This is a genomic window from Chloroflexota bacterium, from assembly GCA_038040195.1.
In the GTDB taxonomy this organism is placed as follows: Bacteria; Chloroflexota; Limnocylindria; order QHBO01; family QHBO01; genus DASTEQ01.
In genome coordinates, this window is the sequence record JBBPIR010000008.1 from 1 (window position 1) to 55980 (window position 55980).

General features: G+C 69.7%; 56 protein-coding genes and 1 tRNA gene. 26 read left to right on the forward strand and 31 right to left on the reverse strand.

Annotated features, from left to right (window positions below; translation table 11 throughout):
• The 3 genes from AABM41_08460 to AABM41_08470 all read right to left on the reverse strand — a co-directional run.
• The coding region (locus tag AABM41_08460) for a transcription elongation factor GreA (protein ID MEK6192339.1) at positions 1 to 185 on the reverse strand (185 nt) is incomplete at its 3' end.
• 124 nt (positions 186 to 309) lie between these two features.
• Positions 310 to 1155, reverse strand: coding sequence for an undecaprenyl-diphosphate phosphatase (locus AABM41_08465; protein ID MEK6192340.1), 846 nt, complete (start codon positions 1153 to 1155; stop codon positions 310 to 312).
• 24 nt (positions 1156 to 1179) lie between these two features.
• Positions 1180 to 3381: a sodium-translocating pyrophosphatase gene (locus AABM41_08470; GenBank protein MEK6192341.1), complete on the reverse strand. Its 2202-nt coding sequence runs from the start codon at positions 3379 to 3381 to the stop codon at positions 1180 to 1182.
• A 94-nt stretch (positions 3382 to 3475) separates the two neighbouring features.
• Between AABM41_08470 and lepB the strand changes: the two genes are divergently transcribed.
• Complete coding sequence (lepB, locus tag AABM41_08475; GenBank protein ID MEK6192342.1) at positions 3476 to 4201, forward strand: signal peptidase I; 726 nt, start codon at positions 3476 to 3478, stop codon at positions 4199 to 4201.
• On the opposite strand, the gene ndk is transcribed toward lepB, so the two are convergent.
• From ndk to AABM41_08495, 4 genes are read right to left on the reverse strand one after another with little or no spacing between them, the layout of a single operon-like run.
• A complete protein-coding gene (gene ndk, locus AABM41_08480) occupies positions 4147 to 4614 on the reverse strand; it encodes a nucleoside-diphosphate kinase (GenBank protein MEK6192343.1) in 468 nt (155 codons plus the stop codon). The genes lepB and ndk overlap by 55 nt on opposite strands.
• A gap of 26 nt (positions 4615 to 4640) precedes the next feature.
• On the reverse strand, positions 4641 to 5345 hold the full coding sequence (locus AABM41_08485) for a hypothetical protein (protein ID MEK6192344.1): 705 nt from the start codon (positions 5343 to 5345) through the stop codon (positions 4641 to 4643).
• Positions 5342 to 6634, reverse strand: coding sequence for a pitrilysin family protein (locus AABM41_08490; GenBank protein MEK6192345.1), 1293 nt, complete (start codon positions 6632 to 6634; stop codon positions 5342 to 5344). Before AABM41_08490 ends, AABM41_08485 begins: the two co-directional genes overlap by 4 nt.
• Before the next feature lie 28 nt (positions 6635 to 6662).
• A complete protein-coding gene (locus AABM41_08495) occupies positions 6663 to 7136 on the reverse strand; it encodes a hypothetical protein (GenBank protein MEK6192346.1) in 474 nt (157 codons plus the stop codon).
• Positions 7137 to 7211: 75 nt separating this feature from the next.
• On the opposite strand from AABM41_08495, the gene AABM41_08500 reads away from it, so the two are divergent.
• From AABM41_08500 to AABM41_08510, 3 genes are read left to right on the forward strand one after another with little or no spacing between them, the layout of a single operon-like run.
• Positions 7212 to 8054: a type III pantothenate kinase gene (locus tag AABM41_08500; protein ID MEK6192347.1), complete on the forward strand. Its 843-nt coding sequence runs from the start codon at positions 7212 to 7214 to the stop codon at positions 8052 to 8054.
• Positions 8051 to 9355, forward strand: a complete 1305-nt coding sequence (coaBC, locus tag AABM41_08505; GenBank protein ID MEK6192348.1) for a bifunctional phosphopantothenoylcysteine decarboxylase/phosphopantothenate--cysteine ligase CoaBC — start codon at positions 8051 to 8053, stop codon at positions 9353 to 9355. The genes AABM41_08500 and coaBC overlap by 4 nt, the downstream gene beginning before the upstream one ends.
• Before the next feature lie 2 nt (positions 9356 to 9357).
• Positions 9358 to 10170, forward strand: coding sequence for a pantoate--beta-alanine ligase (locus tag AABM41_08510; GenBank protein MEK6192349.1), 813 nt, complete (start codon positions 9358 to 9360; stop codon positions 10168 to 10170).
• A 103-nt stretch (positions 10171 to 10273) separates the two neighbouring features.
• On the opposite strand, the gene AABM41_08515 is transcribed toward AABM41_08510, so the two are convergent.
• The 10 genes from AABM41_08515 to folE all read right to left on the reverse strand — a co-directional run bounded on the left by AABM41_08515 (position 10274) and on the right by folE (position 19382).
• Positions 10274 to 10876, reverse strand: a complete 603-nt coding sequence (locus AABM41_08515; protein ID MEK6192350.1) for an HhH-GPD-type base excision DNA repair protein — start codon at positions 10874 to 10876, stop codon at positions 10274 to 10276.
• Positions 10877 to 10891: 15 nt separating this feature from the next.
• The gene (locus AABM41_08520; GenBank protein ID MEK6192351.1) at positions 10892 to 11542 is read right to left on the reverse strand and encodes a hypothetical protein; all 651 of its coding nucleotides are present in this window, start codon (positions 11540 to 11542) and stop codon (positions 10892 to 10894) included.
• Positions 11543 to 11547: 5 nt separating this feature from the next.
• Positions 11548 to 12816, reverse strand: a complete 1269-nt coding sequence (locus tag AABM41_08525) for a Glu/Leu/Phe/Val dehydrogenase (protein ID MEK6192352.1) — start codon at positions 12814 to 12816, stop codon at positions 11548 to 11550.
• A gap of 262 nt (positions 12817 to 13078) precedes the next feature.
• Positions 13079 to 14263, reverse strand: a complete 1185-nt coding sequence (locus AABM41_08530; GenBank protein MEK6192353.1) for an acetyl-CoA C-acetyltransferase — start codon at positions 14261 to 14263, stop codon at positions 13079 to 13081.
• A 44-nt stretch (positions 14264 to 14307) separates the two neighbouring features.
• Positions 14308 to 16224 (reverse strand): long-chain fatty acid--CoA ligase, encoded by a 1917-nt coding sequence (locus tag AABM41_08535; GenBank protein MEK6192354.1) that lies wholly within the window; start codon positions 16222 to 16224, stop codon positions 14308 to 14310.
• A 22-nt stretch (positions 16225 to 16246) separates the two neighbouring features.
• The gene (locus AABM41_08540) at positions 16247 to 17119 is read right to left on the reverse strand and encodes a 3-hydroxyacyl-CoA dehydrogenase NAD-binding domain-containing protein (GenBank protein ID MEK6192355.1); all 873 of its coding nucleotides are present in this window, start codon (positions 17117 to 17119) and stop codon (positions 16247 to 16249) included.
• Between the two features lie 24 nt (positions 17120 to 17143).
• A complete protein-coding gene (gene meaB / locus AABM41_08545; GenBank protein ID MEK6192356.1) occupies positions 17144 to 18055 on the reverse strand; it encodes a methylmalonyl Co-A mutase-associated GTPase MeaB in 912 nt (303 codons plus the stop codon).
• Entirely contained in the window at positions 18048 to 18464 is a 417-nt protein-coding gene (locus AABM41_08550; protein ID MEK6192357.1) for a cobalamin B12-binding domain-containing protein, read from the reverse strand. Before AABM41_08550 ends, meaB begins: the two co-directional genes overlap by 8 nt.
• Positions 18461 to 18784, reverse strand: a complete 324-nt coding sequence (locus AABM41_08555; GenBank protein ID MEK6192358.1) for a 4a-hydroxytetrahydrobiopterin dehydratase — start codon at positions 18782 to 18784, stop codon at positions 18461 to 18463. Before AABM41_08555 ends, AABM41_08550 begins: the two co-directional genes overlap by 4 nt.
• Before the next feature lie 16 nt (positions 18785 to 18800).
• On the reverse strand, positions 18801 to 19382 hold the full coding sequence (gene folE / locus AABM41_08560) for a GTP cyclohydrolase I FolE (protein ID MEK6192359.1): 582 nt from the start codon (positions 19380 to 19382) through the stop codon (positions 18801 to 18803).
• Positions 19383 to 19468: 86 nt separating this feature from the next.
• Here folE and AABM41_08565 point away from each other — a divergent pair, with 86 nt between their 5' ends.
• Positions 19469 to 21481: a hypothetical protein gene (locus AABM41_08565; protein MEK6192360.1), complete on the forward strand. Its 2013-nt coding sequence runs from the start codon at positions 19469 to 19471 to the stop codon at positions 21479 to 21481.
• On the opposite strand, the gene AABM41_08570 is transcribed toward AABM41_08565, so the two are convergent.
• Entirely contained in the window at positions 21453 to 23735 is a 2283-nt protein-coding gene (locus AABM41_08570; protein ID MEK6192361.1) for a hypothetical protein, read from the reverse strand. The two genes, AABM41_08565 and AABM41_08570, sit on opposite strands and share 29 nt — an antisense overlap.
• A 33-nt stretch (positions 23736 to 23768) precedes the next feature.
• Here AABM41_08570 and AABM41_08575 point away from each other — a divergent pair, with 33 nt between their 5' ends.
• From AABM41_08575 to AABM41_08610, 8 genes are all read left to right on the forward strand, one after another.
• Entirely contained in the window at positions 23769 to 24941 is a 1173-nt protein-coding gene (locus AABM41_08575) for an ATP-binding cassette domain-containing protein (protein MEK6192362.1), read from the forward strand.
• Positions 24938 to 25606, forward strand: a complete 669-nt coding sequence (locus AABM41_08580; GenBank protein ID MEK6192363.1) for an ABC transporter permease — start codon at positions 24938 to 24940, stop codon at positions 25604 to 25606. The genes AABM41_08575 and AABM41_08580 overlap by 4 nt, the downstream gene beginning before the upstream one ends.
• 4 nt (positions 25607 to 25610) lie before the next feature.
• Positions 25611 to 26330, forward strand: coding sequence for an ABC transporter permease (locus AABM41_08585; protein MEK6192364.1), 720 nt, complete (start codon positions 25611 to 25613; stop codon positions 26328 to 26330).
• Between the two features lie 104 nt (positions 26331 to 26434).
• Positions 26435 to 27379, forward strand: coding sequence for an ABC transporter substrate-binding protein (locus AABM41_08590; GenBank protein MEK6192365.1), 945 nt, complete (start codon positions 26435 to 26437; stop codon positions 27377 to 27379).
• Between the two features lie 93 nt (positions 27380 to 27472).
• Positions 27473 to 28108 (forward strand): DUF1684 domain-containing protein, encoded by a 636-nt coding sequence (locus AABM41_08595; protein MEK6192366.1) that lies wholly within the window; start codon positions 27473 to 27475, stop codon positions 28106 to 28108.
• Complete coding sequence (locus AABM41_08600; protein MEK6192367.1) at positions 28105 to 28581, forward strand: hypothetical protein; 477 nt, start codon at positions 28105 to 28107, stop codon at positions 28579 to 28581. Before AABM41_08595 ends, AABM41_08600 begins: the two co-directional genes overlap by 4 nt.
• Entirely contained in the window at positions 28578 to 30266 is a 1689-nt protein-coding gene (locus tag AABM41_08605; GenBank protein MEK6192368.1) for a TPM domain-containing protein, read from the forward strand. Before AABM41_08600 ends, AABM41_08605 begins: the two co-directional genes overlap by 4 nt.
• A gap of 237 nt (positions 30267 to 30503) precedes the next feature.
• Positions 30504 to 31097 carry a hypothetical protein gene (locus AABM41_08610; GenBank protein MEK6192369.1) on the forward strand — a complete coding sequence of 198 codons (594 nt, stop codon included), beginning with the start codon at positions 30504 to 30506 and terminating at the stop codon, positions 31095 to 31097.
• On the opposite strand, the gene AABM41_08615 is transcribed toward AABM41_08610, so the two are convergent.
• Both AABM41_08615 and AABM41_08620 read right to left on the reverse strand, forming a co-directional pair.
• The gene (locus tag AABM41_08615; GenBank protein MEK6192370.1) at positions 31094 to 31297 is read right to left on the reverse strand and encodes a dodecin family protein; all 204 of its coding nucleotides are present in this window, start codon (positions 31295 to 31297) and stop codon (positions 31094 to 31096) included. The genes AABM41_08610 and AABM41_08615 overlap by 4 nt on opposite strands.
• A 51-nt stretch (positions 31298 to 31348) precedes the next feature.
• Positions 31349 to 32305 carry a phosphotriesterase-related protein gene (locus AABM41_08620; protein MEK6192371.1) on the reverse strand — a complete coding sequence of 319 codons (957 nt, stop codon included), beginning with the start codon at positions 32303 to 32305 and terminating at the stop codon, positions 31349 to 31351.
• A gap of 192 nt (positions 32306 to 32497) precedes the next feature.
• On the opposite strand from AABM41_08620, the gene AABM41_08625 reads away from it, so the two are divergent.
• From AABM41_08625 to AABM41_08645, 5 genes are all read left to right on the forward strand, one after another.
• Positions 32498 to 33139: a hypothetical protein gene (locus AABM41_08625; GenBank protein ID MEK6192372.1), complete on the forward strand. Its 642-nt coding sequence runs from the start codon at positions 32498 to 32500 to the stop codon at positions 33137 to 33139.
• A 90-nt stretch (positions 33140 to 33229) separates the two neighbouring features.
• Complete coding sequence (locus AABM41_08630; GenBank protein ID MEK6192373.1) at positions 33230 to 34498, forward strand: Glu/Leu/Phe/Val dehydrogenase; 1269 nt, start codon at positions 33230 to 33232, stop codon at positions 34496 to 34498.
• A gap of 58 nt (positions 34499 to 34556) precedes the next feature.
• A complete protein-coding gene (locus AABM41_08635) occupies positions 34557 to 36173 on the forward strand; it encodes a methylmalonyl-CoA mutase family protein (protein MEK6192374.1) in 1617 nt (538 codons plus the stop codon).
• A gap of 5 nt (positions 36174 to 36178) precedes the next feature.
• Positions 36179 to 37051, forward strand: coding sequence for a 5'-3' exonuclease H3TH domain-containing protein (locus AABM41_08640; protein MEK6192375.1), 873 nt, complete (start codon positions 36179 to 36181; stop codon positions 37049 to 37051).
• An 83-nt stretch (positions 37052 to 37134) separates the two neighbouring features.
• Entirely contained in the window at positions 37135 to 38268 is a 1134-nt protein-coding gene (locus AABM41_08645) for a SpoIID/LytB domain-containing protein (GenBank protein MEK6192376.1), read from the forward strand.
• A gap of 15 nt (positions 38269 to 38283) precedes the next feature.
• Here AABM41_08645 and AABM41_08650 read toward each other — a convergent pair whose 3' ends face one another.
• Positions 38284 to 39243, reverse strand: a complete 960-nt coding sequence (locus AABM41_08650; protein ID MEK6192377.1) for an ornithine cyclodeaminase family protein — start codon at positions 39241 to 39243, stop codon at positions 38284 to 38286.
• A gap of 46 nt (positions 39244 to 39289) precedes the next feature.
• On the opposite strand from AABM41_08650, the gene AABM41_08655 reads away from it, so the two are divergent.
• From AABM41_08655 to AABM41_08665, 3 genes are all read left to right on the forward strand, one after another.
• Positions 39290 to 39739: a DUF2269 family protein gene (locus AABM41_08655; GenBank protein MEK6192378.1), complete on the forward strand. Its 450-nt coding sequence runs from the start codon at positions 39290 to 39292 to the stop codon at positions 39737 to 39739.
• A gap of 158 nt (positions 39740 to 39897) precedes the next feature.
• A complete protein-coding gene (locus tag AABM41_08660; protein ID MEK6192379.1) occupies positions 39898 to 41163 on the forward strand; it encodes a class I tRNA ligase family protein in 1266 nt (421 codons plus the stop codon).
• Positions 41160 to 41669 carry a hypothetical protein gene (locus AABM41_08665; GenBank protein ID MEK6192380.1) on the forward strand — a complete coding sequence of 170 codons (510 nt, stop codon included), beginning with the start codon at positions 41160 to 41162 and terminating at the stop codon, positions 41667 to 41669. The genes AABM41_08660 and AABM41_08665 overlap by 4 nt, the downstream gene beginning before the upstream one ends.
• Before the next feature lie 43 nt (positions 41670 to 41712).
• Here AABM41_08665 and AABM41_08670 read toward each other — a convergent pair whose 3' ends face one another.
• Positions 41713 to 42279 carry a hypothetical protein gene (locus AABM41_08670; protein MEK6192381.1) on the reverse strand — a complete coding sequence of 189 codons (567 nt, stop codon included), beginning with the start codon at positions 42277 to 42279 and terminating at the stop codon, positions 41713 to 41715.
• Positions 42280 to 42300: 21 nt separating this feature from the next.
• A complete protein-coding gene (locus AABM41_08675) occupies positions 42301 to 43497 on the reverse strand; it encodes an acyl-CoA dehydrogenase family protein (protein MEK6192382.1) in 1197 nt (398 codons plus the stop codon).
• A 162-nt stretch (positions 43498 to 43659) separates the two neighbouring features.
• Here AABM41_08675 and efeU point away from each other — a divergent pair, with 162 nt between their 5' ends.
• Positions 43660 to 44550 (forward strand): iron uptake transporter permease EfeU, encoded by an 891-nt coding sequence (efeU, locus tag AABM41_08680; GenBank protein ID MEK6192383.1) that lies wholly within the window; start codon positions 43660 to 43662, stop codon positions 44548 to 44550.
• An 8-nt stretch (positions 44551 to 44558) separates the two neighbouring features.
• Here efeU and AABM41_08685 read toward each other — a convergent pair whose 3' ends face one another.
• The 3 genes from AABM41_08685 to AABM41_08695 all read right to left on the reverse strand — a co-directional run bounded on the left by AABM41_08685 (position 44559) and on the right by AABM41_08695 (position 46789).
• Positions 44559 to 45329, reverse strand: a complete 771-nt coding sequence (locus tag AABM41_08685; protein MEK6192384.1) for a dienelactone hydrolase family protein — start codon at positions 45327 to 45329, stop codon at positions 44559 to 44561.
• 3 nt (positions 45330 to 45332) lie between these two features.
• A complete protein-coding gene (locus AABM41_08690; protein MEK6192385.1) occupies positions 45333 to 46475 on the reverse strand; it encodes a rhomboid family intramembrane serine protease in 1143 nt (380 codons plus the stop codon).
• A gap of 128 nt (positions 46476 to 46603) precedes the next feature.
• Positions 46604 to 46789 (reverse strand): helix-turn-helix domain-containing protein, encoded by a 186-nt coding sequence (locus AABM41_08695; protein ID MEK6192386.1) that lies wholly within the window; start codon positions 46787 to 46789, stop codon positions 46604 to 46606.
• A gap of 154 nt (positions 46790 to 46943) precedes the next feature.
• Here AABM41_08695 and AABM41_08700 point away from each other — a divergent pair, with 154 nt between their 5' ends.
• On the forward strand, positions 46944 to 47345 hold the full coding sequence (locus AABM41_08700) for a (2Fe-2S) ferredoxin domain-containing protein (protein MEK6192387.1): 402 nt from the start codon (positions 46944 to 46946) through the stop codon (positions 47343 to 47345).
• Between the two features lie 21 nt (positions 47346 to 47366).
• Here the strand turns inward: AABM41_08700 and AABM41_08705 are convergent, their stop codons facing one another.
• From AABM41_08705 to AABM41_08720, 4 genes are all read right to left on the reverse strand, one after another.
• Positions 47367 to 48167 carry an ABC transporter permease gene (locus tag AABM41_08705; GenBank protein ID MEK6192388.1) on the reverse strand — a complete coding sequence of 267 codons (801 nt, stop codon included), beginning with the start codon at positions 48165 to 48167 and terminating at the stop codon, positions 47367 to 47369.
• Between the two features lie 12 nt (positions 48168 to 48179).
• Entirely contained in the window at positions 48180 to 49076 is an 897-nt protein-coding gene (locus AABM41_08710; protein MEK6192389.1) for an ABC transporter permease, read from the reverse strand.
• Between the two features lie 88 nt (positions 49077 to 49164).
• Positions 49165 to 50319: an extracellular solute-binding protein gene (locus AABM41_08715; GenBank protein MEK6192390.1), complete on the reverse strand. Its 1155-nt coding sequence runs from the start codon at positions 50317 to 50319 to the stop codon at positions 49165 to 49167.
• Positions 50316 to 51431 carry an ABC transporter ATP-binding protein gene (locus AABM41_08720; protein MEK6192391.1) on the reverse strand — a complete coding sequence of 372 codons (1116 nt, stop codon included), beginning with the start codon at positions 51429 to 51431 and terminating at the stop codon, positions 50316 to 50318. Before AABM41_08720 ends, AABM41_08715 begins: the two co-directional genes overlap by 4 nt.
• A 124-nt stretch (positions 51432 to 51555) precedes the next feature.
• Between AABM41_08720 and AABM41_08725 the strand changes: the two genes are divergently transcribed.
• From AABM41_08725 to AABM41_08735, 3 genes are all read left to right on the forward strand, one after another.
• Positions 51556 to 52401: a DMT family transporter gene (locus AABM41_08725; GenBank protein ID MEK6192392.1), complete on the forward strand. Its 846-nt coding sequence runs from the start codon at positions 51556 to 51558 to the stop codon at positions 52399 to 52401.
• A 169-nt stretch (positions 52402 to 52570) separates the two neighbouring features.
• Complete coding sequence (locus tag AABM41_08730) at positions 52571 to 54862, forward strand: thiamine pyrophosphate-dependent enzyme (GenBank protein MEK6192393.1); 2292 nt, start codon at positions 52571 to 52573, stop codon at positions 54860 to 54862.
• Positions 54859 to 55869, forward strand: coding sequence for an ACP S-malonyltransferase (locus tag AABM41_08735; GenBank protein MEK6192394.1), 1011 nt, complete (start codon positions 54859 to 54861; stop codon positions 55867 to 55869). The genes AABM41_08730 and AABM41_08735 overlap by 4 nt, the downstream gene beginning before the upstream one ends.
• A gap of 33 nt (positions 55870 to 55902) precedes the next feature.
• Here AABM41_08735 and AABM41_08740 read toward each other — a convergent pair.
• A tRNA-Arg gene (locus AABM41_08740) sits at positions 55903 to 55979 on the reverse strand.
• Position 55980: the final 1 nt, after the last annotated feature.

Consider the following 55980-nt stretch of genomic DNA (forward strand, 5'->3'; position numbering starts at 1 on the left):
CCCTCCAGGAACGACTGCTCCTGCTTGGCGTCCTCGTACTCGGCGTTCTCGGTGATGTCGCCGTCGAGCTTGGCGTCATGGATGCGCTGGGCCACCCGCGGCCGCTCCTCGACGATGAGGTGGCGCAGCTCGGCGCTCAGTCGCTCGACGCCCTCAGGGGTCAGGTACACGGGCTTGTTGTTCATCGCCTCAGGCGGGTATCGCTCCCGATAACAAAAAAGCCTCAGCTCCGGCCGTTCGGGAAGCTGGCTTGTGCTGGCGTCGGCGGATTGTAGGCGTGGGGTGGGCCAGTGTCAAAGTCCGTGCGGGTCAGTGACCGGCCGCGAGAAGGACCACCACCAGGGCCGCCAGCACGAGCCGCTCCAGGCAAAAGATGGCCACCGAACGGGTCCGCAGCCAGCGCAGCAGAAAGCCGATCGCGAGGGTTCCCGAGACGGCGGCGGCCACGAACCCGACGCCGATGGCCAGCCATTCGGTCGAGGTGTGACTGGCGGTGAGCAGGTGCCGCGAGCCATACAGCCCCGCCCCGAGGGTGATGGGCGTGGCGAGCAGGAAGCTGAAGCGGGCGGCGGTCTGGCGGGTCAGGCCGAGTGCCAGGCCGGTGGCGATCGTCGCGCCCGATCGGCTGATGCCCGGCAGCAGGGCGGCCGCCTGCGACAGGCCGATGGCCAGCGCCGGACCGGTCCCGATCGCGCTCAGATCGCGCTGGCGGGTCCCCAACCGATCCGCCAGGAAAAGCACCGCGGCGCCGATTACCAGAAAGCCGGCGATGGCCAGCCGCGACTGGTCCGCGTCGCCGTGGAAGGCGGCCTCGATGGCATCCTCCAGCGCAAAGCCGATGAGCGCCGCCGGGATGGTGGCCACGACCAGGAGCCAGCCCAGCCGTCGGTCGGGGTCGTCGCCGATGCGTCGTTCGGCGATGGACCGGCCCAGCGCGCCGAGCAGGCGCAGCCAGTCGCGCCCGACGTGGACGAGGAGCGCGAGCAGCGTCCCCAGGTGCAGGAACACGTTGAACGACAGGCTCCCGATCAGCCCGTCCTGCTCCCAGCCCAAGAGCCAGGGGGACAGCTCCAGGTGGGCCGAGGAGCTGACCGGGATGAACTCGGTCAGGCCCTGGATGAGGCCGATCAACGCGGCCTGGATGATCAGCTCCATGACAGCTCCCGGCCGCTTCCGCAGTCAGCGGATGAAGAGCGGCGCCAGGACGAGGGTGATGGTGGCCAGCAGCTTGACGAGGACGTGGAGCGACGGGCCCGCGGTGTCCTTGAACGGATCACCAACCGTGTCGCCGACCACGGCGGCGGCATGGGCGGGTGTCTTCTTGCCGATCACGTTGCCCTCGTCATCGGTCAGGTGTCCGGACTCGATGTACTTCTTGGCGTTGTCCCACGCTCCGCCACCGTTGTTCAGGACGGTGGCCAGCAGGACGCCGGCAATGGTGCCGACCATGAGCATGCCGGCCATCGCCTCGTGGCCGAGGAGCAGCCCGACCGCGATGGGCGTGGCGACCGCGACCATCCCGGGCAGGATCATCTGGCGCAGCGCGGCGCGGGTCGTGATGTCCACCACCCGGGCGTAGTCTGGGCGCTGGGTGTAGTCCATGATCCCCGGCATCTCGCGGAACTGGCGCCTGACCTCGACGATGATCGACTGCGCCGTGGTGCCCACCGCGCGAATGGCGAGCGAGCTGAAGAAGTACACCAGCATGGCGCCGATCAGGGCCGCGATGAACACGTTGACGTCGGCCAGGTCGACCGATTCCATGAGCGGCCGCCCCTGGCGGGTGAAGATCAGGTTCACCTTGTCGATGTAGGCGGAGAACAGGAGGAAGGCCGCCAGCGCCGCCGAGGCGATGGCGTATCCCTTGGTCAGGGCCTTGGTCGTGTTGCCCACCGCGTCCAGCCGGTCGGTGATCTCGCGGGCGCCACCCTCGGCCTTGGCGAACTCCGCGATCCCGCCGGCGTTGTCGGTGATCGGTCCGAAGGTGTCCATGGCCAGAATGTAGGCGGTCGTCATGAGCATGCCCATGGTCGCCACGGCGGTGCCGAAGATGCCGCCCACGTCACGGCCGGCCGCGTTCACCAGACCCGCCTGGGAACCCAGCCAGTGGCTGGCAAACAGGGCGAGGCTGATGGTGATGGCCGTGACGGCGGTGGTCTCGAAGCCGACCGCCGTGCCGCTGATGATGTTCGTGGCCGGGCCGGTCTTGCTGGCCTCGGCAATCTCCTTCACCGGCCGCCAGGCGCCCGACGTGTAGTACTGGGTGATGTAGACAAACGCCACGCTGGTGGCCAGCCCCACCACCCCACAGAAGAAGAACCAGACCCATACCGGGATGCCGTTGGCGCCCGGGGTGCCGCTGGTGTCCATCATCACGAACGTGACCAGCGCCAGGGCCAGGACCGACAGGATGGTGGTGACCCAGTAGCCGCGGTTCAGCATGTTCATCGGTTCCTCGGTCTCACTGCCGCGGACGAAGAAGATGGCCACGATGGTCGCCAGCAGACCGAAGGCGCGGACCACGAGCGGGAAGAAGATCCACGCCTCGGGGTTGGGCCAGCCCGCTTCCCGGGCGATGACGTACACGCCGACCCCCAGGATCATGGCCCCGATGTTCTCGGCTGCGGTGGACTCGAACAGGTCGGCCCCACGGCCGGCGCAGTCGCCGACGTTGTCGCCCACCAGGTCCGCGATCACCGCGGCGTTGCGGGGATCGTCCTCGGGGATGCCGGCCTCGATCTTGCCGACCAGGTCCGACCCGACATCGGCAGCCTTGGTGTAGATCCCGCCGCCCAGCTGGGCGAACAGCGCCACGAAGCTGGCCCCGAAGCCGAAGCCCACGATCAGGAACGGAGCCACGTCCGGGTTGGTGAAGCCGCCGTAGGTCACGAAGATGCCCCACACGCCGAGGAGGGACAGGGCGACCACCAGGAACCCGGACACCGCCCCGCCCCGCATGGCGACCTGGACCGCCTCGACCAGGCTGTGGCGGGCGGCGGCCGCGGTGCGCACATTCGACTTCACCGAGATGTACATCCCGATCACCCCGGAGGCCATGGAGCACAGGGCCCCGACAAAGAACGCGACCGCCGTCATAAGGCCCAGCTGGGCGCCGAAGACGTCGGTGTCCGCCACCTCGGCCGTTTCGACCACGCCGATGACCAGGCCGATGATGGCCGCCCCGACGACCGCCAGCACGAGGATGGTCAGGTACTGGCGGCGGATGAACGCGACCGCTCCCTCCATGATCGTCGCGGCCACATCCTCCATGGCCGGCGTCCCCGTATCCCGGCGCAGGACATCGCGGGCGAGGTAGGCCGCAAAGGCGACCGCGGCCAGGCCGGCGACAGGAATCACCCAGGTGATGGGCTGAATCGGCATGGATCCTCCGTGGGGGGTCGGGCGACGGCGCCGGATGGTAGCGCGGGCCCGTTCGCAGGGTCAACCGCGTTATGCTTTCGCCCGTTTGACCTACGTGCAGCCTGCCGCGGGACCAACCGGCGCCGAACGTTCCGCGGCGCGGCGGGGTGCCGGCTGCCTGCTCGAGATCGTGGAAACGGTGGTCCTGACCGCGGTCATCTACCTCGTCATCCACAACTTCGTGGCCCAGCCGTTCGAGGTCGAGCAGAACTCGATGGTGGCCACCATCCAGCCGGGCGACTACGTCCTGATCGACAAGCTCACGCCGCGCTGGGACGACTACTCGCGAGGGAACGTCGTCGTCTTCAACCCGCCGGATGGGTACGAGCAGACTGGGGTCCCGTTCATCAAGCGCGTCATCGGTCTGCCCGGCGAGACGGTTCTGCTCGAGAACGGGGTGGTCTTCATCAAGCCGGCCGGTGGGGTGCCGGTGCGCCTGGACGAGCCGTACCTGGTCACCGGTGCGGACGGGACTCCGGCTCCCACCCTGCCCCGCGACGCGCAGGGCACGATCGAGTGGATCGTTCCCGACGGGCACGTCTTCGTCATGGGTGACAACCGCCCCGACAGCCAGGATTCGCGCTTCTTTGGGCCCATCGAACGCGACCTGATCGTGGGACGCGCGTTCGTACGCTACTTCCCGCTGGATCGGATCACGCTGTTCGTTTCGCCCCCCTACCAGGGCCTGGTGGAGGCGCTAACGGACGACGGATCAGTCCGGGCCCATCATCCGCGTGGGGGCTCTTCGGCCATCACCCAAGTGTCGATCGCCCGCTCGTAGTCGACCACCGACCCGGCGTCGAACCACAGGGCAAGCTCCGCGTCGGCGGTTTCCGGCGCATCGGATGCGTGGATGAGGTTGCGCAGGCCGCTCACGCCGAGGTCGCCGCGGATGGTGCCCGGATCCGCCTGGTTGGGCATCGTTGCTCCGACGAGGCGCCGCACCACGGCCACCGCATCCGGCCCGGCAACCGCGATGGCCGCCACCGGTCCGGAGGTGATGAACTCCACCAGCTCGGCGTAGAAGTGCTTGCCGACGTGGATGGCGTAGTGGCGCTCGGCCATGTCGTGGGGCACCCACAGCAGGCGCAGGCCGACGACCTTGAGCCCCTTGCGCTCCAGCCGGCCGAGGATCTCGCCCACCAGCCCGCGCTGGACCCCATCCGGCTTGACCAGGACCAGGGTGCGCTCCATGACGGTGGGGTCTCCTCAGGCGCGAGCTAGGTCCGAGCGGCTCGGTCGTAGGCGGCGGCTGCCTCGCGCTCCCGTCCCGCCGCGCGGAGAAGGTCGCCGTACAGTACCAGACGCTCGGCGCTGGGCTGCGTCCCCAGATTGGGCTCCAGCATGACCACGCCAGCCGCCGCGATCCGGGGGTCGCGCCGCAGAGCCAGGGTCAGCTCCCGGTCGCCGGTTGCCAGGTCATTCTCCCCGTAGGCGATGGCCGCCGCGCCCAGCCGATCCTCGGCCGGGGAGGCTTCGGACCCGGCGCTGGGGCTTGGTCCGGCCCACGATGGGTTCGGCCACTCCAGCCGGCTCGGGGCGCCCCGGCGCAGGCGCCACGCCTCGTCCGCGCCGACCGCGTTGACGACCCGCTCCAGCAGCCCCTCCGCCTGGCGCATCTCCCCGATGGCGGCCAGACCCTCGGCTTCGACCATCATCGTGATCGAGCGCCGGCGCTCCACGCCACGGGGCCGCACCGCCGTGACGGCCTCGTAGGCGGCCACCGGCCGGCCGGAGCGCCACAGGGACTCGGCCAGAAGGGCGCGCGCCGCGTCCAGCTCCTCGGGGTTGCGGCCGGTCGCCTCCAGGGTCGCGATCCGGCGCCGCAGGGTGCCTTCCACGACGCCGTACTGGGCGGCGTCCATCTGGGCCCGGGCCAGGGCCAGCTGGTCCGGGACGAGGTCGATCCCGGTTTCGATGGTCATGCCGCGAGCAGGGCCTCAACCCGGCGTCGTCCTCGGAACGGCCCCAGCAGGACGATCCGCGCCAGGCTGGGTCGGAGGTAGGCCCGCGCGACGCGGAGCAAGTCGTCCGACGTGACCGACTCGAGGTGCTCCACCACCTCTTCGACCGTGAGGATCCGCGGCAGGAGGCTCTCCCCGGTGCCCAGCCAGCCGGCCACCGCGCTCGACTCCTCGAGGCGCAGCTCGATCCGCCCGCGGGTGTAGGCCCGCGCCCGTTCGAGCTCGGACAGGGGTACGGGGTCCTGGACGACGCGCTCCAGCTGCTCGAGCGCGGCGCGGATGATGGCCGTCGACTGGGACGGGTCGAACCCGGCGTGGATGCCCACCGTGCCGCAATCGGCGTACGAGGTCGCAAAGGTCCCGATGTCGTACGCCAGGGAGCGCCGTTCCCGCAGCTCGACGAACAGGCGGCTGCTCATCCCATCGCCCAGGACCGCGCCCAGCAGGTCCAGCGCCCAGCGGTCGGGGTGGGTGCGTGAGACGCCGGGCATGCCCAGGCACAGGTTGCCCTGGGTCAGGCGTCGGAAGGCGACCCGCACGCTGCCCGCAGACGTTGGCCGCGGGGCGGAAAGGCCCGCCGACTTCCGGCGCCCAGCGCGCCGGCCGGAACCGACCCCGTCAGCCCGGCCATCCTCCGCTGCCCGGTCGAACCAGCTCCGGGCCGTGCGGCGCACCGTCCGGTGGTCAATCGCCCCGGCCACCGCCAGCACCATGTGCTCAGGGGTGTACCAGCGGCGCCAGTGGCCCACGACGTCGGCATGCGTCGTGCGCCGCACGCTGCGCGGCGTGCCCGCGATCTCGCGACCCAGCGGGTGGGTGCCGAACAGGAGCTCATCGAACAGGGCAAAGACGTGGTCCGATGGGGAGTCGATATAGGCCCGGATCTCGTCGACCACGACCGGCTTCTCGGCCACCAGGTCCGCAGGCCGAAAAAGCGGGCGCAGGACCAGCTCGCCGACGACATCAAAGGCGCGGTCGGCGCGGGTCCGCGGGACCCGCGAGGAGTACACGGTCAGCTCGCGGTCCGTCGACGCGTTGACGGTCCCTCCGCACGCCTCGATGGCCTCTGACAGGGCCCCTGGGGCGGGGTAGGCCCGGGTGCCTTTGAACGCGAGGTGCTCCACCATGTGCGACAACCCGGCCTCGCCATCGGCCTCGTGGCGCGAGCCGACGCCCACGAATAGGGCCACCGACACCGATCGGGCATGCGGCATCGCCTGGCTGACCACTCGGAGGCCGTTGGGGAGCACGCTGCGCTCGTGGGGCGGAGCGCCCCGCCTAGCCGTCCTCGTCCTCGTCGGGGGCATCGGGCGACTTGAGGAGCTCCATCTGGATGAAGTCCGGATCGAGCGCCAAGTCGTCCGGCGCGGTTGCCGGCGCCCGCATCGGCGCCTCATCCTGGATGCCGATCTCGGTCGCCGTCTGAGCGAACTCGATGACCACCTTCTCGGAGCCGATGACCAGGGTATAGGTCAGCAGCTGGTCGGAGGTCGTGTCGAACTGAAGGTAGTCGAACGAATCGAGGTTGAGGCAGATGGCCAGCGGCGTGAAGTAGGACGCGATCTCGGGGTGGTCGACCACCAGCCGCTCGACCCAGCCGGTGCCGCCACTGGCGACCTGGTTGCCGCGAAAGTAGCTGTAGGTCACCGTCTGCTTCAGGAGCGGACGCAGGATGTTGTAGATGTCGCTTTTGTCAGTGACCAGACCGGTGTTGATATAGAGCTTGGCGCGCGGTTCGGGCGTGGGCTCCATCGGTCTCTCCTGCGGGGTCTGGCGGAGTCTAGCATCGGAAGAAGCGGTCGAAACGGCTGTTACGATGTCCGACTGATGCGACTGTTGGCCGCCGATATCGGCAACACGAACACCGGGGTTGGGCTCTTCGACGACGCGGTCATGGTCGGCGCCTGGCAGGCCGAGACCGACTCGCAGGCCACCGAGGACGAGCTGGCCGCCATGCTGACAGGCCTGCTGGCCCTGGACGGGCATCGCCTGGAGGGGTTGGATGCCGCCGCCCTGGCCTGTGTCGTGCCCGCGCTGGTCCCCACCTGGCGCCGGATGCTGACCCGCCGCGCGGGCGTTGAGCCGGTGGTCGTGGACGCGGCCGGGCTGGGCGGCGTGCTGGCCATCGAGATCGACCGCCCGGCGGAAGCCGGCGCCGATCGGCTGGTGAACGCCCTGGCCGCCCGCCAGGAGTTCGGCGGCCCTGCCATCGTGGTGGACCTCGGAACGAGCACCAACTTCGACGTCGTGAGCGCGGAGGGCGCCTATCTCGGCGGAGCGATCGCGCCCGGGCTGGGGATCTCTGTCGACGCCCTGGTGGGGCGTGCGGCAAAGCTGCCGCGAGTCGAGCTCCGGCGCCCACCGCGCGCCATCGGCACCAACACTGTGCATGCGATGCAGAGCGGAACGGTGAACGGCTACATCGGACTGCTGAGCGGTCTTCTTGCCGCCCTGCGGGGGGAGCTGGTCGAGCGCTCGCCGGCCGACGCCCGGGTCACGGTGGTGGCGACCGGCGGCTTCTCGCTCCAGCCATGGCTGGCCGAGGTGCCCGGCATCGACCGCGTGGAGCCGGAGCTCACCCTGCGCGGGATCAGGTACGCGTACGAGCACATCACTACCCGGACGGGCGCGCGGGCCGGCGTGGCCGAGGCCGACGGGAGCCCGGGATGACGGAAGCGATGAACGGGACGCTGGTCGGCCGTCGGGTGGTGGTCGGGGTCAGTGGCAGCATCGCCGCCTACAAGGCCGCGATCCTGGTCCGCCAGCTGATGAGCGCGGGGGCGATCGTGGACGTGGCCATGACGCCGGCCGCAACGGCATTCGTGACGCCGCTGACATTTGCCTCGCTCACCCACCGCCCGGTGATCACCGACGTCATGGCGCTCGACCCCGACGAGCACATCGCGCACATCGAACTGGCCGAGGCGGCGGACGCCATCGTCCTCGCCCCGGCCACCGCCAACCTGGTGGGCAAGCTCGCGGCGGGACTGGTGGACGACGCGGTGACGGCCATCGTGTGCGCTAGCCGGGCCCGGGTGGTCGTGGCACCAGCCATGGACGCGGGGATGTGGACCCACCCGGCCACGCAACGCAACATCGAGACCCTGCGGGGCTTCGGGTACCTGGTCGTGGAGCCGGAGGTCGGGGCGCTGGCGTCAGGCCTGACCGGGATCGGGCGCCTGGCGGAGCCGGAGACGGTGCTGGCCGCGGTCGAGCGCCTGTTCGCCCGAGCCGGCGACCTGGACGGGCTGCGGGTCGCGATCAGCGCCGGCGGGACGCGGGAGCCCATCGACCCGGTGCGATTCATCGGCAACCGGAGCAGCGGCAAGATGGGGGTGGCGCTGGCCGAGGCGGCTCGTGACCGGGGCGCAGCGGTGACCCTGGTTGCCGGCAGCCTGTCGGTGACCGCACCGCGCGGCGTGAACGTGGTGGATGCCACGACCGCCGCGACCATGCGCGAGGCGGTGCTCCGCATCGCCCCGGCCGCCGACATCCTGGTCATGGCCGCTGCGGTGTCCGACTATGCCCCGGCGAAGCCCAGCGGCCGCAAGATCAAACGCAGTGCCGGCCGCCTGCGCCTGGAGCTCGTCCCCAACCCGGACATCATCGCCGAGGTGGGTGAGATGCCGGACGGCGTTCGGCCGTTCCTGGTTGGCTTCGCGGCCGAGAGCGATGAGCTGGAGGCCAACGCCACCGGCAAGCTGCGCGACAAGGGCCTGGACCTCATCGTCGCCAACAAGGTGGGTGGTCCGTTCGATGCGATCGGCTCCGAAGAGAACAAGGTCGTCGTGTTCGGCGCCGAGGGCGCCCTCACCGACTGGCCGATGCTCCCCAAGCGCCAGGTCGCCGAGCGACTGTGGGACCTCATCGCCGATCGCTATCGGGCCCGCCGTCCGGTCCGCGCGACCTCAACCCCGGCCCGGTCCTCTCGCTCGCGCGCCGCGCGTCGCCCCCGCCAACAGGACGCGTAGGGGTGGAGGTCGTCCGCGGCATCGAGGAGCTGCGGGACGCGATCCTGGAGCTTCGAAAGGCGGGGCACGCCATCGGCTTCATCCCCACCACGGGCCTGGTGCATTCGGGCCAGCTGTCGCTCGTGCGCCGCTCGCGTGAGTCCGACGGCGGAGTGGTGGTGAGCAACCAGGCCGACCCAACCGGTGCCGCCGCCGAGGAGGATCGGCTGCTGGCGCTGCTGGAGATCGAGGGCGTGGACGTCGCGTTCCTGCCGTCGCACGAAACGGTGGACCCGCTGCACGTCACCCGGGTCACGGTGGACGGGCTGACCGGCCGCCTGGAGGGCGCGTCGCGACCGGGATACCTCGACGAGGTGGCCACCACGACCATGCGGCTCCTCCACCTGGTCGGGCCGGCGCGCCTGTACCTGGGCCAGAAGGACGCCCAGCGGGTGGTGGTCGTCCGGCGCATGTTGCGCGACCTGTTCGTCAACGTCGAGCTGGTGGTCTGCCCGGTCCTCCGCGACCCAGACGGCCTGGCGGTGTCCGCCGCCAACATGGGGCTGTCCATTGAAGAACGACACGCGGCGACCTGCCTGTACGCGGCCATTGCCGCGGCTCAGGCCGCCCACGACGCCGGCGAACGTTCAGCCGAGGTTCTTCGGGCGCGAATGAATGAGCACATCAGCGCCGAATCCCTGGCCCGGGTCGACTACGTGAGCATCGCGGACGCGGTCACGCTGGCTGAGCTATCGCGTCTCGACGGGCCGGCGCTGGCCATGACCGCGGTGTGGATCGGGCGCTCGCGCCTGACGGACAACGTGCCGCTCGGCTGAGGCTGGGCGGGCTGAGACGGAGCGAAAGTACTACTGACCGGTGCCCCGGGATGGGTAGGATGGGTTGGGGAGGCCGGCGAGTGCCCACGTCCGGCCTCCTTTTCTATGGGCCGCGACGTGCTGCGCTCTTGGTAACGCCTCCGCCTTCTGCACCAGCCGCCCGGAGGGCCGCCTTGTACGCCCGCTTCTGGGACTGGTAGCGCTCCAGCGCCTCCGGCGTGTCCACGTCGCCCAGGGTGGGCCAGGTCGGCAGGCGCCCGGCCAGTCCCGGCAGCTGGACCCCAAACCGACGAGACAGGATGGCGAGCAGCCCGTTCACCTTCAATTCGCCGATCGACGGCAGCGCGCGCAGGCGAGCCTCGAGATCGGCGCCGTCGCGGGCTTCGCGCCAGATCCGGCTCGCGTCGCCGTCGTAGGTGTCCACGATGACCCGGCACAGCGCGGCCACGCGGCCCGCCATCGAGGCGGGGTACCGATGCAACGCGGGGCGCTCGCGGAAGACGCGCTCCAGCTCGGCCGGGTCCATGGTCGCAATCCGCGTCGGGTCCAGGTGCCCGATGCGGCGGCGCAGCTCCCACGGGCCATTGAACGCATGCTGGACGGTGACCTGCTGGTCGAGGGCAAAGCCGATGAGCAGCGCGAGCGGGTCCTCTCCCAGCAGCCGGTTGGCTTCGGGGTTGTCCGTGAAGGGCAGCACAGGCGGCACCGGCAGGGTCGTCGCCTAGTCCTCGCGGCCGCCGCTGGATGCGCCACCGCCAGAGCCACCGCCGCCACTGGGGCCGGCGCGGCGCTCGATCCGTTCCACCGCCTCGCGGAGCCGGGCGACGAGCTCGGCGTCCACCATGTCCGACTCCAGGTGCTCCCCCAGCCGCTCCATGAGGTCGGCCGCGATATTGAGCAGGATGTCGGCGTCGGCGATGAAGAATTGCGGCTCGTTGTTGTAGCGGACGAGAGTCAGCCGTCCCTGGAGACTGGACCCGGCTTCGCCATGCAGAACCTGGGTCCCGAAGTTGTGGCCCTGGATCCCGTCCGGGTTGTTCAGGAAGTTCAGCGCGTTGTCGATGGCCAGCCCGAATCGGGCTCGCCAGCTGACAATCCGCTCGCCGATCTCCGGCGCCAGGCCGATCTGCCCCACTTCCTCGAACACCTCGCGGGTGACGGTCAACAGACCGATGAGGGTGGACCCGGCCCGGTTGCCGAGCATGACCTGGAGCGACCGCTCCAGGGTGAAGACGTCCGAGTCGAACCGCGGGCTGGTCGTGACATCCGCCAGCAGGTCCTCGACGTTGTCGAGCTGGCCCGCTTCCGACAGCGCGTTGCTGAGGGTCAGGATCTCCTCCCGGAACAGAAATCGCTCCTCGTGGTCGAGCATGGGCTCTACGGGTACAGGCCCCGCAACGTGGTGGCCTCCGCGACCCGCGACACGGCGACCATGTAGGCGGCGGTCCGCATGTGGACCTCGTGCAGGTCGCTCATCCGATGGACCGCCTCGAAGGCCCGATCCATGATCTCCTTCAGGCTCTCGTTGATCCGAGCCTCGGTCCAGAAGAACGACTGCATGTCCTGGACCCATTCGAAGTAGCTCACCGTGACGCCACCCGCATTGCACAAGATGTCGGGGATCAGGAAGATCCCGCGCTCGTACAGGATCTCATCCGCCTCCGGGGTAGTCGGGCCGTTGGCGGCCTCGGCCACCACCTTGGCCTGGATTCGGTCCGCGATGCTGCGCGTGATCTGGTTCTCCAGCGCGGCGGGAATGAGAATGTCGCACGGGAGCGTCAGCAGCTCCTCGTTGCTGACCGCATCCGCGCTGGGGAAGCCGGCCACCGTGCCGTGCTCCTGCTTCCACGCGCTGACCTTGGCAGGGTCGAGGCCGCTCGGGTTATGGATTGCCCCGGACGAGTCGCTGACCGCAACGATGGTCGACCCCTCGGCGGCGAGGAGCTGCGCGGCGATAGACCCCGCGTTGCCATAGCCCTGGATGGCGACCCGTGCCTCGTCGAGGTGGAGGTGCAGCTGCCGGGAGGCCTGCCGGAGGGTGAACACCGCACCCCGGGCGGTGGCCTCGTTGCGCCCCAGCGATCCGCCGATGGCGACCGGCTTGCCGGTCACGACGCCCGAGATCGTGTAGCCGTTGTGCATGGAGTAGGTGTCCATCATCCAGGCCATGACCTGGGCGTTGGTATTGACATCGGGGGCCGGGATGTCGCGATCAGGACCGATGAGCGGGCTGATCTCGGTCGTGAAGCGCCGGGTCAGGCCCTCCAGTTCGCGCAGCGAAAGCTGCTTGGGATCGACGATCACCCCGCCCTTGCCGCCGCCATACGGGATGTTCACCACGGAGCACTTCCAGGTCATCCACATGGCCAGGGCCCGGACCTCGTCCAGGGTGACGTCCTGGTGGTAGCGGATGCCGCCCTTGGCCGGCCCGCGCGAGAGGTTGTGCTGGACCCGGTAGCCGGTGAAGACCTCCACGTGGCCGTCGTCCATGGTCACTGGGAAGTGGACCGTCAGCTCGCGCTTGGGAACACGGAGGACTCGGCGCAGGTCCGGATCGAGGTCGAGTTTCTCGGCGGCCTCGTCGAATTGCTGCTGGGCGACGGCCCAGATGTTCGGCGCCTCGGCGACAGACGAGTAGTCGGTCATGGGTGGCGGACACGCTCCGTGGTGGCAGGGTGGAACGGGCGAAAAAGCGCGCCGATTATACGGGCGGGGCAGCGCGCCGCCGAGTCCCGGCTACGCCGCGCGACGAACTGCTCGGGCCCGGGCCACGTGCCAGTCACAGGTGACTGGCACAGTCATGGAGCAGGGCGTCAGTCCGGATCCCAGTCACAGGTGACTGGCACAGTCACGGAGCAGGGCGTCAGTCCGGATCCCAGTCACAGATGACTGGCACGGGCGAGGCTCACTAGACCAGCTCGATAGCCAGGGCCACCGCTCCCCCGCCGCCCAGGCAGAGCGTGGCGAGGCCGCGCGTCCCGCCGCGGTGGCGCAGGGCATACAGAAGCGTGGTCAGGACTCGCGCCCCCGACGCCCCGATCGGGTGGCCCAGGGCCACCGCGCCCCCATTGACGTTGACCTTGTCCCAGTCGAATCCCAGGGCGTTGCCGTCGGCCAGCACCTGGGCCGCGAAGGCCTCGTTGATCTCGATCAGGTCGAATTCAGGGAGAGCGATGCCCACTCGCTCGACGAGTCGTTGGACGCCCTCGATGGGAGCCTCGAACAGCCACTCCGGGGCGACGTCGGCCTGGGCGTAGCCCGTGATGCGGGCCATGGCGCGCAGTCCATCGCGCTCCACGACGTCGGACGAGGCCAGGACCAGGGCCGCGGCGCCATCGGTGATGCCCGGTGAGTTGCCGGCGGTGACCGTGCCGTCATCGGCCTGAAAGGCGGGCTTGAGCCTGGCCAGGGCCTCAGCGGACGTGTCGGAGCGGGGGCCCTCATCGGTGTCGACCACCGTTGGTTCCTTCTTTCCGGGAACTTCGACCGGGACGATCTCATCGGCGAACGCGCCCGACGCTATGGCCGCCAGGGCGCGCTGGTGGGACCGCAGGGCGAAGGCGTCCTGCGCCTCCCGGCTGACACCGTGCTTGGCCGCCACCCGCTCGGCGTGGATGCCCATGTGGACGTCGCACGCGCTGCACCACAGCCCGTCGTACAGCGTCGCGTCCACCAGCTCCTGGTTGCCGAGTCGATACCCTGCCCGTGCGCCCGGCAGCAGATACGGCCCCAGGTTCATGTTCTCCATGCCGCCGGCGACGATCAGGTTCGCGTCTCCGGCCCGGATTGCAGCGGCGCCAAGCATCACCGCCTTCAGGCCGGAGCCACACACCTTGTTGATCGTCGTGGCGCTGACGGAGTCCGGCAGGCCGGCCTTGCGCGCCGCCTGGCGGGCCGGGGCCTGGCCGGCGCCGGCCTGGATGACCTGGCCCATGAAGACCTCGTCGACCCGGTCGCCCGCGATGCCCGCGCGCTCGACCGCGGCCCGGATGGCGACCGCACCAAGTTCCGTGGCGGGGATCGTCGAGAGACCGCCGCCGAACTTGCCGATCGGGGTGCGAGCGGCGGACAGGATGTACACGTCCGACGACATCGGCTTCATGCTAGCCCGAAAGCCATTCCCAGGGTCGAATCGGCTCAGGCCGGGGTGCCCTCGTCCTCGAACAGCCGATCGATCTGGGTCGGCCAGTTCTCCTCGACCACCCGCAGCTTGGTCTTCAGGGTCGGGGTCAGCTCCCCGTTCTCCTCGGACAGGGCGCGGGGCAGCAGCGCGACGCGCCGGGGGCGCTCAAAGACGGCGAAATCCTCGAGCAGGTCCCGCACGTCTCCCTCGATGAGTTGGCGGACGGCCTTCTCCGCGACCAGCTTCTCGGGCGGCATGCCGCCCAACCCATTGGCCTCGGCCCACGGACCCAGCTCGTCGAAGTTGGGCGCGATGAGAGCCCCGGTGTAGGGCTGACGGTCTCCCAGGATGACCGCCTGGGCGATGTACTTGCTGGCTGAGAGTGCCGCCTCCATGGGACCCGGCGACACGTTCTTGCCGTTGGCCAGGACGATGATGTTCTTGAGCCGATCGGTGATCGTGATGCGCCCGATCGCATCCAGCTCTCCGATGTCGCCGGTGTGGAACCATCCATCGGGATCGATGGCCTTGGCCGTCTCCTCGGGCTGGTTGAGATACCCGACCATGATCTGCGGTCCGCGGACCTGGATCTCCCCGGTCTCCAGGTCGATCCGGACCTCGGTCGCCGGCGATGGGCGGCCGACGGTCCCGAACACGAAGTCGCCCGGGCGGTTGATGCTGACCAGCGGGCTGGTCTCAGACAGGCCATACCCCTCGAGGATGAGGATGCCGAGCGAGTAGAAGAACTCGCCGACCTCGCGCGACAGCGGCGCGGAGCCGGACACGAAGTAGCGGACTCGGCCACCGGTCCGAGCCTTGACCTTGTGATAGACGAGGCGGTCGGCGATGGCGTGCTGGATCTTCAGCCCCAACCCATCGGCCTTGCCGGCCAGGTGGTTCAGGTACCGCTTGCGCCCGACACCGATCCCCCAGTGGAAGATGCGACGCCGCAGCGGCGGCGAGGCCTCGACCGAAGCCAGGACCCGACCGTAGACCCGCTCGTAGAAGCGCGGGACGGCAGCCATCACGGTGGGCCGGACCTCGACCATGTTGTCGGCCAGGCGCTCGATGAGCGGTTCCGCGTATGCGACGGTGGACCCGTGGGCCAGGGGAATGATCTCCCCGGTCAGTCGCTCGAAGATGTGGGACAGCGGTAGCCAGGACAGGAACAGGTCGGTCTCGTAGAAGTCGACGATCTGGACCGCGGCCTCGTAGTTGTACAGGACGCCGGCATGGGTGAGCATCGCCCCCTTCGGGTTGGCGGTCGTCCCCGAGGTGTGAATGATCGTCATCAGGTGCTCGCGCGGGATGGCCCGCCAGCCCGCCTCCCAGGCCTCCCGCTGGGCCACATCCGCCTTGTGCGTGGCCAAATCCTCGAGGGTCAGCGTCCCCGCAGGAAACTTGCCGGCTGAATCGAAGGTCACGATGTTGCGCAGGGTCGGGCACTGGGCACGGATGGATTCGATCTTGTTGGCGAGCTGGGCATTCTCGACGAAGATCAGGCTGGCCCCCACGTTGTTGATGATGAATGCCGCCTGCCCAGGCTCGGTCTGGGGATAGATCGGGCAGGTGACCGCACCGAGAGCCAGGCCCGCCACATCCGCGACCAGCCACTCGGGGCGGGTGCGGGACATGATGCAAATGGTGGCGCCGTCGGCGATGCCCAGGCCCTGGAGGCCCACCGAGACCCGCGTCACCCAGTCCCAGAACTCGGCGTAGGTCCGGCTCACCCAGCCGCCGTCCTTCGGCAGCTTCCAGCGCAGGGCCTCCTTGTCGGGCAGGCGCTCAACCGACCGATAGATGAGGTCCACCACGTTGCGGGCCTTCTGGTCGTCGGGCATCAGCAGCGGCTCGACTTCGTTCCACATGCGTCGCCCAGCCACCGCGGGGGGCTCGGGCGCCACGGGCGCAGCGGGTACCGCAGTCGTCATCGATGTCTCCTCTCCTCCGGGGTCAGGCGATCTTATGTCCCTGCTCGTCGTACCGATAGAAGCCACGGCCCGATTTTCGGCCCAGGTGTCCGGCCGCCACCATCTGGCGCAGCAGCGGGGCGGCCCGGAACTTCGGGTCGCCGAAGCCGCGATACAGGACATCGAGGATGCTCAGCATCACGTCGTTGCCGACAAAGTCAGACAGCTCGAGTGGGCCGATCGGATGGTTCAGCCCCAAGCGCGCTCCGTTGTCGATTGCCTCGGCCGTGCCCGTCCCGTCCATGAGGGCGAAGACCGCCTCGTTGATGAACGGGGCCAGCATGCGGTTGACGATGAAGCCCGGGTAGTCGTGGCTCTCGATGACGGTCTTGCCGAGCTGGCCGGCGAACTCGTGGCAGGCGGCGGCGGTCGCGTCTGCGGTCTCCAGGCCGCGGATGATCTCGATCAGGCCCATGACCGGGACCGGCGAGAAGAAGTGGAGACCGATGAACCGATCCGGCCGATCGGTGGCGGTGGCCAGGGCGGTGATGCTGATGGACGAGGTGTTGGTGGCAAAGATCGCGCCCGCGTCGGCGACGTCGGTGATGGCGGCCCAGCTCTCGCGCTTGAGGGCCTCGTCCTCGAACACCGCCTCGATGACGAGGTCGTGGCCGCCGGCTCCTTCGACACCCACCCCGGTCTCCACGCGGCCCAGGACCGCGTCCGCGGCCGCCGGTTCGAGCTTGCCCTTCTCGACCTGGCGAGCCAGATTGCCGGCGATCTGCTGCCGCCCCTTGGCCGCCAGGTCCTCCGTCCGGTCGGCGAGGGTGACGGCCTTGCCGGCCGCGGCACTGACCTGGGCGATGCCGTGGCCCATCAAGCCAGCGCCGAGGACGTAGACCCGGTCCAGGCTCATGGCGCGAAAGCCTAGCAGCCGCCGTCAGCCGAGCAGACGGTCGGCGGCACTGAACGGATCCTCGCGTCGCTCGGCCACGGCCGTCACGGCCGCTGCCCAGTCCGCTGAGCGAGCCGCTCGCTCGTACGCGCGGGCGGCCACCGCCCGGCGCAGCAGCTCCCCGGCGCGGGTGCGGACCTGCTCGGGCGTGCGGCCCGCGCGATGGGCTTCGATCGCCTCGCGCAGCGGCTCGACGCCGTCGCCGGCGATTGCGATGGAGACGAGCACCGGCGGCGCCGGGCGCGACACGCGGCCGCCCGCGGTGGAAAGCATGGCCCGTAGTTGCCGGGCGGCTCGGTCGGCGCCGGGCCGATCCCCCTTGTTGACCACGATCACGTCGGCGATTTCCAGCAGCCCGGCCTTGATGGCCTGCACCTCGTCGCCCATCTCGGGAACCTCGACCACGACCGTCGTCTCGGCAAGAGTCGCGATCTCGACCTCGGACTGCCCGGCGCCCACGGTCTCGATGACCACCGGGTCGTAGCCGGCCGCATCCAGGGCGGCAGCCGCCAGCCAGGTCGTGGCCGCCAGCCCGCCCAGCGCGCCCCGTGAGGCCATCGAACGCACGAACACGCCGTCATCGGCGACGTGGTCCATCATCCGGATCCGGTCACCCATGATCGCGCCGCCGGTCATTGGGGAGCTGGGATCCACGGCGATGACGCCCACCCGCCGGCCGCGGCTCCGCCAGGCCGCGATCAGGGCATTGACGAGGGTCGACTTGCCGCTCCCCGGAGGGCCGGTGATCCCGACCAGGTGCGCGTCGCGTCCGGCGGCGATGAGGGCTCCCAGCTCGGACGGCGGCAGCGCCCCGTCCTCGAGATCGGTCAGCAGCCGGGCCAGCGCCCGGCGGTCGCCGGCCTGGGCGTCGCGCAGCCGCTCCGCCAGCTCAGGCACGCCGACGGGCGTGCTCCCGGAAGTAGGCCGCCACTTGGCCGATGGTCGTCCCCGGGCCGAAAACCTCCGCCACTCCGGCCGCCTTGAGCTTGGCGACATCGGCGTCGGGGATGATCCCGCCGGCCGCCACCAGCACGTCGTCAAGTCCCTTCCCTCGGACGAGCTCCACGATCCGCGGCAGCAGGGTCATATGGGCACCGGACAGAATGGACAGGCCGACCACGTCGACGTCCTCCTGCTCGGCGGCATCGGCCACCATCTCTGGGGTCTGGCGCAGGCCGGTGTAGATGACCTCGAACCCCTCGTCGCGTAGGCCCCGCGCCAGCACCTTGGCTCCCCGATCGTGACCGTCCAGGCCGGGCTTGGCGAGCAGGACGCGGATCGGGCGGGCGGACGCGTCGGCGGTCATCGGCCCGGCGATTCTAGTCCGGTCGCATCGGCCGGCACGAGCCCGTCGATCGTGGCCGCCATGTCGACGTCACGCCCGGTCAAGCCCCCGGCGGCCTTAGTGGTGAGTCGAAACGTGACCCGTCGCCAGCGGATGTCGATATCGGGATGGTGATCGGCCGCCTCGGCGGCATCGGCCACTGCGTTGACGAGGGCCATCGCGTCCCGGAAGGATGGGCAACGGACCGTCCGGACCAGGGTCTCTCCCTCGCGCTCCCATTCAGGCAGGGCCCGGATTGCGTCGTCGATCTCGTCGGAGGACAGCAGCGGGGCGTACGGCATCGGTTCGGCGGTCGGCCTACCGCTCGGACGAGCGACCGATGAAGGTCAAGAACTCGGCCCGGGTCTTGGGGTCGCTGCGGAATGTGCCGAGCATGGCGGAGGTGACCATGGTCGCCCCGGGCCGGCGCACCCCACGCATGGCGATGCACAGGTGGGTCGTCTCGAGCACGACCCCCACCCCCTTGGGTTCCAGGCGGGTCATCAGGAAATCGGCGATCTGCTGGGTCATCCGCTCCTGGATCTGGAGTCGGTGGGCGAACAGGTCGACCACACGCGGGATCTTCGACAGACCGATGACCGTGCCCCGCGGCAGGTATCCGACGTGGGCGCGACCAAAGAACGGGATTAGGTGGTGTTCGCACAGGGAGTACAGCTCGATGTCGCGGACGACAACCATCTCGTCGTAGTCGACGTCGAAGGCGGCCCCTTGCAGGAGCGTCTCGGGGTCAGTCCGATACCCTGCGGTCAGCTGCTCCAGGGTGCGCCGCACCCGACCCGGCGTGCCGCGCAGACCGTCGCGGTCGGGGTCCTCGCCGATCTCGGCCAGGAGGGTCCGCACCGCCGCCTCGAGTGGAGATGTCGGCGCATCGGGGTCCATGGGCCGATCCTAGCAGCCGATCATGGAGAACCGGCCGGGCTGGCCCGCTCTTGGGGGCCGCGTTATCGTCAGGTCGTGATCATTGGATGAGCGCCCTGCGCGCGACCTTCGCCGCCGGCGCGGTCGGGATCGGCCTCCTGGCGGGCTGGATCTGGCCGTCGCTGGCAATCCTCACGGTGTGGCCGTTCCTGTTGGTCGTCCCCGGCTGGGCGCTGGTGGCCTGGGGATGCCGCAGCGGAGCCCGGATCTCCGCCACTGGCCGGCTGGGGTTGGCGGTCGTTCTCTCGGTGGCGGTCTCCGCCCACCTGAGCTGGTGGCTGGCCATCCTCCTCGGCGGTTACGGGCGGGAGGTCGTCTTTGCCGCGGCTGCGATCCTCGCCGTTCCGGTGCCGCTCGCGGCATGGCGCGCCACGACAGGTCCGCGGTCCTGGCCGGCCGCCGCGGTCTCGCGAGTCCGGCGGGTCGCGGCCCGGCACGCGGGCGGCCTGCTGCTCGGCTGCGGTACCACGGTCTGGGTGGGCGCAGTCCTGGCCAGCGGCATCTGGCAGGTCTATCCAGGCGGTGTCAGCGTCGGAGGGTCGAACTGGAGTGACCTCGGTGTCCACCTCTCGATCGCGCAATCGGTGAACGCCGGGAACTTCCCTCCGCAGGTCCCGTTCTTCGCCGGCGAACCGCTCATCTACCACTGGTTCGCCGACTTCCATGCCGCGCTGCTGGCCGAAGCGGCGGGACTCTTCGCGGTCCCGGCGTTCGTGGTCCAGTCCGCGCTGCTGGCGGGATCGCTGGCCCTGGTCGTGCATGGACTGGCGCTGGCGATCGTCCGTGACTGGTCCGCTCGCCGTACCGCGTTTTTGGCCGTGCTCCTGATGGTGCTCGGCGGGGGGCTGGGTTGGATGCGGCTGTTCGGTGACCTGGCCAACGGCCAGGGGGCTCCGTGGGATCTGCTCATGACCAACACCTATGACAACCAGTGGCTGACCGAGTGGCCGTACTTCTCGATCCCATCGGTCATGACCACCGGCCTTCTCGTTCACAGGGCTACGACCGCCGGCCTGCCCCTCCTGGTGGGGGCCGTCGTGCTCATGGTGGCCGGGCTGCCCGCCATGCGGCGCCGTAAACTCGGCTTCGCGGATCACCCGCGCCTCACCTTCCTGTCCGGGTTGGGCGGCGCGCTGCTGGCGCCGTACCACTTCTTCTTGTTCCCGGTCCTGCCCCTGCTCGTCCTCATCTGGGTGCTCGTCGGCGGGCGCCTCTTCGACCGCTCCGCCCCCCGTCACGTCCTCCTCTTCGCGGCCCCGTACGTGGCGGCGCTTCCGTTCGCGGCGGCCGCCTTTGGCCAGGCCACCGGTTCCGGATGGCTTCGGCTCGTGGCGGTCTGGCCGATGACGCCGGTGGCCGATGGGCCGGGCGCGGTCGTCTTCTTCTATGTCACCAACCTAGGCGTCCCGTTCGCACTGGCCTTACTGGCGCTCGCCCTGCGGCAGACCCCCGCCCGCGCTTTCCTGGCGTTATGGGTCGCGATCCTGTTCCTCATCCCGAACGTGGTGCAGGTGAGCTTCGTCTCGTTCGACATGAACAAATACTTCCAAGCCATGTGGATCGCGGTGGCGATCCTGGCCGGCTGGCTCCTCGCCCGCGCCGGCCGACTGGTCGTTGTGGGAGCGCTGGCCTTGAGTCTCGTCTCCCCCGTGCTGGCATCGGTCCACACCGCGTTCTCGCAGAACTTCCTGCTGACCACCGACCAGCTTGCGGCGGCTACGTGGATCGGCGCTCACACGCCCGAGCGGGCGGTCTTCGTGACCGATGACTGGATCATCGCGCCGACCGATCCAGCGGGACGGTTGCGGCTCACCAGCTATGGGCCGTATATCGCCAACCTGGGCTACGACCCGTACCCGCGCGAGGCGGCAGTTCATGCCATCCGATGCGGGGGGGACGCCAACGCCTCGGCGACCTTGATGCGCCAGTTCGGCGCCGATTACGTCATTCCCGAAGATGGGCCTACGTGCAGGGCGCCCGTGGGCTTTGCCGCCAGCGACCTCTTCGACGAGGTCTACGCCAATTCGACAGTCAGGATCTTCCGCCTTCTGCCGCCGTAAGCTTCCGGGCGCGGGCTCGCCTCCGTCGGGGTAGCCACACCCATCCCACGCCGAGGCCCAGACCAACCAGCCCAATGGCCATACCCAGCTGAACGTCCCACAGGGTGAGCTCGGCAACCAGGCGGTGGCGCCCGGCGGGCACCACGACGAGCTGACCACCCAGGGCTTCATACACCGGCGTGTCACGCCCATCGATGGTCATTCGCCAACCCGGCCACCAGGCGCGGTCGAACCACACCCATCCTGGTGCGGGCGCCTCCACCAGCGCCTCGTGGCGCAACATCGAGTCCATCACCGTCTGGACCGGGACGGCGGCGGCAACAGCGGCGGCCGCGTCGATGTCGGCCCGCAGAGAACCATCGCTTAAGAACTCCGGTCGGACCGCCGCTCCGGGGAGCCAGTACGGCGGCGTCGTGGTGCCGGGAACACTGCACAGGTACGCATCGCCGTCGTTGGCGTGAGCAAGGATCCAGCCGGGACACGACCGACCGAACGTCACAGTCACATCGATGCCGACGGCACGCCGGAGCGTTCCGCCTGGATCATTCGATCGCAGCCGCTGGGTGAGCTCCTCTACCGCGGCAAAGTTGAGCGAGGTGAACATCCCGATGTCCGGCACGCCGGCGGCCGCCAGCTGGTCGGGCATGCCCGGGTACCAGCCCGGCGCATCGATAGTCAGCACCCGATGGGGCTGCTCGGCCTGGAGCCTCTTCACGTAGTCCGACCAGGCATGCGAGAACTCGCCAAGCGGCCGCAGCGGATTGACGACGGGAGACAACAGGGCAAGGGGAAGGACCGCCAGGAACACCGCCGCAGCCACGATGCGACGCGATCGGGGGCGACTGATGACCACCGCGGCGCCGAGGCCGAGCGCGAGCTCGAAGTACAGTGGCCAGGGGCTGGTCAAGGCCAGCTGAGCCAAGCGCCGGGCCTCGTCGGCTTCCCTCGGGTCCATCGTCCACGAGGACATGACTATGAGCTGGTTGAACACGTCGCCGAAGGCGAACGCCAGGATCGTGGCGAGGAAATAGGCCACCACGGGGATGGCGACGGCCGCCAATCCCCAGACCGATCCCCAGCGACTGCGCCCCAGGCGCGATATCCCAATCGCGGCCAGGACTCCGATCGCGACCGACACGACCATGTATGACCGAACCGGCGAGCGGAGCCCGTTCAGCACCGGCAGCTCCTCCCAAAGGGAGGGTTGAAACGCGGCGACGATGGGGATGGCGAGCATGACCCCCGACAGCAGCAACCATCGTCTGGCGCGTCGAGTAGAAGCGCCTATTCCGGCCAGGGCCAGCACCGGGAGGCCGACGTAGAAGCCGGCATTCAGCAGGGTGAAGTGGCCATCGGGGTACCACGAGGTCGCGTAATCCCACTCCCCGCCGGACGCGCGCAGGAACGCGTTCACGAAGCCGAGGCCGAGGACGTCGAACGGGGTCGTCGCATTCCCGAACAGCTCGTTGGGTTGCATGCCGCCGGCCCGGTTGGAAAGACCGACCAGGATTGCGGTCGGGATCAGCTGCACGGCGCCCACCGCCACGCCCAACGCCCCAAAACCGATCGCGCGGCCGAGGGATGGTGCCCACGGCCGGCGGAGCAGGAGCAGCAAGGCCGCCAGTCCGGTCAACAGCCAGGTTTGCGGATGCCCCGCCAGCGCCTGGATGCCCCACAGCACGCCGGCCAACACAACTTCGCCACGCCGCGGTGCCGCCCGACCCGCCAGAGGCAGCAAGACCCAGGGCATCCAGCCGTAGGCCGCCACGAGGTTCCACCACTCGAGCTTGGTCACGATCGCGCCGCACAGAACGACGATGAGTGCCGCGAGCACGGCACCAGGCCGCGAGCCGGCCACCCGCAGGGCGAGGAGTCCGGCACCGGTGCCCGCCAGGGTCAGGTGCACGAGCCGAGTCAGGTCGAGGGCGACGAGTGGGTCGAATCGAAAGATCACCCAGTTGGGTGGATAGAACGCGCCGATCTGTCCTTCGGCGTACAGCGGGAACCCGAGGCCGAGTTGCTCTTCCCACAGCGGTAGATCTCCTGACTCGAGCGCGTCGTGGAAGAAAGCCGCCAGCGGGTAGTGGATCTTCGGCATGTCGAGGTTCCAGAGCCACCCCTCGGCCCCGAAGCTGATGCGAGCCGCGAGGACCGCCCCTGCCGCGCTGACCATGACCAGCGCCAGCAGGATCAAGGGAGCCCCACGAGCTCCCGCGACACGTTCGGTCAGGGCGTCCATCTGGCGTGCAAGCAACTGAGCCAAATCATGCCCCGTATCATGGCCGGGGTGAACCCCTCGCCCAGCGACCGCGTGTCCGGAGCCACTCCGGTCGCCACTGGCTCGGTCGTCGCGTTCGAGCACGTCACGAAGCGCTACGGGAACGGCCCGCCTGCGGTGACCGACCTCTCGCTCGAGATCCGCGCCGGGGAGATCTGCGTGCTGGTCGGCCCGTCGGGGTGCGGCAAGACGACGACCATGAAGATGGTCAACCGCCTGGTCGAGCCGACCTCGGGTCGGGTCACGATTGATGGGGCTGATGTCGCGTCCCTGCCGTCGGTCGACCTGCGCCGACGGATCGGCTATGTCATCCAGCAGGTGGGGCTCTTCCCTCATCTGACGGTCGCCGAGAACGTGGCCGTCGTCCCGCGCCTGCTGGGTTGGAGCGAGGCCCGAATCACGGAACGGGTGGAAGAGTTGCTGGAACTGGTCGGGCTCGATCCGGGCGCCTATCGGTCCCGCTATCCAGCGGTCCTGTCCGGCGGCGAGCGCCAGCGGGTGGGAGTGGCCCGGGCGATGGCCGCCGACCCCAGCGTCCTGCTCATGGACGAGCCGTTCGGCGCGGTGGATCCAATCCGCCGCGAGCGGCTCCAGAACGAGTTCCTCCGTCTGCAGGCGCGGCTGCGCAAGACGATCGTGTTTGTCACCCACGACGTGGACGAGGCGATCAAGATGGCTGACCGGATCGCGATCCTCCAGGTCGGAGGCGTGCTGGCCCAGTACGACAGCCCCGATCGCCTGCTGGCCGCCCCGGCCAGTCCGTTCGTCGAGCACTTCGTGGGCGCTGACCGCGGACTGAAGCGCCTGTCCCTGGCTCGCGTCCGCGATCTCCCGCTCGAATCGCCGGTTACGGTCGCCGTCGGCGAGTCCTTCGCCGCGGCTCGCCGGCAACTGCCGGATGGGACCACGTGGGCCCTGGTCACCGACGCCCGACAGCGGCCGCTGGGCTGGATCGCGGCCCACGACCTTGCCGGCGACGGCATGGTCGACGCGGCCATGGCCGTCCCCGGATCCACACTCCTCCAACCCGAGTCGACCCTGCGCGACGCGTTGTCGGCCATGCTGGTCTCCTCGGTCCAGTTGGGCGTGGTGGTGGACGAGCACGACGCGGTGCTGGGGGTCATCAGCGTGGCCGCCATTTCACGGACCCTGCAGGACAGCGCCGGGAGCCCGCCGCCATGACAGAGGAGGCGCCCTTCTTCCGCCTGGACTGGGTCCTCGACAACCTGGACATGCTGGCCCAGCGCACCGGGGAGCACGTGGTGCTGACCCTCATCGGTGTCGGGTTTGGCGTCCTCATCGCGTTTCCCGTGACCCTGCTCATCCATCGCCGCCGGCGGCTCATCGGCCCGGTCGTTGGCTTCGCCGGCATCCTGTACGCCATCCCCAGTCTCGCCCTGTTCGGCCTCCTGATCCCGGTCACCGGCATCGGGCTCGTCACGGCCGAGATCGCGCTCGTCAGCTACACGCTGCTGATCCTCATCCGCAACGGGCTGGCCGGACTCGACGGCGTCGCGCCCGAGATCGTGGAGGCGGCGACGGGGATGGGTCATACCCGCATCCAGCAGCTGTGGCGTGTCCAGCTTCCATTGGCCACCCCGGTCATCATCGCGGGCATCCGGATCGCGACCGTGACCACCATCGGGCTGGTGGCCGTGACCGCCCTCATCGGCCAGGGCGGACTGGGATTTGTGATCATCACCATCGGCATCAATCGCTTCTTCCCAACCGCCATCCTGGTGGGCGTCGGCCTGTCCGTCGTGCTGGCCGTGCTTGCCGATCGCGGCCTGGTGCTCGCTGAACGGGCTCTGACGCCCTGGGCGCGCGCCGGATCCGGGGAGGGCTGACGGGATGGACTTCCTCGCCGAAGTGGCCGCCTGGTTCACCGACCCGGCCAGCTGGTCTGGCCGCGACGCCATCCCGGCCCGGGTTGGCGAGCACCTGGCCCTGTCGGGCGTCTCCCTCCTGGCGGGGCTGGCCATCGCCCTGCCCTTGGGACTGTTTATCGGCCACACCCGGCGCTGGGCCGGGGCCGTGGTCGCCATCGCCAACGTGGGGCGGGCGGTCCCATCGGTGGGGATCCTCGGTCTCGCCCTGCCGCTCACCCTTCAGCTGGGCTGGGGCATCGGGGTGCCTCCCACGCTCCTGGCGCTGACGGTGCTGGCGATCCCGCCCATCGTCCTGAACGCCTACGTGGGCATCCGCGACGTCGAACCGGACCTGGTCGAGGCGGCCCGTGGAATGGGGATGCGCGAGTCCCAGGTCCTGCGTCGAGTGGAGCTGCCCATCGCGCTGCCGGTCATCCTGGCCGGGGTCCGGACCGCGTCGATCCAGGTCATCGCCACCGCCACCCTGGGGGCCATCCTGTCCACCGGCGGCCTGGGCCGCTACATCGTCGACGGCTTCGCCCGCCAGGATTACCCCCGCATGTTCGGCGGCGCCCTGCTGGTCATGACCCTGGCCTTGACCAGCGAGGTGCTGTTCGCGCTTGCCCAGCGCTCCGCCGTGTCACCGGGCTTGCGGGGCGCCTCCGCCCGCCTTCCCGAGACGGGAGCCGGCCTCGCCCAATAACCGCCGTCCGGCGAACGGTGGTAACTGCTAGACTCCGCGGGCGGGCACGCGCTGGGCGAGCCCGGGTCGGCGCGAACCGATCGAGAACCACAGAGGAGGACCCAATGCGGAAGATCCGCATGCTCGCCGTCGGGGCGACTGCGCTGGCGCTGCTGCTCAGTGCCTGCCAGCCGGGTGACGGCAGCAGCCCAAGCACGAGTTCCGGCGCACCTTCGACACCCGCGGAACTCCCCACCGTCATCGTCGGCTCGGCCGACTTCGACGAGTCGGCCATCGTGGCCGAGATCTACGCCCAGGCCCTGGAGGCCGCGGGATTCCCCGTCGATCGCCACCTGTTCTTCGGGACCCGGGAGACGACCCTGCCGGCCCTGGAGAGTGGCGAGCTGAACCTCATGCCGGAGTACATCGGTTCCCTGACTGCGGCGCTCGGGGCGACCGCGGACGCCGACCCCGCGGTCACGTTTTCCAACCTGGATGCCGCTCTGGCGGACCGCGGCCTGGCAGCCTTCAACTTCTCGCTCGGGCAGGATTACGACGGGTTTGCGGTGACCGCCGAGACGGCCCAGGAGTTCGACCTGGAGACGATGAGCGACATCGCGCCGATCGCCGACCAGTTCACCTGGGGCGTGCCCTCCGAGTGTGCTGGCCGAGACCTGTGCGAGATCGGCTTGCGAGACGTGTACGGCATCGACATCAACACCATCCCCCGGGTCGAAAACCTGGGAGCCTGCAGCGCGGCCATGGCCGAGGCGCTCAACGCAAATGCGATCCAGGTCGCGCGGGTGTGCACCACGCAGGCGGCGATCGCGCAGTACAACTTCGCTGTCCTGGTGGACGACCTGGGCTTGAACCCGGCTCAAAACCTGGCCCCCGTGGTGACGGAAGAGCTGGCGGCCGCCGGGGGTGACCTGCTGGAGTCCACCTTGAACGCCATCTCGGCGGAATTGACCACCGACGAGCTGAGCGAGCTCAATCTCCTGGTCAGCGTCGAGCTCCAGGACCTGGCGGAGGTGGCCCAGGCCTGGTTGGAGGACCGCGGGCTGATCTGACGGCTGCGCTCAGAGCAACCCCAGACCGATGGTGGCCGGCCGCGAGGCCGGCCACCTTTATGCTTGTAACGATGGATCAGCGATGGGTCGCCGATGAACGAGCGCCTCGATCTCGCTGACTGGAGACGGCGGGTATCGGCCCTGTACGCCGAGCTGCGCGCCGACGCGGATCCAGGCCCGGATAACCTGGAGGTATTCCGCGGCGTGAAGGACGAGCTGTTCCGCAACCATCCCCAATCACCGATCCCCGCGGCCGAGCGCCCGGCTTTCAGCGGGCTCGCCTACTGGCCGCACGACCCGGCGCTCCGGCTGACGGTTACCCTGGAGCCCGATCCGGAGGCGCCGCCACTCGACCTGCCGGTGTCCACCGGCAACCCGTTCGCATTTAGCCGGATCGGGTGGGTGCCCTTCGAAGTGACCGGGTCGGTCCAGCGCCTGGGGGTCTACTGGCTGGCGGGATACGGGGGCGGCATCTTCATCCCATTCCGCGACGCGACCAGCGGGACGGACACGTACGGCGGCGGCCGCTACCTGTGGGACTCGGTCAAGGGCGCCGACCTCGGGTCAGAAGGGGATCGGCTGGTGCTGGACTTCAATTACGCGTACCACCCTTCGTGCACGTACGACCCCCGGTGGAGCTGCCCGCTGGCGCCGCGCGACAACTGGCTCGCCGTGGCCATCCAGGCCGGTGAGCGGCTCGACACCCGCTTGGACGACCGTCTGCCATGAGCCAGGCGCCGGGCGAGCTTCCCGCCTTCGGCACGCCTGGGCGGTGCCTGAAATGCGGACGCCCGATTGACCTCCAGCAGACGATGTGCGACGTCTGCAACCGCGCCGGCATGACGGCGCCGGCCGCGACCCAGATGCACGGTACGGTGGCGGTGGCGGTCGTGGGCTCGGTCGTCGCCATGGGCGTCGTGGCCTCGATCCTGGTTGGTGGGGTCGGGCCGTTCACCAGTGACGTGCTGGCGGTGGGGCCTGTGGCCGAGGCATCGGTCGTGGTGACGCTGCAGGTCAACAACCAGGGATCGCGGGCGGGGCGCGCTCGGTGTGAGCTGACCGCCGTGAACGGAGCCGGCAGCCCCGTGGCGCGGACGGTGGCCCTGTCGCCGCAGGTGCCGGCCGGTGGCTCCGTTCCCTTCGACGCCCAGATCCCGGGTTTGACCGCCAACCCGTCCCGGGTCATGGTGCGATGCCAATGATGGTCCGCGTTCTCGTCATCGTCCTTGGCGGCATCGTGGTTGCGGGGCTCGTGGTGTCCCAGCTCATCGGCACCAACACGTCACCGTTCCCCGACCCGGTGTTCGACCAGGCGGTGTACGACGAAGCGGGGGTGCTGGACGCCGGGGCGGAGGCGGCCCTGGAAGAGCGGATCGATGCCCTCGAGGCGCGGAGCGGAGCGGAGGCCGCCATCTACCTCCAGGTCGACCCGAGCCAGGACTTCGAGACCAATCTCGCCTTGGCTGAGGGCCTGATGAACGAGTGGGGCGTCGGCCGCGCCGGATACGACGATGGATTCGTGATCCTGGTGAGCTTCGAAGAGGACCTGGTCCACGGGGTGATCAGCACCTACGCCGGAAGCGGCTTCAAGGCCGCGTACCTGTCGGTCGATGACCAGGAGCGGCTCATCAATCAGGACATGGCGCCCGACTTTCGCGCGGGGCAGGTGGGGGCCGGCCTGATGGCTGCCCTGGACGTGGTTGACGCCGCCGTGACGCCTGCGGCCACCGAGCGGCTGCAGACGTACCGCCAGGTCAATGCCCTCATCGGCATCCCGGGCGGGATCCTGGCCTTGGTCCTGACCGGCGGGACGGCGTTGGTCGCCTGGCGCCGTCACGGGGATGATCCGGAGCTCGTCGATTCGCCGTCGGTGCTGATGGCCGGGCCGCCCGCCGAAATGACTCCGCCGCTGGCGACGGTCCTCCGTGAGGGGCGGGCCGGATCGAACGCCCTGCGCACACTCCTCGTGGAGCTCGCTGGCGGCGGCCTCATCCGGTTCCGGAACCTGGATCGAGCCAAGGAGGTCAAGTCCACCGACAATCCGGATCCCCTGACCGATCCAGCCCTGGACGTGCTGGACCCGCCAGTCGACCGGCCACCGCCGTCGGGCCCACTGGGTGAGGCCTACCGCGAGCTTGTGGTCCGCGGCGGGTCCGAGCGGTCACTGCGCCGGGAAGCGCTGTGGGGGGTCAACCAGGCGCTCGATCCCATGAAGCGTCAGCTCGAGCAGGAGGCGGTCCGCCTGGGGTGGCTGACCCGCCTCCCGACCCCGGAAATCACCCGCTGGGTGTTCATCGGGGTCGTTGAGGCCGCCGTCGGCGTCGGAGCCATCTTCCTGGGCAACACGATCCCGATGAGCGGGCTGACCCTGGTTGGAGGCGCGCTCGTCGCCGGAGGATTGGTGACGGGGGCCTTCGGCACTCAGATGTCCAAGCGAACGCCGAACGGAGCGTACGTGGAGGCCATGCTGAAGGCTTACCGCCGCACTCTCGAGAAGACCCTGGAGCAGGCGAGGTCCATGGCCGAGGTGGTGCAGGATCCGACTGTGCGGGTGCTGGCCGACACGCCCGACAAGGCCGTGGTGTGGGGCGTGGCACTCGGATTGCACCAGGAGGTGGGCGAGGTCCTGGCCCGTGAGATGGCCGACCCACAGACCCGGGCCATGAGCCAGTCCTCGGGCGCCTATTACCCGATGTGGTTGGGCTCGTCTACCGCGTCGGGCGCCGGCGATGGCGGCGGAGGCCTCTTCTCGGGGTCGGGCATCCCCGACATCGGAGGCATGTTGGGGACCGTGGGCAGCATCGGGTCCGCCCCGTCGTCGTCCAGCGGCGGAGGCTTCGGTGGCGGCGGAGGCGGCGGAGGCGGGGGCGCCAGCGGCGGCTTCTAGGCGCGCATTACAAACTGAGTGGCGCGTTTTTCAAACTTTGGGTATCGTGGTCGCATGACATATGACCGCGACCGCCGCCCCCGGCGGCCAGACGACCGTCGGCCGGGCCCCGACCGCTATCGGCCCACTGACCGGCCAGGCCCGCGCCGCGGACGGCCTCCCTTCCAGTCCGGGCCGCGCCCGCCATTCGACTCCGGACCCCGACCCCCGCGACCCGGCGGCCCCGACGAGGGAGCGATGTCGATTCGCCTCGACCCGCGGCACCTGGGCACCCTGCGAGCCCTCGCCTCGGAGGCCGGGGTGCGCCCCGGGGAGCTGGTGACGCTGTGGGTCACCGAGCGGCTCGACGCCGAGCGCCGCGGGGCTCCGTCACCCATCGACGTCGGGCCGGTGCTCGAGTCGTTGAACGATCGAATCGAAGCATTGGCCCGGCGCGTCGACGGGCTGGCGTCCCGCGACGCCACTCCGGCCGCCAGTGGCACAACGAGCGCCGCGGCCACGGCCGATCCGGTGATGGCTGAACCGGCGCCGCCCCGGCGGCGCGGCCGCCCGCCGAAGTCCGCATCCACCCCGTCCGCGACGAGGAAGGTCAAGCGCGCCCGGGGCAAGAACCCGGCGGTCCCGTTGCACGAGGAGATCGCGGCCGTTCTGGCCGAGCGCGGACCGCTGAGTGCGGGCGAGCTGGCGGAGGCTGTGATCGCCCGCGGCATCTACGCACCGCCTCGCAGCGGCAAGCCGTTGGACGCGACCGCGGTCAGCGTCCGAGTCTCGAACCCCCGCTATCGGAGCCGATTCACGCGCGGCGAGGGAAAGATCGGCCTCGCCGGCTAGTCCTCCAGGACGAACGTCACCAGGATATTGACCTGGAACTCCAGTTCCCCATCCGCGCCGACGCTGACCCTCATTTCTTTGATCCACGCGCTTTTGACACCCCGCAGGGTGCGCCGCGCGCGGGCGATGCCCTGCCGCACCGCGTCCTCGAAGCTTTCATTCGAGGTGCAGCTGAGCTCGGTAACCCTGGCAACCGACATTGGTCAATCCTCCTGCACAGACACTGGCGCCTGGTCTTGGCCGACCCGAGTCTAGCCCGACCCGGGCTCGGCGATGGTCAGGATGCGGGCCGGGTTCTCGACCGTCATCCGCTCCAGCTCGCCCTCCCCGACGGCCGCCGTCCGGAGCGCCGGCAGGAAATGCTGCTGGAGGTAGGTGTACCCAAAGCCGCCATTCACCTTGAGCTGCATGTCATGGCAGACGTCCTGGCTGAGCAGGATCTGGGCGCCAAAACCGCGGTCCAGCAACTCGACCAGCAGCTCCACGATCCGCGGCTCGCGTGGCTCGTCCACCGGGTCGAACCGATGACCGAGAAAATCGAACTCGAGGTTCGCGCCACGCTCGAGGATGGCGAGGTAGTGATCGAGGTCCGGCCACGAGTCGGCGTGACCGATCACGACCCGCTGCGGATCAACTCCCTCGTCCAGGAAGATCTGCAGCTGCGCGCGGCCAACCGCGGACTGGACGCCATGGGTGGTGATCGCCATTCCCGTTCGCTGGGCGGCGCGGGCGGCTGCCCGGTGCACCCGCTCCTCGATGGCGCTGACCCAGGGCTTGTCCGTTCCGATCTCGCCGATGATGCCGGGCCGGACGCCCGTCGCACCGACCCCCTGTTCGAACTCGCCCACCAGCTCGTCGGCCAGGTCGTCCACGGTGCGCCGATCGATCCCGGCCTCAACCGGGTAGTACGGCGCGTGGTACCAGCCACATCCCATCACGATCTGAACGCCGGTGCGGTTTGCCAGCCGCCGCAGACGATCTGGATCGCGGCCGATGCCGGGCAGCGTGAGATCGACCAGCGTATGTCCGCCTCGGCGCCGAAAGTCGCGTAGCTCCTCGGCCACCGTCAGCTCGTCGGCGGCCAGCTCCCAATAGTCGAACCGCCCCGGGACATGCCACAGCGAGATCTTGGTGTGCTCGTGGGGGAGGGCAAACCCGACTCGCTCCGCGGGGATCGGTCCAGAAACGGTCATCACCCGGGGGGCCATGGCGGTACCTCGGTTGGGGGCGTCGGTCGGGATCAGCGAGCCGCCGACGTCTCGGTGAAGGTTGGCGCGACCATGTTGCCACTCCGCGCCCGAGGCGCGCAAAAGGGCTACCCCGGAGCATCGGCAAGTGCTACAACACCCCGGACGGCCGCCCAAGTCTGACGGCCCACACCATTGGAGGTCCGTGGAGCCATGAACCAGCGGCCAACGGGGGTCACCATCCTCGCTATCCTGGCGTTTGTAGGAGGCATCCTCTCGATACTCGGCGCTCTTGCCCTGCTGGGTCTCGGTGGCTTCCTGGCAGGTGCCGGGTACGGAGGACTGGCGGTCTTCTTCGGAATCTATGCGTTGGTCTGGGGAGCGCTGGCCCTCTGGATCGGTTGGGGCTTCTGGCAGCTGCGGCCGTCCGCGTGGCGATGGGGCATCATCCTGATGGTTATCGGGGCAGTGATCACGATCATCCAGATCCCCCTCGGTTACAGCGGCGGCATTGCCAGCGCGGCTATCTCGGTCGCCATCGACCTGGCAGTCATCTACTACCTGACCACGCCCGCCGTCCGCGCCGCCTTCGGACAGTCGACTTCTGGCGGCATGATGGACGCGGTCATGGGGGCCTTTGGCATGGGCGGCGGAGGATCTGCCGCTGCGGCATCGGCTCCGCTGGCCGAACCGCCGGCCAAGAGCCCGCCGCCTATGAGCGAACAGCCAGTCGAATCGCCGGCCATGAGCCCGCCAGCATCGAGCTCCTGGGGTAGCTCGACCGGGACGTCGACCGGCGGCGAGACGTCGACCGGCGGCGAGACGGCCGTGCGCGATGAGGACGAGAAACTCTAGCGATTCCGTCCACCCCGCACACGACACCGCTCGTGGGCGCCCGGCGGTCCGCCGCCGAGGCGCCCACACTGGTTCTGTGATCTTCCGCCGATGACCGCCGACCGGCCCACCGACAACGGCGCCCAGCTGTGGGCGGGCGCCCAAGCCGAGCTGGACGCCGTGGCCGAGCGCCTGGGCCTGGACGACGGGATGCACCGCGTCCTGCGCGTCCCGAAGCGCGAGCTGGAGGTCCACTTTCCCGTGCGCTTCGATGATGGCCACGTGGAGGCGGTCACCGGCTGGCGCGTCCACCACAACATCAACCGCGGACCCTCCACCGGTGGCGTGCGCTACACCGCCGACCTGACCCTGGACATCGTCCGCGCCAACGCGATGTGGAACACGTGGAAAGCGGCCCTGGTCGAGATCCCGTACGGCGGCGCCTTTGGCGGGGTGGTGATCAACCCCAAGAAGCTGTCCGCCCACGAACGGGAGGGCCTGACGCGCCGTTACACGACCGAGATCAGCCCCCTCATCGGTCCCAGCCAGGACATCCCCATGCCGGACGTCAACACCGACGAGCAGACCATGGCCTGGATGATGGACACCTTCTCGATGCATCGCGGCTACACGATCCGCGGCGTGGTGACCGGCAAGCCTCCGTCCATCGGCGGCTCGCGCGGACAGCGGGAGGCCGTCAGCCGCGGGGCGCTGCGGACCATCCAGGCCGTGGCCGGCCAGCACGCGGTGGCACTGGACGGGGCGCGCGTCGTGGTGCAGGGCTTCGGGCGGGTGGGCACCATCCTGGCCGAGATGCTGGCCGCGGCCGGCGCCCGGGTCGTGGCCCTGGCCGACGACCGCCACGCGGTCCGCAATGCCGGCGGCATTGCCATCCCGGCGGCCGTCGCACACATGGCCGAGCGGGACACGATCGACGAGCTGCGGGGCGCCGAAGCCGTGGACCGCCGCGAGATCTTCGGGGAGCCGTGCGAGATCCTGATCAGCGCCGGCCTCTCGCACCAGATCACGCGGGCCAATGCACCCACCATCCAGGCCCGGATCGTGGCCGAGGCCGCAAACGGGCCGACCACGCCGGAGGCGGATCGCATCCTGCGCGACAAGGGGGTCACCGTCATCCCCGACATCCTGGGCACCGCGGGCGGCTTCGTGGTTGGCTACTTCGAATGGGTCCAGGATCTGCAGTCCTTCTTCTGGACCGATGCCGAAGTGGCCGCTGAGCTCGACCGGGTGATGGATGACGCGGCCCTTGCGGTGATGTCGGCTGCCGATCAGCACCACACGGACCTCCGGACGGCCGCGCTGATGGTGGCCGTGGGCCGTACGGCGGCGGCAACCACCCTTCGCGGCCTTTACCCGTAGGAGTGGGTGGCGACGTCGCGGAGTTGCCGCTCGCCGAGCCAGCCTCGAAGATGACCGCGTGAGCGAAGGACCGGGCTCCGAGCGCAAGCCACGCTTCACGACCCAGTCGGGGGTCGAGATCAAGCGCGTCTACACCGCTGCCGACCTGCCCGATTGGGATCCCGCGCGCGACCTGGGCGAGCCAGGCCAGCCACCGTTCACTCGGGGTATCCACGCCACCGGCCATCGGGGGCGGCTGTGGACGATGCGGATGTTCGCTGGCTTCGGCGCGGCCGAAGATACGAATGCCCGCTTCCGGCGCCTCATCGCGGAGGGGGGGACCGGTCTGTCCATCGCGTACGACATGCCGACTCTGTACGGATACGACCACGACGACCCGCACGCCGCGGGCGAGTTCGGGACCTGCGGCGTGGCGGTCAGCAGCCTGGCCGACATGGAGATCCTGTTGTCGGGGCTGCCGATCGGCGAGATCAGCACCTCGATGACCATCAACTCGCCGGCGGCCATGATCTGGGCCATGTACCTGGTCGCCGCCGAGAAGGTAGGCGTCCCCCGGGCCGAGCTCACCGGAACGCTCCAGAACGACATCCTCAAGGAGTTCATCGCCCAGAAGGAGTACATCTTCCCGCCCGCCCCCTCGCTGCGCCTGGTCACCGACACGGTCGAGTTCGGGACCCGCGAGATGCCGCGCTGGAACACGATCAGCATCAGCGGCTACCACATCCGGGAGGCCGGCTCGACGGCGGTCCAGGAGCTGGCGTTCACGATCGCCGACGGGATCGCGTACGTGGAGGACGCCCTGGCCCGCGGACTGCGCTTCGACGACTTTGCGCCCCGCCTGTCGTTCTTCTTCAACAGCCACAACGACTTCTTCGAGGAGGTCGCGAAGTTCCGGGCCGCGCGCCGGATGTGGCACCGGTTGTGCGTCGAGCGCTTCGGCGCCGAGAACGAGCGCTCGACCTGGATGCGGTTCCACACCCAGACCGCGGGCGTGTCGCTGACGGCCCAGCAGCCGCTGAACAACCTGACCCGGGTCGCGATCCAGGCCCTGGCCGCGGTCCTGGGTGGCACGCAGTCGCTGCATACCGATGCGTACGACGAGGCGTGGGCAGTTCCCTCGGAAGCGGCCGCCCTGCTCGCCCTGCGCCAGCAGCAGATCCTGGCCGAGGAGTCGGGGGTAGCGAACACGGTGGACCCGTTGGGGGGCTCGTACTTCGTGGAGGCACTCACCAACCAGACCGAGGCCGCGGCCTGGGACTACATCCGGCGCATCGACGACATGGGGGGCATGCTGCGGGCCGTGGAGGATGGGTTCCCGCAGGCCGAGGTCGCGGACGCGGCTTATGTCCAGAGCCGCGCCCTGGAGGACGGGGAGCACCAGATCGTGGGGGTCACCCGGTACGTCGACCGCGACGAGGAGCTGGGCGTCCCGCTGCTCGAGATCACTCAGGACATGGAGCGGCGCCACCTGGACCGGTTGGCGCGGGTCCGGGCCGAGCGCGACGCGGACGCGCATGCGCGGGCCGTGACCCGGTTGCAGGAGGAGGCGGCCCGACCGGCCGTCAATCTCATGCCGGCTATCGTCGAGGCGGTCGAGGCCTACGCCACCATCGGCGAGATGTGCGGCGTTCTACGCGGTGTCTTTGGGGAGTACCGCGAGCCGCTGGCCGTCTAAGCGCCGTGGACGTTCACCTCGTCGACGCCACCTTCGAGCTGTTCCGCGCCTACCACTCCCGGCCGGCTGAGCGCGGTCCGGATGGCCGGCCGGTCAACGCCGTCCGCGGCCTGGTCGACTCCCTGCTCAGCCTGCTGCGCGAACCGGACGTGACCCACGTCGGCGCCGCCACCGACCACGTCATCGAAAGCTGGCGCAATGACGTGTATCCGGGCTACAAATCCAGCGCCGGGGTCCCGCGCGATCTGCTGGCCCAATTCGCCGATGCCGAGCGGGCCATCCAGGCCCTGGGCATCACCTGCTGGGCCATGGTCGAGGATGAGGCCGACGACGCCCTGGCCACGGTGACCGCCCGACTGGCGACCGACCCTGGGGTCGAGCGGATCGTGATCTGCAGCGTGGACAAGGATCTTGCCCAGTGCGTCCGCGGGGAGCGGATCGTCCTCCGCGACCGGATGCGCAAGATCACCTACGACGAGGCAGGGGTGGTCTCCAAGTTCGGTGTCCGCCCCACCAGCATCCCCGACTACCTGGCCCTCGTCGGCGACAGCTCCGACGGCTATCCGGGCCTCCCCGGCTGGGGCGCCCGGAGCGCGGCCGCGGTCTTGGCCCGCTGGGAGCACCTGGAGTCCATCCCCGACGATCCGCTGACCTGGGAAGTCGACGTGCGCGGGACGGGACGGTTGGCCTCGACCCTGCGCCAGCACCGGGACGAGGCCCTGCTGTACCGCCGGCTGGCCATCCTGGGCACCGATTCGGATGCTCCCGGCACGCTGGCCGACCTCGCTTGGCGCGGCGTGCCGCGCAAGCCATTCCTGGCCCTGTGCGCGGAGTTCGGCTTCGAGTCGGTTCCGGGGCGCGTCCACCGCTGGGCCTGATCGGATCGGTACCCTCGCCGCCTCGGAGCCCGGACCTTTGACCCGGCTGACCCCGGCACAGCCCGCCGATACCGTGGGAGGCGATGCCGCGCCGTGCTTTGGCGGCGTCGCTGCTGGCCGCGGCCACCCTCCTGGGCAGCGGGTTCCCGGGGCAGATCGCTCCTGCGACCGCATCCTCGTGCAGTGGTTGGACCAGCGAGGCGACCCCGCCCCCCACCATCCGCGTGTTTCGGGCTGCCACCGGAGCGGTCGACACGGTCGACTTCAAGGTCTACGCCAAGAACGTCCTGAGCCGCGAGTGGATCGGTTGGTGGACGACCGAATCGCTGCGCTCCGGCGGGGTGGCGGTGAAGATGTACGCCTGGTACCACGTTCTCCATTGGCGCGGCCTGACCAACGCAGAGGGCGCCTGCTTCGACGTCTACGACGACACCCGGGACCAGGTCTACAACCCGGCCCAGCCGACCTGGACCAGCGCTGCGGCGGCCGTCGACGCCACCTGGGGTACCAGGGCCCTGAAGAACGGAAGCGTCTACCCGACCTATTACAACGCTGGCGCGGCGAATGAGGCCTGCGGCGCCAACGCCAACGGCTGGCGGATGTACCAGGGGGGCACCCAGGCCTGCGGCCTGGCCGGTCTGAGCGCGGCCCAGATCCTGCTCACGTACTACTACCCCAACTGGACGGTGACCGATGCCCCGCCACCGCCGCCCGCGCCAACGCCGGTACCCACACCCATCCCGACCCCTTCCCCGACCGCCCCACCGACCCCGTCCCCCGTGCCAAGCCTGCCACCCACCGGGCCGCCGGCCCCCACGGCCGCGCCTCAGCCCACGCCCCTGCCCACACCCGCACCCACAGCCGCGCCAACTCCGGCCCCGGCCCCGACCCCGGGTGGCAACCCCGGCGGCGGGCAATCGGGCATCGTCGGTCAGTCCACTCCCCCGCCACCGCCGGCGATCAACCCGGGGGAGGTGACGGTCGCGGTCGCTGCCTCGGCCGCACCCAGCCAGGGAGCATCCCCGCCGGCGCCATCGCTCCGCCGGCCGGTGTCGCCAGGTCCGGCGGCGACCCACGAGTCTCCGATGTTCCGCGCCCTGGCGGCGGCGGCGATTCGCGACCTGGCCGTCCGGCTGGCCATCCCGTTGTTCGTCGGGCGTTCCGACCCGGGAATGGCCGCGCCATCGGTGGAGCTTCCCGCCGTCATCGGTCGCTAGGCCGAACGCGCCCGCCTACCCCGCTGCCCGGGCCTCCCGCCACGCGGTCACCGCCAGGTCGGCGGTGGCCAGGTCCTGGATCGCCAGTCCCACGCTCTTGAAGATGGTGATGGCCGCCGGGTCACGGCTCGCGGCCCAGCCGGGCGCCAGGCTCCCGATCTCGACGTACGCGTCGGCGTCCAGCTGGCCGGCGGCAACCGCGGCGGCCAGGTCGCCCGCCTCGGCGGCGGCCGCGGCCCGCGAGTCCACGGCCACCAACGCCGCGCGGCCAAAGGCCTCGGGCGGAACCTCGACCATCCCCATCCGGAACGACCCGATGGCGTTGACATGGGCACCCGGCTCCAGCCACGCGGCGTCGAACACCGGCGTCTGGGACGGTGTGACGCAGCACACGATGTCGGCGCCACGGACCGCCGCCTCGGGCGATTCCACCGCCCGCACCGTGGCGGGCACCTGCGCATCCATCGACGCCGCGAACGCCTCTCGGGGCGCCGGAGTGCGGGAATAGACGCGGACCTCGCGGATCGGCCGCGCGGCGAGCACGGCCCTGATCTGCCACTCGGCCTGCACCCCGGCGCCGAACAGGGCCATCACGGTGGCGTCGGAACGGGCCATGAGCCGTGCGCCGACCCCGGACGCGGCGCCGGTCCGCATGGCCGTCACGGTCGGTGCGTCGAGCTGGAACGCAGGTTCGCCGGTTTGGGCGTCGAACCAGGTCACGGTGCCCTGGATGGTCGGCAGACCCCGCTCCGGGTTGCCCGGGACCCAGCTGGCGAGCTTGACGGCGGCCCCGGATCCACCCTCGCGCACGGCGGGCATGAGAACCAGCAACCCGCCACCACCGAGCTCAACGTGGTGACGCAACGGGGAGCGGTCCCGGCCGGCCGCCACGTCACGGTACGCGGCATCGACCGCGTCGAGCAGGCGCTCGATGGGAACCAGCGAGCGCAGGCTGGCGGCGTCAATCAGCTCCATCGGCCCCGGAGTCTACCCGCCCCCCGTGCGCTAGCATCGGTTCGCCATGAGCCCCGTCCCGCTGATCATCGCCCACGTCAGCCTGGCCATCCTGCTCCTGCTGCCGAACGTGCTGGCACCGTTCGTCCTGCGTCGTGATTCCGCGACCCGAGGCCAGGGCCGCCTGGCTCGACTGGTGCTCACGCTCCAGGGTCCGGGCTCGTTCTGGATCGGCCTCGGCGTGGCCATCACCGGGATCGGGCTGCTGGTGGTCATCGGCCTGGAGCTGCTGACTCAGCCCTGGCTGTTGGTGGCGCTCGGCCTGTATGCCGCCAACCTGGTCGTCGCGGCGGTCGTGGCGCGGCCCAACCTGCGGCGGTTGCTCGGCCTATCCGGCGCGCTGGACCAGGAGACGTGGGCCCGCCTTGCGCGACGGCAGCGTTACCTGGCCTACGGGATGGCGGGTGCCATCGGCGTCATCGGGCTGTTGATGATGACCAAGCCCCAGCTGTGGTGAGCCTGCCGGGACCGTCAGTCAGAAGAGTCGATCGAGCGGATTCGGCGTGCCCAGCACAAATGACGCCCCGACGATGATGACGAGCAGGGCGACTGCAAAGACGCCCAGCCACTTCAATACTTCCCACATGGTCCACGGATTCTAGGGCCGCGGCGCAAGTGCCCCCTCCGCGCCAGCTCAACCTGCGCCTGTACGACACCCGTCGGGCCGGAGTCTTGCCACTCGAGCCGATTGGTGACGGACCCCTCGGACTGTACGTGTGCGGCATCACCCCGTACGACACGACCCACCTGGGTCATGCCTTCACCTACCTGGCGTTCGACGTCCTGCACCGGTACCTCGAGTACCTCGGCCACCCGGTCCGCTACGTTCAGAACCTGACCGATGTCGACGACGACATGCTCCGCCACGCCCGCGATCAGGGCCAGGACTACCTGGCCATGGGCCGCCTGCACACGGACCGCTTCCTGGCCGACATGGCGGCCCTGAACTGGCTCGCGCCGAGCGCATACCCGCGCGCCACGGAGCACATCCCGCACATGGTGGCGATGATCGAGCCATTGCTGGCGGCCGGCCTCGCATATCGGGCAGGCCAACACGTGTTCCTGTCGGTGGCCGCCGACCCGGCGTTCGGGTCTCTGGCTCACGTGCCGGCGGCGGATCGCCTGGCGCTGGCCAATGAGCGCGGCAACGATCCGGACCTGCCCGGCAAGCGCGACCCGCTGGACCCGGTGCTGTGGCAGCCGTCGCTCCCCGACGAGCCGGCCTGGCCCTCGCCCTGGGGGGACGGGCGGCCAGGTTGGCACATCGAGTGCTCCGCCATGAGCGTGACCCACCTCGGACCCCGGTTCGAGATCCACGGCGGGGGGCGGGACCTCGCCTTCCCGCACCACGAGGCCGAACGCACGCAGTCGGAGGGCTCGACCGGCCTCCGGCCCGTGGTCCGTCACTGGGTCCACACCGGCATGGTCCACTACGCCGATGAGAAGATGAGCAAGTCGGTGGGCAACCTGGTCATGGTCCGAGACCTGCTCGAGCGGTGGCCGGCGGATGCCATCCGGCTTGCGCTCACCCGCCATCACTACCGCGCCGATTTGACCTGGACCGATGGGTTGGCGGCGGAGGCCCAACTGACGGTGCAGCGCTGGGCGCAAGCGGCAGCGGTTGCGCCGGCGGCGCCGGCGACCCCGACGGTGATGGGCGACCGGATGCCCGTTCCCGAAGGGGTGGCCGCGCTGCGAGACAGCGCCTTGGCTGCCCTGGACGATGACCTCGACACACCTCGCGTCGTGACCACCCTTGATCAGCTGGCCGTGCTGGCGCTCGGATCGGACCGGGGCCCGGCCGATCAGGAAGCCGCCGGAGCGGTCCTGCGCGACCTCGCGACCCGGATCCTGGGCCTGCGCCTGGAGCCCGCCGCATGACGGCCTCGCCTCACATCCCGCCCAGCGTCCAGTTGGGGGAGGTCGTCCCGCCCGAGGACCCGGAGGACTGGCGTCGGCCGCTCACCTGGGTCGTGGCCGGCGGCATGCTGGCCGCGCCGGCGGTGGCCGCCGGGTGGTTCATCGCCGCCCCGCCGACCGATGCGTATGCGGCGATTCCCGGCATTTCAGCCCTCGCGGCCACGCTGGCCGCCGGCGCGGCCGTCACCGGAGCCAGCCAGCGGGGAGGCTGGCGGGCGGCGCTGGTGACTCTGGGAGCCGGTCTGTTCGCTGCCCTGGGCGTGGTGGCCGTCGGCACGATCCTCGCCGACGGGTCCGCACTCGGCAGCGCGGCGGCGGCTTCGGCAGCCGGGACGGGAGGCGCCCTGGCCGCGGCGGCGCTGGCAGGCCTCCTCGCGACGGCCGGGCGGCTGCGGCGCTACCTGTCTCCGGCGGTGGCGGGTGGGTTCGCCGCCGCCCTGCTGGCGGAGCTCCTGTTCAGCCTGTGAGCGGGCCCTCCACCGGTGCGCCGTCGGGCGGCGGCGGTATCGGTCAGCCGGAAGGCGACGGCGGGACGGGCGGCGACTTCCGCGCCAGCCGTTGGGCCAACCCGCCAACGGTCAACGCCAGGCCCAGGCCGATGATCGCCAGCGCCCCGATCAGGCGGAATGCCTCACCGCCAAAGGCAGTCGCCAGGGCCATGTAGGCGACCACACCGGCAATCGCCACCGCGGCGCCGATCCATTTGAAGGCCGGCGCATCGGCCAGCCAACCGGCGGCATACAGGCCCAGGCCCAGGCTGAAGGGGACCACCGTCCACAGCGTGGACCACTCCGACCATCGGTCGGTCAGGCTGGTGTACAGGAGTGCCAGGCCCACCAGCAGCAACAGGACGCCGGGGATCACCATGCCGGCCCGGAGCCGGCGCGACAGCCGCGAGAACAGGATGGGGATCAGGAAGAACAGCGACAGGAACACCAGAAACAGCGGCCACCAGGCCAGCAGGTCGGTGTCGAAGCCGTGGGCCGCGAACCACTCGCCGATCCAGGTCGAACTCAGCACGATGAGCCCGATCACGAGCAGCATCAGGCCCACCGTCAGCTCCAGGCTCCGGCTCACGGCGGCGAGTATAGACGCGGGCTAGGACTCGCCCTCCCAGGCGGGCTGGGGCATGCGGAGGGGCTTGTCGGTGCGGTAGCCGAGCAGGTAGTCGGCCTGCATGAGGGTGTGGATCTGGCTCGTCCCCTCGTAGATGACCGAGCCCTTCGAGTTCCGCAGGAAGCGCTCCACCGGGTACTCGTCCGAGTAGCCGTAGGCCCCGTGAATCTGGATCGCGTCCATGGCGCACTGGACCGCGTGGTCGGTGCAGAACCACTTGGCCAGGCCCGTCTCCCGGGTGCTGCGCAGGCCCTGGTTCTTCAGCCAGCCGGCCTTCCAGACCAGCAGCCGCCCGGCCTCGATCCCCTGCTGCATGCGAGCCAGCATCTGCTTGACCAGCTGATGGCGGCCGATCTCCTCCCCGAACGCCTTCCGCTCGTGCGCGTACTTGACCGATGCGTCCAGGCACGCGACGGCCAGCCCCACGCTGCCCGCCGCCACCGTGTACCGACCCTGGTCGATGGCGCTCATGGCGATCGTGAAGCCCTCCCCCTCCTCGCCAACCCGGTTGGCCACCGGGACCTCACAGTCGCTGAAGTACAGGATCCCGGTGTTGCCGGCCCGGACCCCCAGCTTGCCGTGGAGCGAATCGGAGCTGAAGCCGGGAAACGCGCGCTCCACGATGAACGCGGTAATGCCCTTGTGGCCCAGCGAACGGTCGACGGTGGCAAAGACCAGGAAATAGTCGGCGGTATCGGCCAGGCTGATCCAGACCTTCGATCCGTTCAGGATGTACCGATCCCCGTCGCGCCGGGCAGTGGTGGCCAGGTTGGCGGCGTCGCTTCCCACACCCGGCTCGGTCAGGCCAAAGGTCGCCAGCTTCTCCCCGCGCGCCTGCGGGACGAGGTAGCGCTGCTTCTGGTCCTCGTCCGCCCATTGCAGGAGCGTCAGCGAGTTCAGCCCGGTGTGGACGCTGAGGATGACCCGGAACGCGGTGTCGGCCCGCTCCATCTCCTCGCACAGGGCCGCGAAGGCAATGTAGTCCATGCCCGACCCGCCGTAGCGCTCGGGGATGGGCAGCCCCAGGAAGCCGACCGCACCCATCTTCTCGTACAGGCCGCGGTCGTAAGTCGAGGTCGAGTCGAGCTCTCGGATGCGGGGCAGGATCTCGCGCTCGCCGAAGGCGCGGGCGGTGCGCTGCACCTCGCGCTGCTCATCGGTCAGGGAGAAGTCGACCATTGGTGCCGGATTCTAGCCCCCTGAAACGCCGTCGCTGGGTCGGTTGAATTCCGATATCGCCGGTCGGGAATTGACGGTCGCGGCAGGTCCCGCGTAGCATGGCTGGGGCGTGCGCGGCCGGCTCTGTGCGTCCGGCCCGCCGGCCCCAAACAGGAGACGTGGATGGAACTGGGCGCCCTGAGTTCCGGTCTGATCACCGGCCTGCGTGAGGGGGTCGAAGCCGCCCTCATCGTCGCCATCATCCTGGCCTACCTGGATCGGACTGGTAACCGGCGCCACTTCCAACGGGTGTGGGTCGGGGTCGGCGCGGCGGTTGCGCTGAGCGTGGCGATCGGGGTCGCGCTGTGGGCGACGATCGGGGGCCTGCCGCAGCCCGCCGAGCAGGTCTTCGAAGCCGCGGCCATGATCCTGGCCGCCGGCGTGGTGACCTGGATGCTGTTCTGGATGCGGCGGATGGCGGCCAACATGCGCGGCGAGCTCCAGGCCGCGGTGGACCGCTCGTTGACCGACGCGTCGGTCTGGGGCCTGACGATCCTGGCCTTCGCCGCGGTCGTCCGCGAGGGGATCGAGACCTCGCTCTTCCTGCTCGGCCAGGTCGCCGCCGCATCATCCGCGGCCGGCGGGTCGCTGGCCGTCCTGCTGGGCGCGCTCATCGGTCTGGCACTCGCGGTCGGCATCGGCTATGGCTTCTACCGCGGCGCCCACGTCATCAACCTGCGCACCTTCTTCCGCTGGACCGGGGTGGCGCTGATCTTCATCGCCGCCGGGCTGCTGAGCCACGCCGTTCACGAGCTGGTGGAGATCGGCGTGATCACCATCGGCACCGAGACCGCGTTCGACCTGAGCGGGATCCTCCCCCACTCCGGGGAGGGCCTGGCGGCGCTCCTGGGCAGCCTCCTTCGGGCGATGTTCGGCTACACGTCTCAACCGGAGTGGGTCACGTTCCTGACCTGGCTGGGGTACATCGTGGTCGTGCTCCCGCTATACCTCCGGCCGCTCCGGCCGGCCGAGGCAGCCAGCCGACCGGTGGAGCAGACGACCGCCAAGGCCTAGGCCGGGGCTCAGTCCCCGACCGGAATCCCCACGAAACCCAGCACCTGGCGCCATGCGTCGGCGGCGGCCTCGGCATGCTCGTCCGCGCTGCGGTCGAAGAACGAGTGCGGCGCGTCCGGGTACGTGATGAGCCGATGCTCGACGCCGGCAGCCTTCAGCGCGGCATCGAAGGCGGCGATGCTCTCGGCCGGGATGCCCGGGTCGGCGCCGCCGAACAGGCCGAGCACCGGGCTCGTGAAGTGCGGCGCGCGGTCGACCGGCTCAGGCAGGCCGGCCCGGTTGGGACCACTCGGCGGGCCGTAGAAGCCGATGACACCGTCTAGTCCATGCCCCTCGCCGGCCTGGAGGAAGGACACTCGCCCAAAGAAGCAGAAGCCCAGGCTGTACACGCGCTCGGCGGCTCCTCCATCGGGGGCGCGCAGCGCTTCGACCGCCGCCGCCACGTCAGCCGAGATGGTCTCGTGGCGGGTCTGGCTCACGTGGGGCATGGCATCGAAGTCGGGCCCCCGGCGGCCGAGGCCCGCGGTCCGCGCGTAGGGGTCGATGGCCACCGCATGCACGCCGGCCTCGGCCAGGCGACGGGCCAGGTCCTCGTAGAAGGAATTCAGGCCGCCCGCGTCGGGCATGACGACGATGCCGGGCCCGCCCGGGGAGGCGGCGCGCGCGAGATGGGCCGCGAACTGCGTGCCGTCGGCCGAGGTCAGGACCAGGTCACGGGCGTCGACAGCGCCGCCGCGGATGGGGGGCAGCGGCGGGCGTGCATCGGCCGGATGGCACATCGGTCAGGCGATGTTGAGCATCGCCACCGCGGTGCCGGCCACCAACAGCCCGGCGACCCCCAGGTACACGGCCACCCGCATCAGCATCGGCATGCCGGCGATGACAGCTCCGCTGGCGACCTGCCATTGGCCGGCCAGGGTGAATGCCGGCGACGGCGGCAGCAGCCAGCCAAGGACGAGGCCCACCGCCAGGCCGCCCAGGTGGCCGGTGATGCTGATCCCGGGCACGAAGAACGTGATAGCCAGGTTGATGAACAGCAGGGACCCGACCTGGCCCAGGACCATCCGCGTCTGCCGCGGCAGCGCCAGATGGCGGCGCCGGGAGACGGCGAACGCCAGCCCCAGCAGCCCGAAGATGGCGCCGCTGGCCCCAACCGCCGGCTGCTGGGGTGCGGCCAGGACGGTCAGCACGGAGCCCCCGGCGGCGCACAGCAGGTAGATGGCCAAGTACTCGATTCGCCCGTACAGCTGCTCGAGGAGCGGTCCGAACAGGAACAGGGCCCACATGTTGAACAGGATGTGGAACAGGTTGACGTGCAGGAAGGCGCTGGTCAGGATCCGCCACCACTCGCCGGCCGCCACCGCGTCACCACTTACGAAGCCTGCCTCCAGCAGGGGCCCACTCGCCCCCAGAACCCCACCGCCCAGAACCGAGTCAAGCACGAACACCCCGACGTTGGCGCCGATGAGGATCCAGGTCACGAACGGGGCGTACGTGGCATACGCCCCTCGGGATCGGTTGAACTCGCGGCGGGCCGTGAAGTCGTGGCCGGTCTCCTTGGCCAGCCAGGCCAGCCGGCTGGCTATGGGCGGGCGTTCCATCGGCGGGGCCCGGCGATCGGCCTCGCGGTAGGCCTCGATGGCGGCATTCAGATCGCCATCGCGCACCAGTTGCTCGGCCATCGACCGCCAGCCGATCCACGAGGCGGCGCTCTCGGTGTCCGCGGCCGCCCTCCACGCCTGCATGGCGCCGGCTTCGTCATCCATGCGGTAGCGCCCGGTGCCGATCAGCATCCACGCCGCGCCGACCAGCTCAGGATTGCCGGACCGGGTCATGTCCTCGACCGCGGCAAGGGCCCGTTCGGGGTCGCCCGAGTCGAGGAGGCGGCGCGCCTCGGCGAGGACGGCCATGGGGTCGGCGGACATGCCGGCGTAGTATGCCAGCCATGCGAACGACCGCCGGACGTGGGTCCGACGGTCGTTTGCGCCCCCCTGGAGGGGCCTGCCCGCCCGTCGCCCCGGGCGGTGGTCTTATGGGAGCCCCGAGGGCCGGCTTACTTGGCCCGGTGCAGGAACTCCACCACGTCGTTGTACCGGAAGCGGCGGTCGCCGCGCTTGACGACGCGGAAGAACGGCAGTTCGCCGCGGTCGCCAAGGCGCTTCACGGTGTTGACGTGGAGATGCAGCATCTCGGCCACTTCGGTGGCCGTCAGCAATTTGCCGCCTTCGTCTTGCATCATGTGTGGTGTTGCTCTCCCAACCACTCTGGTGAGGTATGAGCCGCGCCGGCTCGGAGGGTACTGGTCGGCGCGGCTCGTGGTCGGATAGTAGGGTTCCGGTGCTCTGCGGAGCCCCGGTACATTCGGTCCGAGGCGGGAGTACATTCGGAAGGAGATGTCCCTGTTCGAGCGTCATGTCTTCGTCTGCACCTCCGGGGAGTGGTGCCCCACGGTGGATGGTGACGGACTGGGCGTGCATGCCGCCCTGAAGGCTCACGTGGCCGAGGCCGGCCTGGCCGACCGTGTGCGGGTCAACAAATCCGGCTGCTTCTCCCAGTGCGGCAACGGACCGATGGTGGTGGTCTACCCCGAGGGGATCTGGTACTCGGCGGTCAGCCCTGCTGACACGGCCGAGATCTTGGAGCGCCACCTGGTTGCTGGGGAGCCGGTAGAGCGCCTGCGGTTTCGCCCGACCACGATGGGATCCCACGAGCTGGACCGCGACCCCGACGGCCGGCCGATCGGTCGCACCGCGCCGTGGCCCACGCCCGGTCGGGACCAAATTCAAGACGCCTGAACGGACTGAGGCGATTCCCGCCTAGCGAGCGATCCCTCCTGCCTCCTCGCTGATGCGCTGGGCGAGGTAGACGGGCAGCACCGACAGCAGGATCAGGACCAGCGCCACGACGTTGACCACGGGCAGCTCGTTCGGTCTCTGGATGGCGCCCAGGATCCACAAGGGGATGGTTTCAGTTCCGGGGCCCGCCGTGAAGTTGGTGACGATGACTTCATCAAAGGACAGCGCGAATGCCAAGAGGGCGCCCGACAGGAGCGCGGTGCGCATCCCGGGAAGCGTGATCCGCCGGAACGTGGTGAACGAGTCCGCCCCCAAATCGGCGGAGGCCTCCTCCGGAGACCGCGGAAGGCGTCGAAGCCGGGCGATGACGTTGTTGTAGGCAATCACGACACAGAAGGTGGCATGCCCGATGATGATCGTCGCCAGGCCGAAGTCGATGCCCACGGTCTGGAAGGTCGTGCTCAGCGCGACGCCGGTGACAACGCCGGGCAGCGCAATGGGGAGGATGACGATGAAAGAGATTGTCTCCTTGCCGAAGAACTCGAATCGTTGGACGGCCAGGGCGGCCAGCGTCCCCAAGATCAGTGCCACCGCCGTCGCGCCCACGCCAGCCAGGATCGAGTTCCAGAAAGCCTCGATGATCCGGGGGTTGGCGGCCGCCTGGGTGAACCAGTTCAAGGTGAAGCCGGTGGGTGGCCACGCCAGGGTTCGGCTCGGGTTGAAGGCGTAGACGGCCAGGACGACCAGCGGCAAGTACAGGAAGACCAGCACGCCCCCGGAGAACACCCGCAGGGCGACCCGAACCAGCGGAGACTCAGTCACGAGGCTGGGCGCTCACAGCGAGGCGAACGCGCCGAAGCGGCGTGCAATCAGCAGGTACACGACCATGATCACGATCGGCAGCAGCGAGTAGGCGGCCGCAATCGGCAAACTGCCCAGGGTGGAGTTGTCGTAGATGACATTACCGATGAACTTCGTGTTCGAGACCAGGGCCGGGGTGATGTAGTCCCCGAGCGAAAGGGAGAAGGTGAAGATCGACCCGGCAACGACAGCGGGCAGAGCCAGGGGCAGCACGACCCGGCGAAACGTGCGCCAGGAGCGTGCACCGAGGTCGCTCGACGCTTCGAGCAGCGAGTTGGGGATACGTTCCAGCCCGGCATAGATCGGGAGAATCATGTACGGCAACCACAGGTAGCTGAGCACCAGCCAGCTACCGGCGACCTCGGTGAGCCCCGGCCCCTCGACGCCCAGTGGGGCAAGGATGGAGTCGACCAGACCGTTGCCCTGCAGGATCGCCCGCCAGGCGTAGATCTTCACCAGGTAGCTCGCCCACAACGGCATGAGCACCGCAACCACGAGCAGGCGGCGTCGGCGAGGCGACGCGACACGGGCCATGTAGTAGGCGATCGGGAACCCCAGCGCGATGTCCGTCAGCGTTACCAGCACCGCAACCGAGATGGTCCGTATCGCAATCGTGCGGTAGACGTCGACGGTGAAGATGGTCTCGAACGCGTCCAGAGTCCATGTGAACGGGATGACCTGGCCGCTGAAAGCGTCTTTTTCCCAGAACGCGTTGAGGAGCAGGATGGCGAGGGAGCCGAGGTAGACCAGGACCATCCACACCCACGGCCCGGCCAGCAGGAGCCGGAGTTGCACTCGGGGTCGGGCGTGGAGCCACGCCGCAAACCGACGACCCGCCGTCGGCTGGATAGGCGCCGCTGACGGCGTCATGGCCTGACCTCAGTCGGAAACGGAGCGGCTCCCCGGTGGATGTCCCGCGGGGAGCCGCTGCTTGCTAACGGACCGGAAGGCGACGGCTTCAGCCGCCCACGACGCCAGTCCAGGCCTCGACCCAGGCGTCCCAATCCACGCACTCGGTCGCGTCGTCCTCATCGGCGCAGTCGGCCTGAGGGGTCGCCCAGTACCAAACCCGGCCGAAGTACTCCTCGTCGGTGGCGTGGAACGTTTCGCAGTGTCCCGGCGAGAGCGCCTCGGCGGCCTCGCATGCGGCGTCACTGGTTGCTGCCTCCCCGAACCACACCGTGGCCTGGGCATTCGCATCCGCCGATGCCATGTGGTTCATCCACTTGTACATGCAGTTGGGATGCGCGGCATCGGAGGCGATCATCCAGGTGTCGGACCACCCGGTCGAGCCCTCGTCGGGCAGGGTGACCGCCACCGGCGAATCGGTCAGGTTATTCGCCTGGTATTGCCAGGTGGTGCCGACCACCGCTTCTTCCGCAGCGAATGACTGGATCTGCTCCGCGGCTGTGCCCCAGTAGATCGCGTGCTCGCTCTGAGCCTGGAGCAGCGCCACCGCGGCGTCGAACTGCTCCTGGTTGAGCTGGTACGGGTTTTCGATGCCGAGGTCGGGATCGGTCTGCATCAGATGCAGGGCGGCATCGGCAATGTAGATCGCGTAGTTGTAGATGCTGACCTGCCCCGAATAGTCCCCCGCGTCCTCCCAGACCGGAGCCCAGCTGGTGGGGGCCTCGGAGATCACGTCGGTGTTGTACAGGAGCAGGTTGGCGCCGCGACCGTGCGGAACGCCGTAGGGGACGCCGTCCACCGAGTTGTGCGGCTGGAGCTTCAGGCCCTCGAAGATCTGCACGTAATTCGGAATGAGCTCGACGTTCACCGGAGCCACGGTGCCGGCCGCGATGAGCCGGAGGGTGGCATCGCCCGACGCGGAGATGCCGTCGTATTCACCGGTCTGCATGAGGTCGACACCATTCCCGGAATCGGTCATGTCGGTGGTGTTCACCTGGCAGCCGGTCTCTTCCTCAAACGGGGTGACCCAGTCGTACGCCGGGTCGTTCTCGCCGCGCTCGGCATACCCGGCCCAGATGACGAGGTTCAGCTCGCCTTCTCCCTCGCCGAGCGTCTCGAGCATTCCACTCGGCGCAGGCGACGCGCAAGCCGCCGCCACCAGGCCGAGCACGACCAGCAGCGCCGGGATTCGCAGTTTCGTCATGGACTCTCCACTCCCTCTTGTGCCCCCTCCGTTTCCTGGCCGGCGGCCAGGCTCAACACGTGGTGCCGCTTCCAGATCAGGCGAACAGGTCGCCCCCGCGCGGCGAGAACCTCCATGGATGATGTCTGTAGGTTCTGCTGGGTGACGACCAGTTCGCCACCAGCATCCAGGGCAACGATATATCGCGTATCCGATCCCAGGTAGACCACTTCGCGCACCTGACCGGTTGTCGACTGCTCATCGGCTTCAGGAGCCGTCGTCGGATCCTCGATCCGGATCTTCTCTGGTCTGACCGTGAAGATGCCGTCTCGACCGATGACCGCTCGGGCGGTCTCGTCCCGGAGCAGGTTCGATGTCCCGACGAAGCCGGCCACGAATGTGGTTGCCGGGTGCTCGTACACGTCGGCTGGGGTCCCCACCTGCTCGATCGACCCGCGATTGAAGACCGCCAGTCGATCGCTCATGGTGAGGGCCTCGTCCTGGTCGTGGGTGACGTACACGAACGTGATGCCAACCTCCTTCTGGATGTCCTTCAGCTCGATCTGCATCTGTTCTCGGAGCTTCAGGTCCAGGGCACCCAGCGGCTCGTCGAGCAGCAGGACTCGCGGCCGGTTGACCAATGCCCGGGCCAAGGCCACCCTCTGGCGCTGGCCCCCAGACAGCTGGTTCGGGCGCCGGTTTTCGAATCCATCCAGGCGAACCATGGCCAACGCTTCCGCGACCCGGACATCACGCTCTGGGCGGGGAACCTTTCGAATCTCGAGACCGTAGGCCACGTTCTGCCCGACCGTCATGTGCGGGAACAGGGCGTAGTCCTGGAAGACCGTGTTCACATCGCGGTCGAAGGGCGGGATACCGGTGACGTCGTGTCCGTGGAGGAGGATCCGGCCGGCAGTGGGCAGCTCGAAGCCGGCGATCAGTCTCAGGGTGGTGGTCTTGCCCGAGCCGGATGGCCCGAGCATCGAGAAGAACTCGCCGTCGGCGATGTCGAGGTCAATTCCGGCGACGGCTACCACGTCGCCGAAGGTCTTCTCCAGGCCCTCCAGCTTGACCGCGGGAACCGATGACCGCGCCGCGGGTGCGGCCTGCGGAGCAGCAGTGTCGATCGCCACGGGCACCTCGGGATCAGGTCACGCCAGGCAGGGCGGCGCGAGGATTGGCGCACTCTGCGATGCGTGACGCGGCCGTGTCAATACCGCTGGCTGATACAGTCCGGGACCTGCCCGGAGGGAGTCCGTGATCCAGCCTGGAGTCTTGTGGGGAGTGGCGACCGGCGCCGCCTGGGGCGTGGCGGACTTTGCCGGTGGCCTCGCCTCGCGCCGCGCAGCGCCGATCGCGGTGACGGCCGGATCGCAGGTCATCGGGCTCCTGGCGCTCCTGGCCGGGGTCGTCGTCGTAGCGCCCGCGGCCCCGGCACCCGAGACGCTGGCCCTCGGCGCCCTGGCTGGGATCGGCGGCGGACTCGGTCTCGCCTTCCTGTATCAGGCGCTGTCGACCGGGGCCATGGGCCTCGTGTCGGCGCTGTCCGGAGCAGGCGCGGCCGTCATCCCTCTGCTGGTGACTGTCCTGCTGGGAGCTGAGTTGGCGCTGGTGGCGGTAATCGGGGTGGGTTGCGTGGTCGCCGCGGCCGTGGCGGCCACCGATATTTCGCGCGACGCCGCGAGCCGCTCGGCCCTCCTCCTTTCGCTGGGCGCGGCGGTCGGGTTCAGCACCTGGTACCTGATCATCGACCGCGCGGCCGAGCAGAACGGGCTCTGGGCGCTGGTAGCCAGCCGAGCGGCAGCGGTCGTGGTGACCGTCGCCATCGTGGCGTTCACCCGCGCACGTTCCAGCCTGCCTGCCCTCCGATCCGTCTTCCCCCTGATCGTGGCGGCCGGCGCGCTCGACGTGGCGGCCAACGTGTTCTTCGTTCTCGCGCGCGACGACATCAGCGTCGCGCTGGCCGCTCCCCTGTCGGGCCTCTACCCGCTGGCCACCATGGTCCTGGCGCGTGCCGTCCTCGGGGAGCGCCTGCCGCGCCTAGGACTCCTCAGCGTGCTGCTGGCCGTGGCCGGGATCGTGCTCATCTCGCTGGGTCGCTAGAGCCCGCAGTAAGCCGCCCGTAAGCGACGGGTAACCACCCATCGGTTCTCCTCCCGCCAGCCACACTCGGAGGAGGACCGATGTCGACGCACACGCGCGCGACGACCGGCGGCGGCTTCCCGGGCTGATCACCGGGAGCGGGGCAGCCCGGCGCTATCATCGGCGGCGCATGACCTTCGACCGGGTCGCCGTGGTCGAGGATGCCCTGGATGGACTCCTCACCGGCCTGACGCCTGCCGCCCGCCTAGAGCCGGGCGCGTCGCTGCGCCCGGGCTCAACTCTGACCGCACGGGAGGCGGTCGAACTGTTCGAGGACCAGGTCACCAGCCGCCAGCTGGACGTGGCCGCACGGCAGCTGAAGAAGACGAACCGCAGCTTCCACACCGTCGGTGGAGCCGGCCACGAGAACAATGCGGTCCTGGGCGCCCAGCTCCGGATCACGGACCCGTCCTTCCTCCATTACCGCTCGGGCGGATTCATGATGGCTCGGTCGCGGCAGCTGCCGGGCAGCACCCCGGCCTTCGATGCTTTGCTGGGTATCGTCGCATCCCGCGAAGACCCCATCGCCCAGGGACGGCACAAGGTGTGGGGCAGCCGCCCGCTGTGGGTACCGCCTCAGACCTCCACCATCGCCTCCCACCTGCCCAAGGCGGTGGGGATGGCGTTTTCCCTGGCCCGTGCCCGGCGACTGGGGCTGGGCGACGAGCTGCCACCCGACGCCATCGTGATGTGTTCGTTCGGCGACGCGACGGTGAACCATGCCACCGCCCTGGCGGCCTTCAACACCGCGCGCTACGGCGCGCGCATCGGTCTGCCCATGCCCATCCTGTTCGTCTGCGAGGACAACCAGACCGGCATCAGTGTGCCCACCCCGGAAGGCTGGCTGGCCGAGACGTTCTCCACCCAAACCCACCTCCACTACCGGCATGCGTCGGGCGAGGTCGACGAGGTGTGGGACGCGGTAGCGGAGGCCATCCGGCTCGTTCGGTCCGCCCGCGAGCCGCTCTTCCTGCACCTCGACGTCGTGCGGCTGTGGGGTCATGCCGGGAGTGACGCGGAGCAGGCGTACCGGTCGCTGGACGAGATTGCCGCCACCGAAAGCCATGATCCGCTGCTGCGCAATGCGCGGCGCCTGGTGGAGACCGGTGCCGCCACGCCCGATCAGCTCCGGGCCCTGGTGGCCGACGTCCGGGATCGAATCCAGGCCGCCTCGGAGGAAGCCACCCTTCGCCCGCGGCTGACGACCACCGCCGAGGTGACGGCTCCACTGGCCCCCTACCATCCCAAGCGGGTCGCCACCCGGGCGTCCAAGCCCGTGCTCAAGGCGGACGTCCGCCGCGCAACGTTCGGCGGGACCCTCCCCGAGGAGGCGACCAAGCCCAACTCCAGGACCCTGGCCGGACTCATCAACGCCGCGCTGTCCGACGAGCTGGCTCGCCGCCCCGAGCTGATCGTGTTCGGCGAGGACGTCGCTCGCAAGGGCGGCGTCTACAACGTGACCCACGACCTCCAGCAGCGGTTCGGGGCCGGTCGGGTCTTCGACACCCTGCTGGACGAGACCTCGATCCTCGGCATCGCCCAGGGGGCGGCGCACGCCGGGCTCCTGCCCATCCCCGAGATCCAGTACCTGGCCTATCTTCACAACGCGCTGGACCAGATCCGGGGCGAGGCGGCCACCCTCCAGTTCTTCAGCTCTGGCCAGTTCCGCAACCCCATGGTCGTCCGGGTGCCGGGCCTCGCCTACCAGAAGGGCTTCGGCGGCCACTTCCACAACGACAACAGCATCGGCGCCCTGCGCGACATCCCCGGCGTGGTGATAGCCGTCCCGGCGCGGGGCGACGACGCGGCCCGGATGTTGCGCGGGGCGGTTGCCATGGCGCGGGAAGACGGATTGGTCGTGATCTTCCTCGAGCCCATCGCCCTCTACCACGAGCGCGACCAGCACACCGAAGGCGACGGCGGCTGGCTGGCCGATTACCCACCCCCACCCGGGCATCTGCTGCCGGGTGAGGTGGGGGTGTACGGAGCCGATGCGACCGATCTGCTCATCGTCAGCTACGCGAACGGGCTCCGCCTCTCCCTTCAGGCCCAGGCCATCCTTGCCCAGGAGCACGGGATCACGGCCCGAGTGGTGGATCTGCGCTGGCTGGCGCCCCTCCCGCTTGAGGCAGTCCGCCGCCATGCGGCGGACTGCGGACGGGTGCTGATCGTCGACGAATGCCGCGCCACCGGGGGCGGCGTGGCCGATGCGTTGATCGCGGACCTCGCCGAGCGCTCCTTCGGGGGCCGGCTGGCGAGCGTGCGGGCGGTCGACTCGTTCGTCCCGCTGGGGACGGCCACTTCAGCGGTGCTGGTGGGTCTGGACCACGTCGTGGCCGCGGCGGTCAAGACCGCCCACTCGAAGGTCCGCGTCAAGCCACACCGGCGACGCGCCGGCGCCACATCGGGCAGCCGATCATGATCAACGAGCGGCCCCGGGCGGTGCTGGTGTTCCCGGGGCGCGGCGCCTACACCGCGGCGTCGCTGGGATCTCTCCCCGCCGAACACCCGTTTGTCCAGCGGGCCGAGGCGCTCCGCGCTGACCTGGGGCTCGACAGCCTGCTGGCGTTGGACGCCGCCGACGAGTTCGAGGCCGCCGTCCATCTCCGCCCAGCCAACGCGTCCCCGCTGATCTGGCTCATCTCGCTCCTGGACGCCGAGCGCGCCATGGCCGATCACCGGGTCGTGGCCGCCATCGGCAACTCGCTGGGCTGGTACACCGCCCTGACCGTCGGGGATGCCCTGGACTTCGACGACGGCTTCCGGCTGGTGCAGGGGATCGCCCAGGACCAGGAAGAGGCTGCGTCTGGCGCCGGCGGCGGGCAGGTCATCTATCCCCGCTTGGACGCCGACTGGCAGCCCGCCCCGGAGCTGGCGGCGGCCATCGACGCCGCGCTGGTCGACGGCGGCGAGGTGTTTCCCAGTGTGGACCTGGGCGGATACGTGGTCCTCGCCGGGACCGATGCCGGCATCGGCCGGCTACTCGAAACCCTTCCACCAGTCCAGATTGGCGAGCGGCACTTCCCATTGCGCCTGGCGCTCCATGGGCCGTACCACAGCCCGCTGCTGTCAGGGGTGGCCAAGGCCGCGGCCGAGCGGTTCAGCGGCCTCGCGTGGAGCGCGCCCAGCCTTACCCTGATCGACGGCCGCGGGGCGCGCTTCACGCCCTGGGCCACCGATCCGGCCGACCTGGCCCGCTACACGCTGGGCGAGCAGCTCGTCACCCCGTACGACTTTGCGGCCGGGGCACGTGTCGCGCTGCGCGAGTACGCCCCGCAGGTCCTGGTCCTCACAGGGCCGGGCAACACGCTGGGGGGCGTGGCCGGCCAGCTGGTGGTGGCCGAGGGCTACCACGGCCTGCGAACGCGGGCCGACTTCGAGTCTGCCCAGGCCGGCGACTCGCCCCTGGTCCTGTCCATGCATCGGTAGTGCACGCCGAGCAGGCTGCGGCGCGGCTCCTTTTGGCGTCCCCGGCAGGATTCGAACCTGCGACCCGCTGCTTAGAAGGCAGCCGCTCTGGTCCACTGAGCTACGGGGACC

What these genes read in the sequence shown, in the direction of transcription:
- AABM41_08525 (MEK6192352.1), bottom strand. Translation starts at nt 12,816, where the DNA reads ATGACCGACTACTCGTCTGTCGCCGAGGCGCCGAACATCTGGGCCGTC.
- AABM41_08685 (MEK6192384.1), bottom strand. Translation starts at nt 45,329, where the DNA reads ATGTGCCATCCGGCCGATGCACGCCCGCCGCTGCCCCCCATCCGCGGC.
- AABM41_08585 (MEK6192364.1), top strand. Translation starts at nt 25,611, where the DNA reads ATGGACTTCCTCGCCGAAGTGGCCGCCTGGTTCACCGACCCGGCCAGC.
- folE (MEK6192359.1), bottom strand. Translation starts at nt 19,382, where the DNA reads ATGGACCCCGATGCGCCGACATCTCCACTCGAGGCGGCGGTGCGGACC.
- AABM41_08595 (MEK6192366.1), top strand. Translation starts at nt 27,473, where the DNA reads ATGAACGAGCGCCTCGATCTCGCTGACTGGAGACGGCGGGTATCGGCC.
- AABM41_08530 (MEK6192353.1), bottom strand. Translation starts at nt 14,263, where the DNA reads ATGTCGTCGGACGTGTACATCCTGTCCGCCGCTCGCACCCCGATCGGC.
- AABM41_08690 (MEK6192385.1), bottom strand. Translation starts at nt 46,475, where the DNA reads ATGTCCGCCGACCCCATGGCCGTCCTCGCCGAGGCGCGCCGCCTCCTC.
- AABM41_08470 (MEK6192341.1), bottom strand. Translation starts at nt 3,381, where the DNA reads ATGCCGATTCAGCCCATCACCTGGGTGATTCCTGTCGCCGGCCTGGCC.
- AABM41_08520 (MEK6192351.1), bottom strand. Translation starts at nt 11,542, where the DNA reads ATGCTCGACCACGAGGAGCGATTTCTGTTCCGGGAGGAGATCCTGACC.
- AABM41_08630 (MEK6192373.1), top strand. Translation starts at nt 33,230, where the DNA reads ATGACCGCCGACCGGCCCACCGACAACGGCGCCCAGCTGTGGGCGGGC.
- AABM41_08465 (MEK6192340.1), bottom strand. Translation starts at nt 1,155, where the DNA reads ATGGAGCTGATCATCCAGGCCGCGTTGATCGGCCTCATCCAGGGCCTG.
- AABM41_08540 (MEK6192355.1), bottom strand. Translation starts at nt 17,119, where the DNA reads ATGAGCCTGGACCGGGTCTACGTCCTCGGCGCTGGCTTGATGGGCCAC.
- AABM41_08675 (MEK6192382.1), bottom strand. Translation starts at nt 43,497, where the DNA reads ATGGTCGACTTCTCCCTGACCGATGAGCAGCGCGAGGTGCAGCGCACC.
- AABM41_08535 (MEK6192354.1), bottom strand. Translation starts at nt 16,224, where the DNA reads ATGACGACTGCGGTACCCGCTGCGCCCGTGGCGCCCGAGCCCCCCGCG.
- AABM41_08735 (MEK6192394.1), top strand. Translation starts at nt 54,859, where the DNA reads ATGATCAACGAGCGGCCCCGGGCGGTGCTGGTGTTCCCGGGGCGCGGC.
- AABM41_08580 (MEK6192363.1), top strand. Translation starts at nt 24,938, where the DNA reads ATGACAGAGGAGGCGCCCTTCTTCCGCCTGGACTGGGTCCTCGACAAC.
- AABM41_08605 (MEK6192368.1), top strand. Translation starts at nt 28,578, where the DNA reads ATGATGGTCCGCGTTCTCGTCATCGTCCTTGGCGGCATCGTGGTTGCG.
- AABM41_08700 (MEK6192387.1), top strand. Translation starts at nt 46,944, where the DNA reads ATGTCCCTGTTCGAGCGTCATGTCTTCGTCTGCACCTCCGGGGAGTGG.
- efeU (MEK6192383.1), top strand. Translation starts at nt 43,660, where the DNA reads ATGGAACTGGGCGCCCTGAGTTCCGGTCTGATCACCGGCCTGCGTGAG.
- AABM41_08655 (MEK6192378.1), top strand. Translation starts at nt 39,290, where the DNA reads ATGAGCCCCGTCCCGCTGATCATCGCCCACGTCAGCCTGGCCATCCTG.
- AABM41_08590 (MEK6192365.1), top strand. Translation starts at nt 26,435, where the DNA reads ATGCGGAAGATCCGCATGCTCGCCGTCGGGGCGACTGCGCTGGCGCTG.
- AABM41_08620 (MEK6192371.1), bottom strand. Translation starts at nt 32,305, where the DNA reads ATGGCCCCCCGGGTGATGACCGTTTCTGGACCGATCCCCGCGGAGCGA.
- AABM41_08495 (MEK6192346.1), bottom strand. Translation starts at nt 7,136, where the DNA reads ATGGAGCCCACGCCCGAACCGCGCGCCAAGCTCTATATCAACACCGGT.
- AABM41_08615 (MEK6192370.1), bottom strand. Translation starts at nt 31,297, where the DNA reads ATGTCGGTTGCCAGGGTTACCGAGCTCAGCTGCACCTCGAATGAAAGC.
- AABM41_08665 (MEK6192380.1), top strand. Translation starts at nt 41,160, where the DNA reads ATGACGGCCTCGCCTCACATCCCGCCCAGCGTCCAGTTGGGGGAGGTC.
- AABM41_08485 (MEK6192344.1), bottom strand. Translation starts at nt 5,345, where the DNA reads ATGACCATCGAAACCGGGATCGACCTCGTCCCGGACCAGCTGGCCCTG.
- AABM41_08650 (MEK6192377.1), bottom strand. Translation starts at nt 39,243, where the DNA reads ATGGAGCTGATTGACGCCGCCAGCCTGCGCTCGCTGGTTCCCATCGAG.
- coaBC (MEK6192348.1), top strand. Translation starts at nt 8,051, where the DNA reads ATGACGGAAGCGATGAACGGGACGCTGGTCGGCCGTCGGGTGGTGGTC.
- AABM41_08565 (MEK6192360.1), top strand. Translation starts at nt 19,469, where the DNA reads ATGAGCGCCCTGCGCGCGACCTTCGCCGCCGGCGCGGTCGGGATCGGC.
- AABM41_08730 (MEK6192393.1), top strand. Translation starts at nt 52,571, where the DNA reads ATGACCTTCGACCGGGTCGCCGTGGTCGAGGATGCCCTGGATGGACTC.
- AABM41_08610 (MEK6192369.1), top strand. Translation starts at nt 30,504, where the DNA reads ATGTCGATTCGCCTCGACCCGCGGCACCTGGGCACCCTGCGAGCCCTC.
- AABM41_08500 (MEK6192347.1), top strand. Translation starts at nt 7,212, where the DNA reads ATGCGACTGTTGGCCGCCGATATCGGCAACACGAACACCGGGGTTGGG.
- AABM41_08695 (MEK6192386.1), bottom strand. Translation starts at nt 46,789, where the DNA reads ATGATGCAAGACGAAGGCGGCAAATTGCTGACGGCCACCGAAGTGGCC.
- AABM41_08550 (MEK6192357.1), bottom strand. Translation starts at nt 18,464, where the DNA reads ATGACCGCCGACGCGTCCGCCCGCCCGATCCGCGTCCTGCTCGCCAAG.
- AABM41_08710 (MEK6192389.1), bottom strand. Translation starts at nt 49,076, where the DNA reads ATGACGCCGTCAGCGGCGCCTATCCAGCCGACGGCGGGTCGTCGGTTT.
- ndk (MEK6192343.1), bottom strand. Translation starts at nt 4,614, where the DNA reads ATGGAGCGCACCCTGGTCCTGGTCAAGCCGGATGGGGTCCAGCGCGGG.
- AABM41_08645 (MEK6192376.1), top strand. Translation starts at nt 37,135, where the DNA reads ATGCCGCGCCGTGCTTTGGCGGCGTCGCTGCTGGCCGCGGCCACCCTC.
- AABM41_08625 (MEK6192372.1), top strand. Translation starts at nt 32,498, where the DNA reads ATGAACCAGCGGCCAACGGGGGTCACCATCCTCGCTATCCTGGCGTTT.
- AABM41_08555 (MEK6192358.1), bottom strand. Translation starts at nt 18,784, where the DNA reads ATGCCGTACGCCCCGCTGCTGTCCTCCGACGAGATCGACGACGCAATC.
- AABM41_08600 (MEK6192367.1), top strand. Translation starts at nt 28,105, where the DNA reads ATGAGCCAGGCGCCGGGCGAGCTTCCCGCCTTCGGCACGCCTGGGCGG.
- AABM41_08715 (MEK6192390.1), bottom strand. Translation starts at nt 50,319, where the DNA reads ATGACGAAACTGCGAATCCCGGCGCTGCTGGTCGTGCTCGGCCTGGTG.